Annotated in this window: 54 protein-coding genes, 1 tRNA gene and 1 pseudogene (1 of these 56 only partly in view); 21 read left to right on the forward strand and 35 right to left on the reverse strand. The window is 68.9% G+C overall.

Annotated elements, in window-relative coordinates:
* Positions 1-9: 9 nt before the first annotated feature.
* Together OG912_RS08850 and OG912_RS08855 are read left to right on the forward strand one after the other, a co-directional pair.
* A complete protein-coding gene (locus OG912_RS08850) occupies positions 10-1,365 on the forward strand; it encodes a tetratricopeptide repeat protein (RefSeq protein ID WP_327708883.1) in 1,356 nt (451 codons plus the stop codon).
* A 68-nt stretch (positions 1,366-1,433) separates the two neighbouring features.
* Positions 1,434-1,883, forward strand: a complete 450-nt coding sequence (locus OG912_RS08855; RefSeq protein ID WP_327713377.1) for an NUDIX domain-containing protein — start codon at positions 1,434-1,436, stop codon at positions 1,881-1,883.
* A gap of 282 nt (positions 1,884-2,165) precedes the next feature.
* Here the strand turns inward: OG912_RS08855 and OG912_RS08860 are convergent, their stop codons facing one another.
* From OG912_RS08860 to OG912_RS08875, 4 genes are all read right to left on the reverse strand, one after another.
* The gene (locus tag OG912_RS08860; RefSeq protein ID WP_327708884.1) at positions 2,166-4,403 is read right to left on the reverse strand and encodes a protein kinase domain-containing protein; all 2,238 of its coding nucleotides are present in this window, start codon (positions 4,401-4,403) and stop codon (positions 2,166-2,168) included.
* A 290-nt stretch (positions 4,404-4,693) separates the two neighbouring features.
* The gene (locus tag OG912_RS08865) at positions 4,694-5,131 is read right to left on the reverse strand and encodes a DUF488 domain-containing protein (protein ID WP_327708885.1); all 438 of its coding nucleotides are present in this window, start codon (positions 5,129-5,131) and stop codon (positions 4,694-4,696) included.
* Positions 5,128-5,742, reverse strand: coding sequence for a DUF488 domain-containing protein (locus OG912_RS40040; protein ID WP_356088347.1), 615 nt, complete (start codon positions 5,740-5,742; stop codon positions 5,128-5,130). The genes OG912_RS08865 and OG912_RS40040 overlap by 4 nt, the downstream gene beginning before the upstream one ends.
* A 14-nt stretch (positions 5,743-5,756) precedes the next feature.
* Positions 5,757-6,545 (reverse strand): dual OB domain-containing protein, encoded by a 789-nt coding sequence (locus tag OG912_RS08875; protein ID WP_443060961.1) that lies wholly within the window; start codon positions 6,543-6,545, stop codon positions 5,757-5,759.
* A gap of 1,135 nt (positions 6,546-7,680) precedes the next feature.
* Between OG912_RS08875 and OG912_RS08880 the strand changes: the two are divergent.
* Positions 7,681-8,221, forward strand: a pseudogene (locus OG912_RS08880) (NUDIX hydrolase).
* 3 nt (positions 8,222-8,224) lie between these two features.
* Here OG912_RS08880 and OG912_RS08885 read toward each other — a convergent pair.
* Together OG912_RS08885 and OG912_RS08890 are read right to left on the reverse strand one after the other, a co-directional pair.
* Complete coding sequence (locus tag OG912_RS08885; RefSeq protein WP_327708888.1) at positions 8,225-8,521, reverse strand: hypothetical protein; 297 nt, start codon at positions 8,519-8,521, stop codon at positions 8,225-8,227.
* A 57-nt stretch (positions 8,522-8,578) separates the two neighbouring features.
* On the reverse strand, positions 8,579-9,133 hold the full coding sequence (locus OG912_RS08890; RefSeq protein WP_327708889.1) for a hypothetical protein: 555 nt from the start codon (positions 9,131-9,133) through the stop codon (positions 8,579-8,581).
* A gap of 136 nt (positions 9,134-9,269) precedes the next feature.
* Between OG912_RS08890 and OG912_RS08895 the strand changes: the two genes are divergently transcribed.
* On the forward strand, positions 9,270-9,689 hold the full coding sequence (locus OG912_RS08895; RefSeq protein WP_327708890.1) for a hypothetical protein: 420 nt from the start codon (positions 9,270-9,272) through the stop codon (positions 9,687-9,689).
* 81 nt (positions 9,690-9,770) lie between these two features.
* On the opposite strand, the gene OG912_RS08900 is transcribed toward OG912_RS08895, so the two are convergent.
* Complete coding sequence (locus OG912_RS08900) at positions 9,771-10,415, reverse strand: hypothetical protein (RefSeq protein ID WP_327708891.1); 645 nt, start codon at positions 10,413-10,415, stop codon at positions 9,771-9,773.
* A gap of 397 nt (positions 10,416-10,812) precedes the next feature.
* Between OG912_RS08900 and OG912_RS08905 the strand changes: the two genes are divergently transcribed.
* The 4 genes from OG912_RS08905 (at position 10,813) to OG912_RS08920 (ending at position 15,702) form a co-directional block, all read left to right on the forward strand.
* Positions 10,813-11,382: a DUF2690 domain-containing protein gene (locus OG912_RS08905; RefSeq protein WP_327708892.1), complete on the forward strand. Its 570-nt coding sequence runs from the start codon at positions 10,813-10,815 to the stop codon at positions 11,380-11,382.
* A gap of 41 nt (positions 11,383-11,423) precedes the next feature.
* Positions 11,424-14,378, forward strand: coding sequence for a hypothetical protein (locus tag OG912_RS08910; protein WP_327708893.1), 2,955 nt, complete (start codon positions 11,424-11,426; stop codon positions 14,376-14,378).
* Positions 14,378-15,106, forward strand: coding sequence for a hypothetical protein (locus OG912_RS08915; protein WP_327708894.1), 729 nt, complete (start codon positions 14,378-14,380; stop codon positions 15,104-15,106). The genes OG912_RS08910 and OG912_RS08915 overlap by 1 nt, the downstream gene beginning before the upstream one ends.
* A gap of 83 nt (positions 15,107-15,189) precedes the next feature.
* A complete protein-coding gene (locus OG912_RS08920; RefSeq protein ID WP_326738690.1) occupies positions 15,190-15,702 on the forward strand; it encodes an AMIN-like domain-containing (lipo)protein in 513 nt (170 codons plus the stop codon).
* Here the strand turns inward: OG912_RS08920 and OG912_RS08925 are convergent.
* The 4 genes from OG912_RS08925 to OG912_RS08940 form a co-directional block, all read right to left on the reverse strand.
* The gene (locus OG912_RS08925) at positions 15,699-16,139 is read right to left on the reverse strand and encodes a hypothetical protein (RefSeq protein WP_327708895.1); all 441 of its coding nucleotides are present in this window, start codon (positions 16,137-16,139) and stop codon (positions 15,699-15,701) included. The genes OG912_RS08920 and OG912_RS08925 overlap by 4 nt on opposite strands.
* A 10-nt stretch (positions 16,140-16,149) precedes the next feature.
* Positions 16,150-20,178 (reverse strand): hypothetical protein, encoded by a 4,029-nt coding sequence (locus tag OG912_RS08930; protein ID WP_327708896.1) that lies wholly within the window; start codon positions 20,176-20,178, stop codon positions 16,150-16,152.
* Between the two features lie 418 nt (positions 20,179-20,596).
* Positions 20,597-21,073 (reverse strand): hypothetical protein, encoded by a 477-nt coding sequence (locus OG912_RS08935; protein ID WP_327708897.1) that lies wholly within the window; start codon positions 21,071-21,073, stop codon positions 20,597-20,599.
* A 407-nt stretch (positions 21,074-21,480) separates the two neighbouring features.
* Positions 21,481-21,789: a hypothetical protein gene (locus OG912_RS08940; protein ID WP_327708898.1), complete on the reverse strand. Its 309-nt coding sequence runs from the start codon at positions 21,787-21,789 to the stop codon at positions 21,481-21,483.
* Between OG912_RS08940 and OG912_RS08945 the strand changes: the two genes are divergently transcribed.
* Positions 21,748-22,782 (forward strand): hypothetical protein, encoded by a 1,035-nt coding sequence (locus OG912_RS08945; protein WP_327708899.1) that lies wholly within the window; start codon positions 21,748-21,750, stop codon positions 22,780-22,782. The two genes, OG912_RS08940 and OG912_RS08945, sit on opposite strands and share 42 nt — an antisense overlap.
* Before the next feature lie 92 nt (positions 22,783-22,874).
* Here the strand turns inward: OG912_RS08945 and OG912_RS08950 are convergent, their stop codons facing one another.
* The 5 genes from OG912_RS08950 to OG912_RS08970 all read right to left on the reverse strand — a co-directional run bounded on the left by OG912_RS08950 (position 22,875) and on the right by OG912_RS08970 (position 25,753).
* Positions 22,875-23,240, reverse strand: a complete 366-nt coding sequence (locus tag OG912_RS08950; protein ID WP_327708900.1) for a hypothetical protein — start codon at positions 23,238-23,240, stop codon at positions 22,875-22,877.
* 59 nt (positions 23,241-23,299) lie between these two features.
* Positions 23,300-23,373: transfer RNA gene (locus tag OG912_RS08955), tRNA-Ala, on the reverse strand.
* Positions 23,374-23,565: 192 nt separating this feature from the next.
* A complete protein-coding gene (locus OG912_RS08960; RefSeq protein ID WP_327708901.1) occupies positions 23,566-23,826 on the reverse strand; it encodes a Txe/YoeB family addiction module toxin in 261 nt (86 codons plus the stop codon).
* On the reverse strand, positions 23,823-24,098 hold the full coding sequence (locus tag OG912_RS08965) for a type II toxin-antitoxin system Phd/YefM family antitoxin (protein WP_327708902.1): 276 nt from the start codon (positions 24,096-24,098) through the stop codon (positions 23,823-23,825). Before OG912_RS08965 ends, OG912_RS08960 begins: the two co-directional genes overlap by 4 nt.
* A gap of 152 nt (positions 24,099-24,250) precedes the next feature.
* Positions 24,251-25,753 (reverse strand): MFS transporter, encoded by a 1,503-nt coding sequence (locus OG912_RS08970; RefSeq protein ID WP_327708903.1) that lies wholly within the window; start codon positions 25,751-25,753, stop codon positions 24,251-24,253.
* A gap of 101 nt (positions 25,754-25,854) precedes the next feature.
* On the opposite strand from OG912_RS08970, the gene OG912_RS08975 reads away from it, so the two are divergent.
* On the forward strand, positions 25,855-26,466 hold the full coding sequence (locus OG912_RS08975) for a TetR/AcrR family transcriptional regulator (RefSeq protein WP_326738684.1): 612 nt from the start codon (positions 25,855-25,857) through the stop codon (positions 26,464-26,466).
* Between the two features lie 63 nt (positions 26,467-26,529).
* On the opposite strand, the gene OG912_RS08980 is transcribed toward OG912_RS08975, so the two are convergent.
* From OG912_RS08980 to OG912_RS09005, 6 genes are all read right to left on the reverse strand, one after another.
* Positions 26,530-27,144, reverse strand: a complete 615-nt coding sequence (locus tag OG912_RS08980; RefSeq protein ID WP_327708904.1) for a nucleotidyltransferase domain-containing protein — start codon at positions 27,142-27,144, stop codon at positions 26,530-26,532.
* A 6-nt stretch (positions 27,145-27,150) separates the two neighbouring features.
* Entirely contained in the window at positions 27,151-28,083 is a 933-nt protein-coding gene (locus tag OG912_RS08985; protein WP_327708905.1) for an SDR family oxidoreductase, read from the reverse strand.
* The gene (locus OG912_RS08990; protein WP_327708906.1) at positions 28,080-28,436 is read right to left on the reverse strand and encodes a DUF952 domain-containing protein; all 357 of its coding nucleotides are present in this window, start codon (positions 28,434-28,436) and stop codon (positions 28,080-28,082) included. Before OG912_RS08990 ends, OG912_RS08985 begins: the two co-directional genes overlap by 4 nt.
* Before the next feature lie 9 nt (positions 28,437-28,445).
* Positions 28,446-29,795, reverse strand: a complete 1,350-nt coding sequence (locus OG912_RS08995; RefSeq protein ID WP_327708907.1) for a choice-of-anchor A family protein — start codon at positions 29,793-29,795, stop codon at positions 28,446-28,448.
* Positions 29,796-29,979: 184 nt separating this feature from the next.
* Entirely contained in the window at positions 29,980-30,981 is a 1,002-nt protein-coding gene (locus OG912_RS09000) for a reductase (RefSeq protein ID WP_443061078.1), read from the reverse strand.
* 139 nt (positions 30,982-31,120) lie between these two features.
* The gene (locus tag OG912_RS09005; protein ID WP_327708909.1) at positions 31,121-32,071 is read right to left on the reverse strand and encodes a LysR family transcriptional regulator; all 951 of its coding nucleotides are present in this window, start codon (positions 32,069-32,071) and stop codon (positions 31,121-31,123) included.
* Between the two features lie 258 nt (positions 32,072-32,329).
* Here OG912_RS09005 and snpA point away from each other — a divergent pair, with 258 nt between their 5' ends.
* Positions 32,330-33,010 (forward strand): snapalysin, encoded by a 681-nt coding sequence (gene snpA, locus OG912_RS09010; RefSeq protein ID WP_327708910.1) that lies wholly within the window; start codon positions 32,330-32,332, stop codon positions 33,008-33,010.
* A gap of 168 nt (positions 33,011-33,178) precedes the next feature.
* On the opposite strand, the gene OG912_RS09015 is transcribed toward snpA, so the two are convergent.
* From OG912_RS09015 to OG912_RS09035, 5 genes are all read right to left on the reverse strand, one after another.
* Complete coding sequence (locus OG912_RS09015; protein ID WP_327708911.1) at positions 33,179-33,538, reverse strand: GntR family transcriptional regulator; 360 nt, start codon at positions 33,536-33,538, stop codon at positions 33,179-33,181.
* A gap of 2 nt (positions 33,539-33,540) precedes the next feature.
* Entirely contained in the window at positions 33,541-34,524 is a 984-nt protein-coding gene (locus tag OG912_RS09020) for a DUF1648 domain-containing protein (RefSeq protein WP_327708912.1), read from the reverse strand.
* Positions 34,525-34,946: 422 nt separating this feature from the next.
* Positions 34,947-35,615, reverse strand: coding sequence for a DUF6304 family protein (locus tag OG912_RS09025; RefSeq protein ID WP_326738674.1), 669 nt, complete (start codon positions 35,613-35,615; stop codon positions 34,947-34,949).
* 172 nt (positions 35,616-35,787) lie between these two features.
* Positions 35,788-36,834 carry a family 2 encapsulin nanocompartment cargo protein polyprenyl transferase gene (locus OG912_RS09030; protein WP_327708913.1) on the reverse strand — a complete coding sequence of 349 codons (1,047 nt, stop codon included), beginning with the start codon at positions 36,832-36,834 and terminating at the stop codon, positions 35,788-35,790.
* Positions 36,835-36,975: 141 nt separating this feature from the next.
* Positions 36,976-38,382, reverse strand: coding sequence for a family 2B encapsulin nanocompartment shell protein (locus OG912_RS09035; RefSeq protein ID WP_327708914.1), 1,407 nt, complete (start codon positions 38,380-38,382; stop codon positions 36,976-36,978).
* A 179-nt stretch (positions 38,383-38,561) separates the two neighbouring features.
* Between OG912_RS09035 and OG912_RS09040 the strand changes: the two genes are divergently transcribed.
* The 4 genes from OG912_RS09040 (at position 38,562) to OG912_RS09055 (ending at position 42,055) form a co-directional block, all read left to right on the forward strand.
* Complete coding sequence (locus OG912_RS09040) at positions 38,562-39,011, forward strand: RrF2 family transcriptional regulator (RefSeq protein ID WP_327708915.1); 450 nt, start codon at positions 38,562-38,564, stop codon at positions 39,009-39,011.
* A 90-nt stretch (positions 39,012-39,101) separates the two neighbouring features.
* Entirely contained in the window at positions 39,102-40,298 is a 1,197-nt protein-coding gene (locus tag OG912_RS09045; RefSeq protein ID WP_327708916.1) for a globin domain-containing protein, read from the forward strand.
* 179 nt (positions 40,299-40,477) lie between these two features.
* Positions 40,478-41,068, forward strand: a complete 591-nt coding sequence (locus OG912_RS09050; protein ID WP_327708917.1) for an N-acetylmuramoyl-L-alanine amidase — start codon at positions 40,478-40,480, stop codon at positions 41,066-41,068.
* 42 nt (positions 41,069-41,110) lie between these two features.
* Positions 41,111-42,055 (forward strand): 1-aminocyclopropane-1-carboxylate deaminase/D-cysteine desulfhydrase, encoded by a 945-nt coding sequence (locus OG912_RS09055; protein ID WP_327708918.1) that lies wholly within the window; start codon positions 41,111-41,113, stop codon positions 42,053-42,055.
* On the opposite strand, the gene OG912_RS09060 is transcribed toward OG912_RS09055, so the two are convergent.
* Positions 42,031-43,632, reverse strand: coding sequence for a Na+/H+ antiporter (locus OG912_RS09060; RefSeq protein ID WP_327708919.1), 1,602 nt, complete (start codon positions 43,630-43,632; stop codon positions 42,031-42,033). The two genes, OG912_RS09055 and OG912_RS09060, sit on opposite strands and share 25 nt — an antisense overlap.
* A 35-nt stretch (positions 43,633-43,667) precedes the next feature.
* Between OG912_RS09060 and OG912_RS09065 the strand changes: the two genes are divergently transcribed.
* The 3 genes from OG912_RS09065 to OG912_RS09075 all read left to right on the forward strand — a co-directional run bounded on the left by OG912_RS09065 (position 43,668) and on the right by OG912_RS09075 (position 45,550).
* Complete coding sequence (locus tag OG912_RS09065) at positions 43,668-43,928, forward strand: UBP-type zinc finger domain-containing protein (protein WP_326738666.1); 261 nt, start codon at positions 43,668-43,670, stop codon at positions 43,926-43,928.
* 231 nt (positions 43,929-44,159) lie between these two features.
* Complete coding sequence (locus tag OG912_RS09070; RefSeq protein WP_067163834.1) at positions 44,160-44,573, forward strand: anti-sigma regulatory factor; 414 nt, start codon at positions 44,160-44,162, stop codon at positions 44,571-44,573.
* Positions 44,574-44,623: 50 nt separating this feature from the next.
* A complete protein-coding gene (locus tag OG912_RS09075; protein WP_443035489.1) occupies positions 44,624-45,550 on the forward strand; it encodes an RNA polymerase sigma factor SigF in 927 nt (308 codons plus the stop codon).
* A 91-nt stretch (positions 45,551-45,641) separates the two neighbouring features.
* Here OG912_RS09075 and OG912_RS09080 read toward each other — a convergent pair whose 3' ends face one another.
* Positions 45,642-46,034, reverse strand: a complete 393-nt coding sequence (locus tag OG912_RS09080; RefSeq protein WP_327713378.1) for a hypothetical protein — start codon at positions 46,032-46,034, stop codon at positions 45,642-45,644.
* A 244-nt stretch (positions 46,035-46,278) separates the two neighbouring features.
* On the opposite strand from OG912_RS09080, the gene OG912_RS09085 reads away from it, so the two are divergent.
* Both OG912_RS09085 and OG912_RS09090 read left to right on the forward strand, forming a co-directional pair.
* On the forward strand, positions 46,279-47,247 hold the full coding sequence (locus OG912_RS09085) for a diacylglycerol/lipid kinase family protein (protein WP_327708920.1): 969 nt from the start codon (positions 46,279-46,281) through the stop codon (positions 47,245-47,247).
* 318 nt (positions 47,248-47,565) lie between these two features.
* The gene (locus tag OG912_RS09090) at positions 47,566-47,823 is read left to right on the forward strand and encodes a WhiB family transcriptional regulator (protein ID WP_003953983.1); all 258 of its coding nucleotides are present in this window, start codon (positions 47,566-47,568) and stop codon (positions 47,821-47,823) included.
* 209 nt (positions 47,824-48,032) lie between these two features.
* Here OG912_RS09090 and OG912_RS09095 read toward each other — a convergent pair whose 3' ends face one another.
* Together OG912_RS09095 and OG912_RS09100 are read right to left on the reverse strand one after the other, a co-directional pair.
* Positions 48,033-49,499, reverse strand: coding sequence for a sensor histidine kinase (locus OG912_RS09095; protein WP_326740764.1), 1,467 nt, complete (start codon positions 49,497-49,499; stop codon positions 48,033-48,035).
* A gap of 365 nt (positions 49,500-49,864) precedes the next feature.
* Positions 49,865-50,935: an SIS domain-containing protein gene (locus OG912_RS09100; RefSeq protein WP_326738664.1), complete on the reverse strand. Its 1,071-nt coding sequence runs from the start codon at positions 50,933-50,935 to the stop codon at positions 49,865-49,867.
* A gap of 219 nt (positions 50,936-51,154) precedes the next feature.
* On the opposite strand from OG912_RS09100, the gene nagB reads away from it, so the two are divergent.
* Positions 51,155-51,940 (forward strand): glucosamine-6-phosphate deaminase, encoded by a 786-nt coding sequence (gene nagB / locus OG912_RS09105; RefSeq protein WP_326738663.1) that lies wholly within the window; start codon positions 51,155-51,157, stop codon positions 51,938-51,940.
* A gap of 188 nt (positions 51,941-52,128) precedes the next feature.
* On the opposite strand, the gene OG912_RS09110 is transcribed toward nagB, so the two are convergent.
* From OG912_RS09110 to OG912_RS09125, 4 genes are all read right to left on the reverse strand, one after another.
* Entirely contained in the window at positions 52,129-53,664 is a 1,536-nt protein-coding gene (locus OG912_RS09110; protein ID WP_327708921.1) for a glycoside hydrolase family 3 protein, read from the reverse strand.
* 7 nt (positions 53,665-53,671) lie between these two features.
* On the reverse strand, positions 53,672-54,535 hold the full coding sequence (locus OG912_RS09115) for a carbohydrate ABC transporter permease (protein ID WP_326738661.1): 864 nt from the start codon (positions 54,533-54,535) through the stop codon (positions 53,672-53,674).
* Positions 54,532-55,545 carry a carbohydrate ABC transporter permease gene (locus OG912_RS09120; RefSeq protein WP_326738660.1) on the reverse strand — a complete coding sequence of 338 codons (1,014 nt, stop codon included), beginning with the start codon at positions 55,543-55,545 and terminating at the stop codon, positions 54,532-54,534. Before OG912_RS09120 ends, OG912_RS09115 begins: the two co-directional genes overlap by 4 nt.
* Before the next feature lie 128 nt (positions 55,546-55,673).
* Positions 55,674-55,860, reverse strand: the 3' portion of a protein-coding gene (locus tag OG912_RS09125) for a sugar ABC transporter substrate-binding protein (protein ID WP_326738659.1). Its footprint extends 1,112 nt past the window's final position; the window shows 187 of its 1,299 coding nt (coding positions 1,113-1,299); its start codon lies off the right edge, out of view — the gene reads right to left on this strand; its stop codon occupies positions 55,674-55,676.

Below are 55,860 nucleotides of genomic sequence, written 5' to 3' on the forward strand. Positions count from 1 at the left end.
GAGGCGATCGTGCCGGCACCGACCAGCGCCAACTCCCGCCTGCGCGACACGATCAACGCCGTCGGGTGCACGTACGAGGCACTCGCCAGGGACGTACGCCGGATCGCTGCCGAGAACGGCGAACTGCTCCAGACCAACAAGTCGGCCATCTCCCACTGGGTGGGCGGTGCCCGCACGCCGTCCGGCAGGGCCGGCCAGTACCTTGCCGAAGCCCTCTCCCGGCGGCTGGGCCGGGTCGTCACTCGAACCGAGCTCGGCCTCCACTCACCCGATACGGAGTCGCCACCGGACACCGACCCCGTCACCGCGGTCACCGACCTCGGCCGCGCGGATGTCGAGCGCCGCCGCTTCCTCGCCATCGCCGCTTTCACCACGGCCGGCGTGGCCATGCCGCTCCTGCACGACCACGAGGCCACCTCGCGGATGCTCCGCGCCCGCACCGCCCGTTCCCTCGTCGGCAGCGACGACATCGACGTCGTACGGCAGATCACGGCGGCCTTCAGCGCCGCCGACGAACGCCTCGGCGGCGGCCACGGCCTCACCACAGTCACCGCCTACCTCGCCGACACGGCAGCCCCCATGCTGCGCGGCCTCTTCCCCACAGAAGCCTTACGCCAAGCCGCCTTCGGCGCCGTCGCCGAACTCGCCTACCTCGCAGGCTGGAAGCACCACGACCTCGGCCACGAAGGCGCTGCCCAGCGCTACTACCAGGTCGGCTACCAACTTGCATGCGAAGCCGACCCCCACGGCCACGCCGCATGGATGATGCGCGCCCTCGCCCATCAATCCCTCAGCCTCAAGCAACCCCACCACTGCGTCGACCTCGTCAAAGGCGCCCTCACCCGCGGCCTCGGCCACGTCGACGGCCAGACGGAAGCGCTCCTCCACATCACGCACGCCCGCGCCTACGCAGCCGTCGGCGAGAACCCATTGGCCGCTCGTGCTCTGCTCGCCGCCGAAGACGCCCTCCTGCGCGAGGACGGTCCCCAGCCCAGCTTCTCCCGCGTCAGCGGCCCCGCCGCCGGCACCGTGGCCAGCCACACCGCCCGCACGCTGACCGACCTCGCCGACCACATCGGCACGGAACAACAGCACCGCGACGCGCTCACCCGCTGGGACCCGGAGAAGTACAAGCGCGTCCACGCACTCACCCACGCCGACCTCGGCGACAGTCTCGCCGCTCAGGCCCGCGCCGACGAAGCAGTCGCCGCCTGGACCCAGGCCCTGGTCTTCATGGAGGGCATGACCTCAGACCGCACCCGCAAAGCGATCATCTCGATCCGCTCCACCCTCGCTATCTATCAGCGTCGCAAGGTCCCCGGCGCGGCCGAACTCGCCCGCTGGGCAAGGGAAGCACTGACCTAAGCTACCGACAATCAGCGGACGAAAGGACACCAGCCGTGGCAGACCCGCTCCCGCCCGCGCTCGACTCGATGACCCTGCTCGTCGCCGCCGTCATCGTCCACGACAAAGCCACCAACCGCGTGGTCCTCCTCCAACGCGGCGAGAATGCCAAGTTCGCCAAAGGCATGTGGGACCTCCCGGTCGGCAAGAGCGAACCGGGCGAGCCAATCACGGAAACCGCAGTCCGCGAGCTCTACGAGGAGACCGGTCTGACCGTGAAACCGGAGGCGCTTAAGGTCGCCCACATCATCCACAGCGCGTACGGAGTCGAATCCCCCAACGGTTTCCTCACCGTCGTCTTCGCGGCCCACGAATGGACCGGCGAACCGGAGAACCGCGAGCCGCGCAAACACGCCCAGGCTCGATGGGTAGACGCCCACGCCGTCCCTGAGGAGTTTGTGGAGACCACAGCAAGCGCCCTTCACCGGTACCTCACGGGAGGACCGGAGATCTCCCTCGACGGCTGGCGGTATCAATAGCAGCGTCTTACGGTCACCACACCATCGAAGTCCGTCTTCTACGCTCTTAGCCAGGGGCATCACCCACAGCCCTGCTCCGCAGCACTGCACACCTGCTAGGTCGCCGCGCGGCGACCTCTCGGTTCCTCCGCGCGGCAGGGTTCAATTCCCACCTGACGATCTACTCCTTGTGCGGTCGCGGCACGGTGAGCACCACTGGACGAAGGGGAACTGAGAGATGCGAATCGCCTGCGTCCGCAAGTCGGACAGTACGTCGACTCTTCCCCTCTTTATCCCTTAGGGCTATGGCGTCACCGCAGCCGCCTGAATTGCCGCGCGGATCCGAAGGTCCACGGTTCCGTCCTGCGCCAAGCCGGAAAAGTGTTGTGCAGAGCGCGGGTGATCTCGCAGAACGGAACCTATAAGCTGCGCTGCCTGGCCTGACAGTGAGCGCAGCCAGGGCGCGATTCGATCTTGGGCACTCCACTGATCCCATGCGGCATCCCAGGTGCACATCGTGCGGGCTGCCTCTTCGAGGAGGTCCCAGTCGTCCTTGGCTGCGGCGAAATTCGCGATGGCGTGAAGCCATACAGCGACTCGGCCAGCTTCAGCGAACTGGACCCGTCGCGTTGCTTGGCCATGAGCATGGTCGGCCATGGCCTTGAAGATGCGACCACTGGCTCGTGGGTCGCGGGACAGCCAAGGGCCTGCCTGTTCGGCGGATAGAGCTATAAGCGCGCGGACATACAGTTCATAGTCTTCGGGGTGGTCTGCGATCAGTTCGAGCAGGGACCCCACGGCCGCTGGATCGCCGGCGCGCGTCCGTTCCAACAGGCGCTTCGCTTGTTCAGTCGGAGGCTCCGCTGGCTCGGTAAGCTGGCGATTGATCAAGTCTCGGAGGCTTTGGATGCTCTGCACCCTTTGGTGAGGATCGGCGTGTGTAGCAATTCGGGTGATGTTCCTCCACGGACCTGGAGGAGGGGAAAGCGGCATGTTCATCTGCGGATAATCGCCGGTAAGCGCCCAGGCAATGACCCGCCCGATGCCGTAGATGTCGGCTGCTGCCGTGGCCTCGTGTGCATCAACGAAGAGTTCAGGCGCTGCGAAGCCTTCCGTGCCAAGCTCGAAGCGAGTACGCCCTTCCTGCGTGGTCTGACCTCGCGGCCGTCGGACGATTCCCCAGTCCGCGAGAGTCCATTGGTTATCCAGCAGAAGGATGTTGGACGGTTTCACGTCGCGGTGTAGCCAGTCGTGTGCATGAGCAAGTTCCAGTACATCCATCAGCGCCTCGACCAGAGCTCGCAACTGCACAGGGTCGCTCAGGTTGTCGCGCCGTTGCTCTGCGGTAGCCTGCGCCATCGGCATGACCAGCCACCCATCTACAGGGTTGGAGTCGAGGATGGGCATGTAGTGCGCGTGCTGGCCAAGCAGCTGAGAGATTTCAATCTCTCGCCTCATCCGAGCGGCGGGGGTGTCTCGCTGCGATGTTCTCCGCTTGAAGGCGACTTCGACGTCGGTTGGCTTGTGAACGGCTCGGAAGATCTGCGCCTGTCCACCCTCCTCTTTGGGGAGGCGATCGAGACGATAGTCCCTCCGCTCCCCGCGGGCCTGAGCACGGACCAGATCATATGGGTTGAGGGCAGCATCCTTGGCTGCAGAGACACGGATGCGTGCCGTCTGGGGCGGGGCCATAGGCCGGGCCTGTACTGGAATACGTTGCCCACCGTAAATGGCGTGACCGCTGATCGAGTCTACGGGCATCAGCGCATAGCCATCGCGGACCAACAGGGAATTAAAGAGTTCTAGCAGCTTTCGCAGTTCTGCTTCGTCAATCCGCACTACAGGGTGGAGCATTTCAGAGAGGAAGCGCAGGAGAACCGAGTCTGGACCGCTCCTCAATCCGAATCGTTCGTCAGTAAATACCCAGTCCAGTTCCCAGTCATCGTTGTTGGCGCGATGCTGGTAGATGTCACCTTCGGCCGTTTTGAAACGGGAGTCGTAGCTTTCGAACGCGTTCAGATTGAAAATGCGCTTGAGGAACTCAGCCTCCTCTAGCCTGCCAGCCCAGTCGGTACCCTGAAGCCGCAGGGTGTCGAAGAGTCGCATGCGGGTGACTTCGGTAATGCGGGCCGACTTGCCGTCGCCTATAAGTGTGTCTTGCGGCTGGAAGAGCGTTGACTCTTGGCCTCCTCCCAACGCCTGCCGCCAGTTCATGTCCGGGGCATGGAGGGCTGGCCTAACCAGGATTTGATTGACGGCAGGTCGGCCATTCTGAGCGGCCACCTCAGCGATCGTGGGCAGCAAGTGGTCCAAGACCTCATCGTCAAAGCTGGGAGTGTCTACTGCGTCGATGTAGAGGATGGCGGCCCAGTAGTAATCGTTCCAGTTACTGGATGTCGTGTAGCCGTCCTCTGTCTGCTCGAATTCCAGCCTTTCAACTGCGCGTAGCAGTTCCGTCGCCCCGATATTCGAGCGAGCAGCAAAAATCGCGGCAGCCTGCGCCAATACACGCTCTCCGAGTTGCTCCCGCCCGCTGTTCATCGCCCACTTCCCCCTCGCACGCACAGTCGGACATGGTCCGCGCTTACGTCAGCAATTCCTATTCGATCAGGCACGGCAGACCCGCCCCCCTACATCACGCCATCCGCTCAGAACGATAAGACGGCTATCGTAGACCCGATGGAACCAGGGAGAGGAAGCCTGATCTTCGCGCAAGTGAGCGAACTGAGGATGGAGCTCATCTTCGAACTGACGGCTACAGAGAGCGGCTCCGGCAGCGCCAGCTCAGACGACTGTAGTTGTGGGGCGGCTCTTGACCGCAGCGCCGCAGCTCACGCCAGGTGCTCGATTGTGACGTCATCCCACTGCTGTGCGAGATAATCCGCGACCAACCGGCGGTGGCAATGCTGCGCATTGTCCTCGCTACAGAGCAGGACTGCGTTGTCGAACACCTCTCGCCGGATGGTTTCCTCAATCTGACGAGCCTTTATCAATTCGAGGAATCGTTCTTCGTAGGCCGCCCATCCGATATCCCGCTTCTTGTAGGCGTCGAGCATCTCCTTGGTCGGCGCCAACTCGGTACGGTGAGCGTACTGCGCACCGCAGATCTCACCCAGGAAGTACCTAAGATCATCACGCTTGGCGAAACCGGATAGTTGTGAGACGTTGTTGAGTCGAACATCGACCAGCGCTGTCACTCCAACTTCGCGCAATAGCCCGAAAAACTTTTCGGCAGACTTCTTCGTGAACCCAATGGTGTAGAGTTTCATCTTTCTGGTGTCCCGTCGATGCGAAGCTCCTCGTTAACATACGCGATCCGTTGTTCCTGACGGTCGAGAGCTTCTTGGAGGCGCTCGACCGAGGTCCGGAAAAGATCTTCCTGATCCAGCCCGAAATTAGCCATCAGGCGTCGCATGGCCGAGGCATGGTCCTCGATATGCCCGTCACCATGAATGTGTTCGACAGTGATCCCGTCCCCTTCGAGGACTCGCGCGACGAGCACGCAACGATGACAGTCGAGTGGTTCCTGTTCGGTGCACATGACAGCGACTCGCTCGCTCTGCGAACCGTTCCGCAGGCGCTTGATGCCGCTCTCGAAATCCGAGGTCCGGGCAAGAAGGTCGTACCGCACCCGTCCGTCGACATAGCAGGTGAGGTCTCCGGTACGCGCGCCCAGTTCCTTTCCCAGGAAGACGTACTTAATATCGACGTCGGACAGGATACGCTCCACAGCGTATCGATTGAACTGGGGCGTGAATCGACTGACGGGCATCGACCGCACATCGGCGACTGCAGTGATTCCATGCTTCTGCAGTAGACTCAGGAAACCTGAGCTGCTGTGCGTGGAATGGCCGATAGTGAATACTGTATGAGGTGTCATCGCCTGCTGCCTGTTTAGATATTCGCTCGTTCGATAATGGCTGCCACTAATTTGTAGACGTAGCCTTCAAACGGTTCACCCAGGCTCACCGTAAGGAAGGATTCACCCAGTTCGTAGACCCCTTCCGGTTTGGCCATATATTCCAGCTCATATTGGGGATCGGTCACCCGCAGTATATATTCATGTGCCTTGTAAGAGAAGCGGGCACGTAGGACCCGCTTCTGATCACCGAACATCGCCCCGGGGACATGTAGCTGTAACGTCAGGTCGGTGACGCGTATCAGCTTAAGCGAGTCCGAAAGAGTGACAGTTTCTTCAATCGGGATGTGGTCATTATTTCCATGATAGGTACTGGACCCGTTGACCCACAGTGTGCTGGGGCGCTGCTCCAAGCTCAGTAATCCTCTCCACCCAACCCTGCCGGTCTTCTTCCAGTAGTAATCGGGGTCAAGGAGCCAATTCTCGATCTGGAAGTTGTGCGACTGTGGCCGAAGAAGTGGCACCGAGACAATATCGAGAACATTCGGGTCGGTTCCATCTTCGTACTGCCTTTCGCGGGCGGAGACTTCGCGGTTCAGGCGAGCGCTGACTGGGCGTACCCACTCTCCTGAATCGTCGTCAACCATGCCTGCAACACACCGGCCCGAAAGCTTGCGGGAATTTGCGAGACACACGAGTGTCTTTATCAGTGCCATGCGTACCCCCCAAAAAAATCTGATACAGCGACTTCCTGCGGGACGAAAGCGCGGCGCACCTACACGAAGCGATGACGAGCGCAATGGATTGTCAGTTCCGCGAGTCATCCAAGAGCCTACGACGGGGGTACGACACCCGTCTGCCGTTCAGGCTAGCGCGATGTTCAAACCAGATCATGGTGCGCTTCGCCCCCAGGCCGGCTGGCTAGCGCCACACGGGGCAGCCGACGACTAGGTGTTGGGCGGTGTTTCGGCGTAGTCGCATGACGCTCGGTTCCTGGTAGCCCGTCAGGTCAGGCGCGAGGCCGGAACGTGACACGCATGGCTTCCAAGATCATGAACTTCTCGACGCCCGGTGACCCGAGTGGAAGACCGTGCCCTGCCGACGCTTCATCGCCGACCCCGCCAATCCTTGACCAGCTCCGCTAGCACGCCGAGGTCGTACATTTCCGAGGAGGTCACGAGCTTTCTGAAGCGGTTGGCCAAGGCGCCCGCCACCGCGTGCGCGGTCCTGGCTGGGGCGACCTCGCTGCTGGTGGCGAGGTCCTCCCTCCGGGGACATCACGCAACAAAGCCAGCTCGGCCGTACGGCAAGGCCCGCCGCCGCGCTGAGCAGTGCGGCATCGAGTGGCGACGCTGCCGAGGAGATTCCGAAAAAGGCCCACTCCTTCTGTGCCAACACCCCGCTCCAGGATTAAGGCCACTGCTGCTCCGGCGGCAGAGCGCCGCAGCAGCAGTCCGCACGCAGTCCGCAAGACACCCGATCAAGACCGTCACACTCCATCGCCAGCCAACAGCAAAAGGCCAGGTCAGCAACCCGCAGAAAAGATCCCCGCAGGTCACCGACCCGGCCCATTACTAGGAGACCAAGAAGGCCTGATCTCCGGTTGGGCCGCCTGACCCGCGATATCGCGGGTCGCGTCGCTCGTACCTGACCGCACCCGGTCCGCGGGGCGCCGATGACGGCGTCCGTCGCGGACCGGGTGCGGTTTTTTGCCAGTATGAGCATGGAGGCACAGAAGCGCCGCGGATCCGTGGATTCCCTGCGATCAGCTGAACAGGCCTGCCTCCAGTGGGACCTTCGACGCGCGTAAACGCGACACCACCGAGCACACCGGCAGCCACGCCGGTCGACTCCACAATTCCCCCGCTCGTCGACGTGGCGCCGATACCCCGAGCGGACGGACGGATTCTCGTCAAAGTGACATGCTGGAGGCTTCGCTGAAGCAAGGGAGTTGGGCTCATGCGGTGGACCGTCCATGGCGAGCGACAGATCTACAACACCCGTGGGTGAACCTCTGGCTAGTGGACGTCCAGCAGCCTGACGGCCGGCGGTGGGAACACCCTGCGTGCGGATGCGGCACTTGGCCGTAGCAGCCGTGGTCGACGACCAAAAGCGTGTGCTGATGATGTGGCGGCACCGGTTCATCACCGATACCTGGGGCTGGGAGCTTCCGATGGGCCTCATCGAGACCGACGAGACCCCCGAGCAGACTGCCGCTCGCGAGGTGGAGGAGGAGACCGGGTGGCGGGTGGAGAACGTCAAGCCGCTGGTTTACGCGCAACCCGCGAACGGCATCACAGATTCCGAGCACTTCGTCTTCCGCGCCGAGGCCGCCTCATATGCAGGCCCGCCTACCGAGTTGAACGAGTCAGACCGGATCGAGTGGATTCCGATCTCGGAGGTCCGCGGCATGATCGACCGCCGCGAGGTCGTCAGCAGTGGCAGCCTGGTCGGTCTGCTGTATCTGCTGCTGGACGAGACGACCGGCAGTTCCTCATAAGGGTCAGCCGAGGGCTTCACGCAGACGTTGCTCGAAGGCGAGGACGGGGGCTTCGCGTGCGTAGGGCAGCATTCGGCGGTGAAGTTCCTGGACGTGGCCGCTCACTCGTGGCGAATCAATGACAGCGGCGAGGTCGAGGGCGAGGCCGGCGCTGGTGCATGCCTCGTCGAGTTTGCCCAGCCGGAGCTGGGCGCTGGCCAGCCAGTAGGCGTGAAAGGCCCGGCCTCGCTGTTGGTCGGCATCTTCTCGACGTAAGCCCTCAATGATGAGGGGTTCGGCGCGGGCCGGTTCGCCGATCACCCCCGGCCGTGACGCCGCCGAACTCATCGCACCGGCGGGCCGTTCCCCGGCAGCCCGTCAGTGCCGGGGCGCGGGGGCGCCCCGGTGCGGGAGGCGGCGCGAGAGGACGGCGCGGACGCCCTTGACACCGTCGAGGCCGAGGGCGCGCTTGGGGAGGTAGTGCACGACCAGGAGGTACGGGGCGGGCGTGAGCAGGACGAACCCGTCGACGGTCTCCACGTATCCGCCGAAGCTCCCCCAGCCCCGCCGGGTCTCCATGTCGGTGCAGGAGAGGCGCACCCCCTCGTCGGTGTCCGCCACCGTCACCGTCCAGGCGCCCAGCGCGGCCCCGGTCCGGGTCTGGCGGGCGGCCAGGGCCCGAGTCCGGGCGAAGAGGCCGAGAACGCCTCCGACGAACACCGTCAACCCGGCCCAGGGACTGTCCGCGAGCAGCCACGCCGCCGCGCCGATCAGCACCGGCACGTACAGGGCCTTCAGCCGGCCCTTCGGGCCCCGCATGCGGCCGACCCCGCGGAACGCGTCCGTCCAGTCCGCCCGCCCCAGCTCGAAGCGGAACACGACGGAGGCCCCGGTGGCGTTCGTGTCGGCCGCCGCCCTGTGCGCGTCTGTCATGTCCTCATCCCATCGTCGCGAGCCGTGATCGTAGCGGGCCGTCCGGGGCCGCCGACAAGGCGCACCCACCGGGCGAAGCGGTCACCAACGACTCGTGCCGTCGCCCCGGTTCACGCCTGCCACTACCCTCCCGGACATGACAAATCAAGGGCGCAGTCCCGGAGCCGTCCTGTGCATCGTCGTGGCCATGATCAGCCTGCTCACTGCAGTGATCCTTTCCGCGATCGCGCTGGACGCGGCCTCCAAGGTGTCGGGGAAGGCATTCGACGATTCCAGCAGCGCGTCGATCCACTTCGAGGAATCCCGGTGCGATGCGGATCGCGACGACCCGCTGGACCGGCCGTTCATGAAGTGCCTCTCCGAGTACGAGGCCGCCAACCAGCAGGGCTCGGTGCTCTGGGAGAGGGAGATCGCGAAGCGGCAGGCCGCCATCCAGACGAAGGGCAACCTGGCGGTCATCTTCGGCCTGGCCGCTGTGACCTTCGCGGTCTGCGGCATGGGCGCCGGCCGAGCCCGCCGCCCCGAGCCGCAGACCACCAACGGGCCCGGGGCGTAGACGGGTTCCGGGGCCCTCACACGGATGAGGGCCCCGTCCTCGGAACCGTGCAACCCGTCCACGGAGCCGTTTGACCCGCCCTCAGAGCCGTGTGACCCGCCCGCACCGGTCGCCGCCGTCCTCGGGCACGCGTTCCTCCATGGAGGTGTCCCGCTCGTACAGGTCCTTCGCGGCGCCCTCCAGGGATCCGTCGCGGGTCGCGCGGTCGGCGGCGAACTCCGGGACGTAGTAGCCGGTGTGGTTGGCACAGCCGCCGTTGGCGGCGTCCGTGCGGAAGACGATGAGCGAGAACGTCCCGGGCTCGATCTGCACCTTGGCCGGGTCCTCCCAGCTCATGACCGTTTCGCGGCGGACGACGGTCCGGGCCACCTCGTCGCTGTCGCCGTCCGCGCGGACGACCGGGTAGACGTACGTCACGTCGGCCGTGACGTCGACCGCGCCGCTCTTGCCCTCGCGGTACGTGATCCGCCCCAGGGTGCGGACGATGTCGTCGACCACGCGGAACCGGGCCGGGTCGAACCGGCTGAAGAGGTGCAGCGGGTCGTTGTCGGCGCTCGGCGCGGACAGCGCGGTCTTCGCATAGCTCTGCACGTCCTTCTGGTGCGGGTTGAGCAGCGCGAGCGCCTTCGCCGGACGCTCACCGCGCAGGACGCCGGGATCGATGCCCGTGGCGGCCAGGAAGTCCCGGGACCGGACCAGCGCCTTCGCCACCTCCGCCTCGCTCATCCAGCCCGTGGCCCCGTGTGCGCCCTCCCGCTCGTCCGGCCGACGGCGGACCGGTACCGGCCGGTCAATCCTTTTCGGCCAAATCTCATAAGAAACTCCGAGCCATCGGGCCTTCCACCCGGGGCTTCACGCCTGAGGGAGTCACAGAAAGCGCATTTCACAAGTAGTACGTGTACACATCAATCACCCTTTCGCGAGCGCCTCGATTACCCGCACCTATCGCCAGGCAAACACTCTCCGGCATACCTCTGCCCCGACCTCCCACCACCTTTGAGGTGTACTGCGGCGACATGTCCAACTTCGACATCTGCGCAGGTGGGGGCGCAATAACTCCACATAGTCCCGCGCACGTTCACATAGGCTGCGCCTGCTTCTCCGACCCCCGGAGCGGCATGGAATGTCCGAGGTGATGGGTGTGCACGGCATACGTAGATGGGGGCCGACGACAGCAGCACTGGCGCTGCTGGCCGGAGTCTTCCAAGGAATCGCGGCTTCCCCGGCCGCAGCGGAATTCGACTGCTTTCGGGACACGTGCTCGGGAAAGGACCCCATTGCGATGGGGTGCGACAAGGACGCAGAAATTCTACAACAGGCGACCATGCCGGACGAGTCGGTCTCGGTACGGCTGCTCTGGTCGCCGATGTGTCAGGGCGTATGGGCAAAGGTCTCACGCGATCTCGATACGTCGCCCGCCTCCGTATATCTGACCCTGTGGACGACACGCGATCCCGACGGCGGCGTTCAGGCCGGTGACAGCCCGGCCGTTCTCGGCAGCGGCGTGGCAGGCGCCTACACCAAGATGCAGAACTGGAAAAAGACAACGGCGAAGGCGTGCTGGAACGACGTCGATAACGCGTTTGACCCCGCGCCGACGAAGTACACCATCCAGAGCCCCGCCAAGGAGAACGACTGGCCGGTCGACGCGAGCATGGCCGTCCTGCACGGCAGCTGCACGCAATGGATGTGAGGAGCATCATGCGGAAAAGACGTCTCATACGCCACTTGTCCATGAATCCACTGATGATCATGAGCGTGGTGGCGGCATCCGCCGCGCTGGTCCCGCTGGCTTCCGCGGATCCCGCACCGGCCCCCACCGCCGCGGAGAACACGACGCGCATGTTCTCCGCGCCCGGCAAGGACCTCGGGGCGGACTACACCTCATCGGCCGACGAGATCGTGCAGGCCACCGGCGACGCCGAAGGGCTTCACATCCTTTCGGCGCGGGAGAGCGACGGGTTCTCCTTCTACGAGGTCGCCCGGCTCAAGCGCAAGGAACTGTCCGACGTCGGCCCGTGGACGGGCTACGTCTGCACCACCGGCTCGGGGAACTACGCGGCGGCCGTCTACGCCCCGTCGGTCTGGTCCAACAAGCCCGGTGCCTACGCCGACGGCGCGTTCGCCGCGGTGATCCGGCTGTCGGACGGCAAGGTCACCGAGATTCCCGACGGAGTGCAGCTCGCCTACTTCTCGCCGGGCTGCGGCGCGGGCGACGACGTGGCGTTCACCTCCAGTTCCGCCACGGACACGTCGGCCGGCCGGACCACGGTGATCTCGGTCGACGCGACCAGCGGAGCGGTCTCCTCCCGCCGCACCGTCGACGGCTTCCTGACGCACGTCACCCCCACCGGGAAGGGCACCGTCGGCGTCCTCTCCGGCAACCTGGTCGACCTCAAGGACGACGGGAGGACGAAGCTGTCCGCCCGTAAGCTCTCCAAGGTGCCCGGCCCCATGTTCGCGCTGGCCGCCTCGGCGAACGGCGCCGTGGACATCGGCACGGTCAACGGCGGGAAGAGCGTCATCTCCCGCTTCGACGGCAAGAAGTTCACCGAGCTGGGCCGCGCGCCCAAGGGCAAGGTGAAGCTGCTGCGCACGGCCGAGGGCGACGCGGTCGTCGGTGACGTGAAGGCCATCGACACCGGCAAGGCCCCGGGGCTCGCCAAGCACGCCGTGGACGGCCGGGTGGCCGGGATCTCGCGCCTCGGTCATCTGGTGACCCACTCGGTGTTCTCCGAGCAGATGAAGGGCGTCACCGAGGGCGTCGGCTCGTCCGCGGCCAAGGGCGCCGGATCCCTCACCGTCAAGGCGACCGCGTTGAGGACGGGCACGCAGGCCACCACGCTCGTGGACGCCGACCGCAAGCGGCCGAAGTCGGACGCGACGCTGCCGATGGGCCCGGCCGCGTTCGCCATGTCCGATGACGACGATCCGGCCAACTGCGGTGAGGGCGGCCCTGAGACCCAGTGCCTTTCCGGGCTCGGCGCGGCCGTCATCGGCAAGATCCCGCGCATGGAGACCCCCTGCATCGTCAAGCGCAACGACCCCAAGCGGCAGGCTCTCCAGGCCAGCGCCAACCAGGTCGAGTGGGCGGTCGACCAGGCGGTCCACGGCAGGCTGACCCTCTCGCGTCCGGCGGACTGGCACGACACCGGCCTCGGCTCCTACACCCCGCAGAGTCTGTTCCCCAAGCCGGTCCTGACCGGCGGAGGCGAGATTCCCGCGCAGGTCATGCTGGGCATCCTCGCCCAGGAGTCCAACTTCAAGCAGGCGTCCTGGCACTCCATGAACGGTGACTCGGGCAACGTCACCCGGTCCGACTGGCTCGGGAACGGGAACGGCATCCACGGCTACCCCGACGTGACCGCGGCCGACTGCGGCTACGGCATCGCCCAGGTCACGACCGGTATGGACTCGGCGTACCCGGACCAGCTGGACACCCTGCACGCGGGCGCCGTCACCACGGACTACGCGGCGAACATCGCCGCCGGTCTGCGCATCCTGGGCGAGAAGTGGAACCAGCTCAAGGATCTGGGCATGAACGCCAACAGCGGCAGCGCGACCTACATCGAGAACTGGTACATGGCGCTCTGGGGCTACAACTCCGGCGTCTACACCGTCGGGGCCAACGCCGGACTGGGCTTCTTCAACAACCCGATCAACCCGACCTACCCGGCCGACCGCGACCCGTTCCTGCGCTACAACTACGACGACGCGTCCCGCCCCGGCGAGTGGAACTACCCCGAGAAGATCCTCGGCTGGGCGGAGAACCCCCAGCGGACCTGGAACAACGAAGAGTCCTACGTCCGGCCCGACATGCCGCTGTCCGTCCTCAAGACGCCCCCGTACGGCGCCTTCTGCGACGCGTCCAACGCGTGCGACCCGGCCGCGGCCGACCCGTGCCCGAGCTGGAACAACCTGTGCTACTGGGGCAAGAGCGCGGAGTGGATCGGCTCACAGAGCGGCAGCAACTCCAGTACCGAGAATCTCCGTTACTCGCTCGGCGCGTCGGAACCCGAGTTGCAGAGCAAGTACGACCACGGCAACTGCTTCGACTGGCCGAACGGCAATCCCAACGCCATCGTCATCGATGACCTCGGAGAGCACGAGGACACCTACGACTGCGGGGACTTCGAGGCGGCCTGGGACGGCAAGTTCACCCTCCAGTCCGGTGACAACTTCACCATGCAGAGGGAAGACAGCAGCTACCGCGCGACCCCCTACATCGGCAACATCGACCTGCACCAGCTCGGCGCCGGGTACGACCACCACGTGTACTTCACGCACAGCTACCCCTACGGGGAGATCTTCCACAAGGTCACCGGCCGGTGGCAGATCAACCCGAAGCTGCTTCCGTCCGGCGACGAGCCCGGCAACCGCTACCGGGTCTTCGTCCACCTGCCGAGCCACGGCGCCGAAGCGACCATCGGGTACGACTTCATCCCGGGCGAGAACACGGTCGGCGCCGAGTCCGACCACTGCAGCATCAACCAGGGAACTCGCAGTGCGGGCCAGGAGACCTGGGTCGAGATGGGCACCTTCACCTTCTGGAAGGGCGGCCGGATCGAACTGGACAACATCCAGAAGGGTGCCACCGGGGACGGCAACGTGGTGTTCGACGCGGTCGGCTTCATTCCGGCCACCTTCGCCGACCCCGGCATCTGCGGCCTCAACGACGGCGGCCTGTGATGCGGACCGTCCTCCGCGTTCCCGTCGTGCTGATGGCCCTCGCCATCGGTGCGGCGGGGGTGGTCTCCTGTGGCAGCAGCACCCCTGAGAAGACGGCGGCGTCCGCGCCGACGACGGCGTCCGGGCAACCGACGGCCGCAGCGGCCAAGACCGCCGCCAAGCCGTCCGCGACGCCGGACCTGACGCCTGCCAGCGCCCTGCCGAAGCACGCGGTGGCCGGAAAGGACCGTCCCAGCATCGGCGCGGGGGTCACGATGGCCGCCGGATACACCGGGAAGGACTACCTCTCCCGGCTCGCCAAGAACTGGAGTCTGGACCTGGGCAAACCCGTCAAGCAGGAAATGCCCAACGGGAAGATGAGAACGTACATCCACGGACGCGGCACAACGGGAAAGGGCACCGGGACAACGGTGTCGGCCGGATTCGCCGACCACACGAACCTGTCGTCCCTGCTGTGCGGGACCGGCACGGACCAGCCCGGCGCTCTCGACTTCCTCTCGGCCTGCACCGGACTGGACGTGGCGGGAATCGATCACGCCAAGGCGTCCTCCTGGGTCGAACAGGCCAAGAGGGAAACCGACTCCCTGTACAAGGAGCGGGCCGCCGAGACCAAGAACAAGAAGGAGTACGTCGTCAGCGGAGTGCTCACCTCGGGCCCCGTGGTGATGGTCCTGCACCGGACGTACGACACCTATTCGCTGCGCATCCTCGGACACGCGGCGGCCTAACGAGCAAATGACCGGAAACGGGAGGCCCTGCCCGAGGCGGCAGGCCTCCCGCCCGGATCCCCATCTCGACAGAATGAGGAATCATGCGCACCGCACAACGCGTTCTCGTCCGCTTCGTCGCTCCGGCGACAACCGCTCTCCTCGCCACACTCGTCGCCGCACCCATGGCCTCGGCGACGCCCGCGCGGGCCGCGGCCGAGATCTGCGACAACATATGCGTCGACGGGGTACGCGCCGCCACCCACGACGGCTACGACCGCGTCGTCTTCGACCTGGGCACGGGCACCCTGCCGCAGGTCACCGTCAACCAGAGCACGAGCCCGGACTACGGACCCCCGAGCGGTCAGACGGCGAGCCTGGCCACCACCGGCAGTTCGTACCTCTTCACCGACCTCTATCCGGCCCGCAGCGGCGACTACACGGACACCAACCCGATCGTGAAGCCGTTCGCCCTGCCCACGGTCAAGGCCGTCCAGTACCTCTACGAACAGCACTCCCAGCCGTCCTTCGGCATCACGCTCGACGGGCCGGTCTCCCGCTACAACGTCTTCACCCTGACGGCCCCGAACCGCGTGGTCGTCGACATCTACCGCTAGGTCGCACCGTTGGAGCCCTGCACCGGTTCCTCCGTCAGGGCGGGGCAGGCGTCGAGCCGGCTGCGGTGGACGGCCGTGGTGCCGTTCAGCGGGTACGGAATCTCGTACCGGTAGCAGACGGGTCCCGGGCTGTAGCCGACGACGACACGGATGGTGGAGCGTTCACGCACGGCGCTCCACCGTCCGCCGGCCGCGTACGCGATCTCGGCATCGGTGAGGGTTCCGTCCTCCACGGCCCTCTCCAACCGGTACTCGGTGAGGCCGGACTTCTTGCCGAGCAGTTCCTCGGGCGGTGGGTCCGGCCTTTCGAGGAAGCCGGTGACGGCCGCGGTGACGGCGAGGCAGACGGCGACGATGCCGAGGGCCACCGCGGATATGGCCAGGGCCGCGCACCCGGTCCCACGGGACCGGGTGCGCGTGGTGGGTTCCTGTGTCACCGGGTCAGGATCACGTATATCCGATCTCGCCGAGGCGCTTCTTCATGACGTCGGCGTAGCCGGTGGTACCGGCGTTCTTGGGGTGGAAGGACTCGCGGCTGATGCACCGACCGCCCGTCAGGCCCCAGAGGCACGACGCCGGTTCGGCCGCGGGGTCGCCGTCGTGGAAGTCGCCGTCGCCGGCGGGGCCGACGACGATCTTGTTGATCCACTCGGGGTCGTCGCATCCACCGTGGCCGACGAAGGCGTTGACCGGGTCGGCGTATTCGATCTTGAGACCGGATTTGGCGCGCAGATCGTCCACCATCTTCTTCTGTTCGGCGTCGGCATAGTTGACCAGTTCGGCCAGGGCCTCGACCTCCGGCATGTCGATGTACCAGGAACCGGCGCACTTGACCGATCGGCTGAGGAGTTCGGGATACCCCATCAGGACGATCTGGGCTTTGTCCGCCTTGGCGGCGATCTTTTCCAGGACCGCACGGAGGTCGGGGATCATCCGGTCGACGATGGCCTTCTTGTCGGCCATGAAGGAGTCGGAGACGCAGCTGGTGATGTTGCTGCACTCCATCATCGCGCCCGCGAAGCCGCCCTCGTCGTTTCCGCCGAGGGTCAGCATCACGAGCGTGGTGTCGCTGCTCAGGACCCCCGAGTCGACCTGGAGCACTTCGTTGAACTGACCCTCCTTGTGCTTCTGCGGAACGTTGCCGGAGGGGACGGTGGCCACGTTCTTCGTCATGGCACCGGAACAGGCCGCGAAACCGAGTTCCGCGTCGTAGCCCCAGCCGTCCGTGTCCGCGCCGACCGACTCGGTCATGCCCGGCAGGACGAGCTTGCGGCCCCAGGCGTTGTCGCTGCGGCGGCAGCCGTTCCACTCCGACGTGCCGTGGTCCTTGTCGCTCTCGAAGGAGTAGTCACCGGCGCCCTCACCGGAACTGTACGAGTCACCGAGCACGGCGACCATGTGCTTGGGCTTGCCGAGGAGCGGCTGGAAGGCGACCGCGTCCCAGGCGATGTCCTCGCTGCCGGTGCCGTCGAGGGTGGTGTTCGACAGCCGGACGCGCGGCTTGCCGTTGACGTTGTAGGCGCCGAGCGACACCCACTCGTTCGTACCGCGCTTCTGGCCGATGGTGCGGTTCCGGGAGAAGGTGCCGTTGCCCGTGTCGATCTCGTAGCGCGCCTGCTGGGTGTGGGCCCCGTGGTCGGGCAGGTGCACCATGATGCGGACCCATTGCGTCATCTCGTAGCCCAGCGACCAGGTGCCGGTGGTCTTCAGACGCGCGCCGTCGGAGTCACTGGCCTTGCGGGTGTGCGAGAACCAGAAGTGGTTGCCGTACGCGGCACCGATCTGGTGCAGGTCCATCTTCCCGGACGGGGTGTCGAAGTCGAAGGTGAACGATCCGGCCGAGGAGACGTTGCCGCAGGTGCGCAGATCGGATCCGGCCGGCCGTGTGCCATCGGGCAGGTTGTCGACGATGTACGTGCCGGACGGGATCTCGGCCTGGCAGCGCGGCGGGTAGGCGTTGCCGTCGGGCTGTTCCGGATAGGTGTCGTCGAAGCGGTGGACGGGGTTGCCGCACTGGGCGCCGTCGTCACAGTCCTTCCACTTGACGTCCTTGTTCCACCAGCAGTAGAGGCGGATGGAGGAGCTGGGGTCGTCCAGCTCACAGGCGCCCTTGCCCTGGTCGTTGGAGTCGTTCTCGCCGATCTTGCCGGGGTTGCAGTTGTTGGAGGAGTCGCAGAACAGGTCCTCGGCCGGCTTGGCACCGGTACGCAGGGTGTCGCTGTTCCACCAGGCGGCCCGGTAGCCGGCCTGCATGTCGCCGGGGGCGAACATCGCGGAGATGGGGCGGGCCGCCCAGCCGATGACCTTCTCCTGGTACGGCCAGTCCTGCGGGTGCGCGGCGTGCGAGTAGTCGTCCTTGTGCTCGGAGTTCTCCAGGAACGGGGTGCGGTTGGCCTTCCACAGCGGGTTGGCCGGGTTGTTGGTCCAGCCCACCCCCCACTTGCCGCCGTTCTGGGACGCCTCGGACTGGGGATGGAATCCGGCGTTGTACGCCCACAGGGCGAACGTCCAGTTCTCGATGTACTTCGGGCTGCCCTCGTTGACGAGCATCCCGGCGTTGTACGTGTCGTTCCACTTGCCGACGAGGATGTTCACGCCCGCGGCGATGTTGGCGGTGTAGTCGAGTGCCACGGCCTCCTGCTGCGTGGTGGTCAGCGGCGTCTCGCCCGTCTTCTCCTTGCCGTGCACCCGCATGCCGTCGGTGACCTGGGTGATGCCGTAGCCGCAGTCGGCCTTCGTGAAGTCGATCTTCCAGGGGTCGCTCTGCTCGCCGTCGGCGGCGTACTCGATGCCGTAGTAGTTGCCGATCAGCGGATTGGCGGTGACACCGGGCACGGCGTAGCGGGTCGCCTGCCACATGTTGGACTCCTGCGCGGTGATGCCGAGCATCACCTGCGCGGGGATGTGGTAGTCCTCGTCGTCACCGGGGTCGCCCGCCATCGGTGCCAGCGGGAACAGGCTCTGCGGCTGGTAGGCGGCCATGCCCGTGTTCTTCCAGTCGGCCGCACGGGAGATGTGCTTGTTCAGGTTGCCGGTGACGGCCTGGTCCACGGCCCACTCGACCTGCCGGGGCGTGGGCTGGAACGCCTGTTTGCGGGGATCGCCGCGCGGCACCGAACAGTAGCGGTCCGCGTCCACCGGGCTCTCGGCGGCGGCACGCGGGGCCATCGTGGCGGGCTCCGGTTCGGGCAGCGCCGGCGAGGCGCTGGTGCCTGCCGTCATGGCCTTCTCGCCGCCCAGCATCTCACCCGCGGGCAGCGCGTCCAGGGTCACGGACCTGTCCGTGGACAGCACATGCACGTCGGTACGGACCGTGCGCGCGGTCAGCGCTTCCTCGGGGCGGATGCGCGAGTCCTTGCCGTCGGCCCACCGCGAGGTGACGGCCGCCTTCCCCGACGTCGATACGGTGGCGTCCTTGTCGATGCCCGCCACGTGCTTGACCGTGCCCGGCAGAACCCCCCGGACCTGGGCATCGCCGGTGACGAAGACCGTCCCCGACGCGGCACGCGCCAGGTCCAGGCCCGCCATGTCCCCGGACGCGAGCACGCCGGGAATTCTGCCGCCCTTGCCCGTGCCCGCGCTGATCTGCCCGGCGGACACGCGGCGCACGGCGCCCTGGGGCCGCTTGCCCCGGTCGGCGGCGCGGTCCAGGAACACCACACCGCCGTCCGAGTCCGGCTTGAGCTGGAAGGGCACGGCCACCGTCTCGCCGACGGTGTGCACCGACCCGTCGGCGTCGACCCTGGCCAGGCTCGATCCGCGCGCGGCCACGATGTCCCGGCCGACCGGGACGGCCGAGGTGACCTGGCCGTTCAGGGTCAGCGTCTTGCCCGCGGCGCCCCGCGCGCTGTCCACCCGGATCAGCCGCGTCTCGTTGCGCTCCGAGTCGTCGTCGGTGAACTGGGAGAACACGGCGTCCTCACCCGTACCGCAGCCGGGTGAGAAGTAGCCGAGCGTCGCCTGGAACGGCAGCTTGGTGACCTTGCCGCTGGTCAGGTCGACCACGGCGGTGAACGCGCCGCGTGTCATCATCTCCGGCTTGTTCGTGAACGTCCGGGGCGCGTACGCGACGGCCGCGCGCTTTCCCGAGGCGGTCACACAGACGTTGCCGATCCAGGTGTCGGTGTCGAAACCCGGTTCGGAGAGCGTCGCCGCGGTCTTCCACCGGTAGCCGTCCTTCGCGACGGCGGTCAGGACGTGGAACCCCGTCCCGTCGCCCGACGACGTCCAGATCCGGTCCGCCGAGTCCTCGTAACCGTCGCCCAGTACGGCACTCCGGCTGCCGGCGGGCACCACCGACGGGCGGAGGTCCTTCACCTCGGTGCCGCCGGCCGCGGACCAGCCCTCGGCAGCGCCCGGGGGCACGGGCTCGGCGGCGGACGCCGGCGTCTGGACCAGCCCCATCACCGTGGCGCACACGGCCAGGCCGATGACGGCTCTGCTCCTTCGGCGTATTCGGTGTCTGTGCTTCGGCATGTGTCTCCTCCAATGGGTGGGATATCCGGCGGGACCCGATGCATTCGCCTCGCGCCGTGAACCTCTCCTGACCAACCGTGGCTGCTTTTCGGGGCCCTCCGAGGGACCGGTCCGACGCCTGCGGAGCCACCATCTGCAGGGCTCCCGGAGCGGGTGTCAACAGCGTGGAAAAATAGGGGAGATGGAATGGCTGATTCTCCCCGCCACAGGGAACGTCGCCCCCTTCGTTCGGCACGCGCTCGTCGGCGCCGTCACCGGGTCTGGTAGGCGCGGCCGTCAGCGCCTGGGCTTCGCACCGTCCGCGTGGACACGCCCTCGCTGTCATCGCGGGGCCGACGGCGGGCCGGTGAAACCTCAGTACTCCATGACCGAGTCGATATAAACCTTCGGGTCGTCCGGGTCTGCACCGCCGGGGAAATCACCCATGACGGTGGTGGTAGAGGGGCCCGGCGTAGCTGCTGAACGTTCCCGAGTCCTCGACGTCCGCGGTGTCGGTGTAATTGTCGGCCAGCTTGAGCCGCATCGAATGGGCGACCCCGGTGTCATTGAAGAAGACGGCGCAGATCGGCTTGTCGTAGTAGCTGCTCCCCGTGGTCTTCCCGTTCGTCCAGGTGTATGTGGTCCCATACGTTCCGTACCGGGCCGCGCTGACGGAAATGGTGTATCCCGTTCCGCAGACATTGGCGGCAGCCGCGGCGACCCCCGCATTGGCCGCAACAATGCTCTTCGTCGTGTCGCTCGCCTGCTTGTCGACCGTGATCCCCTGAATATTCACGGTCGCGATCGGTGCACTGCCCGTCGGGCCGGTTCCGTCGGCCGCCGACGCGGCGGGCGCCGCCACAGTTGCGACGAGAAGGGCGGCGGAGATACCGGCAAGCCCAGCATAAATCTTCACTTTGCCCCCTAAATGTAAGCGCCATGTGATCTCGGCGTACGGAGAGTATCGCGACGCACACACATATTGCGAGATCTTTTTTCCGCCGTCTCGAAAAGAAATGAGCATTTGACATCCAATTCGCCATTCCTCTGGATATGGACAACAAGACGCCTATGCATAGACAAAGGGTTCGTTCACCTGGTCGACGGCGCCACCCGGGCGCACCACACCGCCCGCAGCCGCACGACGGCCATGGCGAGCGTGCCGCGCCCTCCGAACGGGCTTATATTTCACCGTATTTCGACGTCATGAACACCCCGCGGCGCGTTCGCCGGCCTCCGTGCTCACGGCTCCCTGCTCACGACTGCGTGCTCACGTCGCGGCTCCGACGGCGAGCACCGCCCCCTCGCCGCGCCGCCCGGCGGTCAGCAGAGGAGATCCTGCGTCTTCGCCTCGAAGTCCCTCACCTCGCCCGCCTCGGCTCCCGAGTCGAGCTTGGCGGCCACGATCGCCTCCAGATCACCGCACAGGCGGTCACGCTGGGCGTCGACGTAGTTCTTGACGCCGACGTACCTAGGCTGATCGGCATGACCACGCAGTCGCCCCCCTGCCTGACGCCGGAAGCCGCCCGGCTTCTCCAGGGCATGCTCCGAACTGAGATCGGCCCCGGCCTCAGCGGGCAGGAACTCGAGTTGGTCGAGCGGCAGTTCGGCTTCACCTTCTCCGCAGATCACAGGGTCTTCCTCGCCGCCGGGCTCCCCCACGGTTCGTCGGGGTGGCCCGACTGGCGAAACGGCGACCCCGAGGACCTGGCCGAGCGGCTGGCGTGGCCGGTGGAGGGCGTGCTCTTCGATGTGAAGCACAACGTGTTCTGGCATCCCGCCTGGCCGTCGAGGCCCGCGGATGCCGCCGACGCGCTGCGCGTCGCGCGCGCCGAGCTGGCGGCCGTACCGCAGTTGGTCCCGGTCTACGGGCACCGCTACCTGCCCGGCATGGCGGGCGAGTACGGGCACCCCGTGCTGTCCGTATGGCAGACCGACATCATCATTTACGGGAACGACCTCGCCGACTACATCCGACACGAGTTCACGGGCTGGGCAGGCAACGCCCCCACCGCCGCCCGGACAGCCGTCGACTTCTGGTCGTACTTCGTCGAGGACGGCCCGGGCATCGACGTCACCGCGCCCACGCCGTTCACCCCGTACGCCACGAGCGCACAGGAGGCCGTCGACTGCCTCCGGATGCTGGCCCTGGAACGCCTGATCGGCCGACGACACCACCCCGAACAGCTCATCGAAGCCGGCCTCACGGCCCTGGTCCTCGATGTCGAGGCGGAATCCCTCCCCCTCCTCGCCGGCCTGTCGCGCTCCGAGCACGAGCAGGCCGACGCGCTCTTCGACCAGGTCCTGCCCGAGCTCGATCTGCTTCAGGACCTCCCTGCCGACGCCACCAACCTCCCCTGGGAAGCGGCCCGCTGGGAACTCGTCCGCTGGTGGCTCCAGCTGATCGTGAACGGCCACCTGGACCCCGGCCCGGGCGGTGACCTGATCACGTACGAAGGCTGGGCCGCGTTGGCCCGGCCGCAGCAGCTCGAGCCACTGGTCGAGAAGACCGACGCGTACAACGCTTCGACGGTGATCCGACGCGGCGACCGGGCACCACTGGCGGATGCGATCGTCGAGGAGGCAAGGCGCCTGCTCGCCGGGCCCTGGCCGCCATTGAGCTGATCTCACCGCCGCGGACGAGGATCCCCGCCAAGGACTTCTGCGGTGTCGCCGCCGAGCGGAACCACCGATACCGGTCGGCCCGCCGTGCGTGGTCAGCTCGCCGCGGCGTCCCGTGCTGCCGTGGCTTCGAGCGCACCGCGCAGGCGGCGGATCTCGGCGATCAGGCGAGGAATGTCCTGGCGGGCGTTGGCGATGAACCGGGCGTTCTCGTCCCAGCGTTCGTCCGCGACATCGACGTAGCGCGGCTGCTGGACGAGAGTGGCGGCCACGATCTCGTGGTGGTCGAAGCCGGGCCGGCGTTCGCCGCGCCCCGTGTCGGGAACGGTGCTGACGGCAACGAGGCCCATGGCCCAGTCGTCGTCGAGTATCCGCAGGTACCAGGGACCAGGGGTCGTGGCCTCGGTGATTTCCTCGATGTCGGCGAGTTCTTCGTCGGTCAGCGGTTCCGGTGTGCTCATCAGCCCTGCCAACTCCTCGCGTTCGACCGGGTGTCGCTCTGCTGACCGCACAGAGGGGGCGGGGCCGGCCGGATTCGAACCGGCGTCCTCCCACATGCGGTGAAGGCGCGACGACCACTGCGCTACGAGCCCCGCCCCGGTGGGGATCGTATAAGCCGCCCGCACTCCGCCGCTTTCGAATTTCGCGAGCGCCGACGGATCACTCGGCTCGGTGCCGCAAACGGCGGCCGCGTGCTTGCCGCCCCAGCGGGACGGCGACCACGAACGAGGTCTGCCACCTGCAGCCACTGTCACCCCGCGGACAGGGAGATCGATACGACTTCACTCAACGACCGTAGTGGTAACGAGCCTTGAGGATCTTCACTATCTTTTCGTCGACCCGGTAGACCAGTCGGTGCTCGTCGTCGATGCGACGGGACCAGCACCCGGAGAGGTCTCCCTTGAGGGCCTCCGGTTTACCGATCCCCTCAAAAGGCGTTCGCTGGATTTCGCCGACCATCCGGGCCAGTCGACGGAGTGTCTTCCGGTCGGCCGACCATGAATCGAAGTCCTCCCAGCCGTCGGGATCGAAATGGACTTCCCTCACTCGGCACCCTCGGCCAAAGCGTTCAGCTCCCCCATGGTCTTGACGATGGTGGCCGCCCCCTCCTTGTCGCGCGCGACGGCAGCCATCAGCCGGGCGGCGTTCGCCGGACTCCGAAGCAGGTAGACCGTCTCCTGCCATGCGTCGTAGTCCTCGGCGGACATCAGGACCGCATCGCCGGCCCTGGAGGAGATCCGCTTGACCGTGTGGTCGTTGTTCACCTCTTCGATCAGAGGGAACAGGCGCTGTCGAGCCTCGCTCGCGCTCATGGTCATCGGCCACCTCTCTCCATTTCAAGTCGTACCGAAAACCGGTACCACTATCGTACGGGTTATTGGTACGTGACCCAAGGGAGCAAGGAGACGCGGGGCCGCTGCGGCCCCGCGTCTCCGGTCGGTCGTGTGCGTACAGTGCGCGCTCCGCGCCGTCACCGCCGGTCGCCGCTCCTCGCGCTCCGGGGGCGGAGGAAGGCTCCGGCGAGCAGGGCTCCGGCCAGGACCAGGGCGGAGTTGACCAGGATCGCGATCGAGACTCCGGAGAGGACGCCCTCGGGACCGGGGTCACCGAGCGCGGACATCCGGGCGGTGGCGATGGCGCTCATCACCGGGATACCCAGGGTGATGCCGACCTGCTGGGTCATCGTGGCGAGGCCGGTGGCCAGGCCCTGCTCGTCGTCGGGGAGGCCGGAGGTCGCGGTGACCATGAAGCCGACGATCATCAGCATGTTGCCGATGCCACCGATGAACGTGGCTGCCAGCAGGAGCCAGATCCAGGCCCCGGAGGTGCCGAGCGCCACCAGCGAGAGTGTGGCGACCGCCTGGATGATGCCGCCGGCGACGATGGTCGTCCGGTTGCCGAAGCGGCCGACGGCCCGGCCGCCGAGCGTGCCGCCGATCACCGTGCCGATGCCCAGGACACCGAAGGCGAGACCGGTGGCCAGGGGCGAGTAGCCGAGGACTTCCTGGAGGTAGAGCGTCAGCAGGAAGACCAGCGAGGTCTCGGTGACGAAGGCGATCAGGCCGGTGGTGTTGCCCCAGATGACGCTGCGGCGCTTGAGGATGCGTACGGGGACGAGCGGCGCGGCCGCCTTCTTCTCGACGAACCAGAAGCCGATGAGCAGGGCGATGCCGGCGAGGAGAGCGGCCAGGGTGGTGGGCGTGGTCCAGCCGGTGGCGCCGGCCTGGGTGAGGCCGAAGACCAGGAGCAGCAGTCCGCCGGTGACGGTCGCGGCGCCGGGGATGTCGAGCTTGGGCCGCTCGGCGGGGCGCGAGTCGGTGATGACGGAGGGGGCCAGGGCGACGACGAGGGCGGCGACGGGGACGTTGATGAAGAAGGCCCAGCGCCAGGAGAGCAGGTCGGTGAGGAGTCCGCCGAGGATCGCACCCGCGGTGAAGCCCGCGGACATCAGAGCACCGTTGAGGCCGAGGGCCCGTTCGCGCAGCGGGCCCTCCTTGAACGCGGTGGTCAGCAGGGCGAGGCCGGCCGGGGTGACGGCGGCGGTGGCGAGGCCCTGCAGGACCCGCGCGGTGAGCAGGACCTCGGGCGAGGTCGCAAGACCGCCGAGCGCCGAGGAGAGGCCGAGGACGACCATGCCGCCCACGAAGAGGCGCTTGCGGCCCACGAGGTCGGCGATGCGGCCGAACAGGAGGGTGAATCCGGCGGCGGCCAGGGCGAAGGAGGTGGCGATCCACTGAAGGTTCGGGAGGGAGAAGCCGAGTCCTTCGCCGACGACCGGCAGTGCGACGTTCAGGATCGAGAAGTCCACGGCAATCATGAACTGGGCGCCGAGGAGGAGGGCGAGGACGAGCTTCTGCCGTCCGGTCATACGGGGGGCCGCCGACTGCGCCGCGGCGGTGGCAGTGGTGGCGGGGGCGGTGACCGTGGTGGCAGCGGGGGCGCTGCGTTGCGGGGTCTGACTGGGTGCGGACATGGTCGTCCTTCCTCGGACGGGAGTTTTAACGGTTCTGTGGTTCCGTTAAGATGGAACGACCGTAGCAGAGGAAGCGCCATTAATGGAACTGGAGAACCGTTATGACGTCCGACAGTGTGGAACCCGGTACCGTCCGGCCCGGCGGGCGCACCGCCCGCGTCCGCGAATCCGTCCTGCGCGCGGCAGGTGACGCGCTGGCCGAGCACGGCTTCGACCGGCTCGACCTCGCCGATGTCGCCCGCCGCGCGGAGGTCGGCAAGACGACCGTCTACCGGCGCTGGTCCACCACCACCGGCCTGATCGCCGATCTTCTCGACGACATGGCCGAGCAGTCCCTGCCGCGCGCCAGGACCGGCTCACTGGCCGAGGACCTCCGGGCCAACGCCCGGCTCGTGCTCTCCACGCTCACCGATCCGCGCCAGGGCGCCCTGTTCCGCTCCGTGATCGCCGCGGCGACCTGCGACGCGCGCACGGCACAGGCTCTGCACCGGTTCTACGCGGTCCGCATCAAGGAGTGGTCGGGCTGTGTCACCGAGGCCGTCGAACGCGGTGAGCTCCCCGCCGGCACCGATCCGGACGAGGTGATCCGCGCCGTCTCGGCCCCCCTCTACTACCGGCTGCTGGCCAGCGGCGACCCCCTCGACGAGGCGGCCGCCGACCGCGCCGCCGAAGCCGCGGTCGTGGCGGCGAAAGCGGGTACGTACGTGATCTGAGCCGGACGTACCGACGTACGTGATCCGAGCCGGACGCCCACCCGCCGGAACGCCAAAGAGCCGTCAGACCGCCCGCAGCCGGGCCGCCCACGGGTGACCGGCGCCCTCGGCCAAGGTGATCGTCTCGGTCAGCCAGGCCCGCCGGTCCGCGTCGAGGACGGGCAGCGCGGCCTCGAAGTCCTGCTCGTCCTTGGGACGCCGGGACCTGGCCTTGTAGAGGAGCTGGACCTCGGGCGCGAGGTAGGGAACGCCGTCCCCGGAAACCTTCCCTAGCCGGTCCAGCGGAAGGCGGATCCTCGGGTCGCGGCGGAACACCCAGTCGCCGTCCTCCGCGTCGTCGAGCATGAACTGCACGCGCCACGGCTCGTCCGCGCACGGGCGGCACCAGATGTCGTGGACCTGCGGGGGCAGGATCTCGCCGGGGAGCCAGGGCCGCAGGGTGCCGGGCGGATCGGCGGCCCACCACTGCCCGTCCGGCAGGATCCGCTGGACGGCGAGCTGGTCGCGGCGGAGCAGGAGTACGTCGATGTCGCCGTGGTCCCGGTAGGCGCGGCCCACGGCCAGCTCGACCGCGTACCCGCCCGCGATCCACCACGGCGTGCGCAGCGGGGAGAGCAGGCGCACGGCATCGGCGAGGGACATCGGGTCCCAGGGGCCCCAGGGGGTCTCCGTGCGCATCGGCCGTCAGCCCGGGGTGAGGAGGTGGCGGTAGCTGTTCGGATGCTCGCGGAGGTACGTGGCCAGGTTCATGGCCGGCCTGCCGGTGAGCCTCGGCACGGCGTCCGAGACCGTCGCCATCTCCCCGGCCGCGATGGCCTCGTACGACGTCACCCAGCCGGCCACCTCCCAGTCCTGCGCGCCGTATCGGGACCGCGAGGCGTAGGCCTCCTCCCGGGTCTCCGGTACGTAGGTGATGGTCCGTCCGGTGACCCGGCTCAGCTCCTCGGCGGCCTCGGTGAGGGTGAACGCCTCGGGCCCCGTCAGGTCGTACGTCTCTCCGTCGTGCGTGGGGCCGGTGGGGTCGGTGCCGGCCAGCAGGACGGCGGTCGCCGCGTCGGCGATGTCCTCGTGGGCCACCGCGGCGACCCTGCCGTCGCCGGCCGGTCCGCGCAGGACGCCGTCGGTGCCGGTCATCGCCGGGAGCCCGGCCAGATACCAGCTGTCGCGCAGGAAGGTGTGCCGGACACCGGAGGATCGGATGTGGGCCTCCGTGTCCCAGTGGTCGCGGGCGAAGGTGAACGTCGCGTCGGGTGCGGCTCCGAGGAAGGAGACGTACACGATCCTTTCGACGCCCGCCGCGACCGCCGCGTCCACGGCCGTCGTGTGCTCGTGCACCCGGTCCGGGCTCTCGTGCGCCGATACGAGGAACAGGGTGTGCGCCCCGGCCAGGGCGCGGCGCATGGCCTCCCCGTCGCCGTAGGGGGCGGCGGGTGCGGTGTCGGCACCGGGGAGTTCGGGCAGCCGGGAGGGGTCGCGGCCCAGAAGCCTTACGGGGACGCCCGCCCGGGTCAGCCGCTTCGCGACGCGGCCGCCGAGCGCGCCGCTCGCGCCGGTGACGGCGGTGAGGGGGCCGTTCGTGACGCCTTCGGAATCCTGCGTGCGGTCTGTGGGGTTCATGAGGGGTTGCCTTCCTTGTGCGGCCAGGGGCGCACCTCCACGACCGCCTCGACCGGAACCGGTCCGTAGATGTGCGGGAACTCCTCGCCGCCGGGCGGGAGCGACTCGTACCGCACGGGCGCGGGGAGCCGTTCGGTGTCGATGACGAGCACCACCAGGTCCTGGTCACCGGCCCCGGCCCGGCTCCCGGCGCCGTACAGCAGCTCGGCCACACCGGCGAGCTGGTGCGGCAGCGAACAGTGGATGAAGCCTTCTTCGTGCAGGGTGCGGCCGCGGGTGGACATCTCGTACGTCCCGATCCCGCGGGCCGCCTCCCACAGCGGGCGTTCGGTCAGGTGCAGCAGTTCGGCCATGGGCCAAAACTAGCCGCGTCGGCGCGTCCTTCGGGCGATCAGCGTGGCCGCCGATCCAGCGACCAGCAGTCCGGCCGCAATCCCGCCGATCACCCATTCACCGCCGCGCGAACCCGTGTCCGGGAGCTGTCCGCCGGGGTGGGGCGGGCTGGGCGGCCAGCTGTGCGTCGGGGTGGGGTGCGGACCCGGCGTCGACTGCGAGGGGGACGGCCCCGGGCTGTCGGAGGGGGTGGGCGTCGGCGAGTCCGTCGGAGTGGGTGTGGGCGAATCCGTCGGGGTGGGCGAGTCGGTCGGGGTCGGGGACGGCGAGTCCGTCGGCGACGGCGACGGCTCCTCTCCGCAGTCCGGCAGATCACCGTCGAACGGGTAGGCGTGCAGTTCCTGACCGCCCGACTCCCCCTCCGAGGTATGGGTCAGCGAACCGGCACTGTAGAAGCGCCCGTTGGTGCCGCTCATCGCGAGCGTCGCCATGCTGGACTGCTGCCCGATCAGCACGCTGCCCTGGAACTGGCCGGTGCCCTTCAGCCCGATCGTGGTGGCGTCCGGGAAGTTCCACATCAGGTTCTCGCGGAGTCCGGACTGAGGCAGCGACCCCATGTACGTACTGATGTTGCGCGTGCTGCCGTAGAGGTTGACCAGCACGGTCGCGCCGTCCGGGATACCGCGGAAGAAGATGCCCGCCTGGCCGCCCGCCTCCGTGGTCAGGTCGGCGTCCACCGCGAAGACCTGGAGGGCGGACGTTCCGTCGCCGGTGAAGTAGGTGTCGCCGCCGTCCTTCTGCACCGTTCCGTTCGCCGGACGGCGGTGGTCCTCGTTGTCGTCGTACGCGTAGCAGTGGCTGGCCGCCGTCAGCTGGTCGCGCAGCGCGGTGTACGGATCGGTGGCGTCGGCGTCGTGGACCGGGTCGGGGATCACCGTGCCGCTGAGGCCCTGGGCGTAGCGCACCACCCCGTGGTTGTCCCCCTCCTCGGCGAGGAGCCGCTTCCCGCTCTGGACGGTGAGGTCGCCGCCCACCGTCAGGTAGTCGGAGCCGTTGGGCGGCGGCACCCGCGATCCCACGCCGGCGACACCGACGTTGTAGATCTCGGAGACCCCCTCCCGCTTCCTCATGTCGAACTGCCCCAGGGTGACGATCTTGCCCTCGGCCTCCGAGGCGGCCTCCCTGACCAGGTAGTCGCCGCCGACGAAGATGTTGATGTTGCTGTCGTGGTACGTGACGGGGCCACTGTTCGAATCCGGCCAGCTGGGAGGGCAGTCGTCCCCCAGGCACGGACCCAGACCACCGGGCAGCGGGTCGGCGGCCGCGGTGGGCGCGAAGGCCCCCACCATGGCTGCTGCCGCCGCCACCGTCACCGCCACGCGGTGATTTTTACCGCTTCTGCGCTTATTTGATCCCATACAGCGCAATATGCAGCTTTATTGAGTAACCATCGGTCGTGCCACGCCGGGATATCGGTCTGGATCCGCCGACTGCCCCTCCCCGAATCCGTCGCCCCGGCGCCGCCGCCGTCGGCCGGATGTCGTCCTTCCGGTACGGCCGCCGTCAACCTGCCAGCAGCTTCGCCTCGGTCGCCGGGTCGAGACCAGTCAGCGGCCGGTCGGCCCGCTGGGGCGCCGCACCGCCGAGCTCGCACAGCCACGCCCAGGTGTCGGCGACGGTCTCCTCGACCGGCCGGCAGCGCAGCCCCGTTCCGTACGCCCGGCTGACATCGCCCTGGTGGAGGGTGTCGTACAGCTCCCCCGGCGGCAGCCAGACCGGCAGGTCGGTCCAGGGCTCGACGCCCGCCGCGAGGATCCGTTCGGCGTCGGTCCAGCGCAGCTCGGCACCGGAACCGGTGGCGCGCACGCAGGCGTTCAGCAGTTCGCCCATCGTGGTGTGCCCGGGGCGGCTGACCAGGTTGTACGGGCCGTTCAGCCCCTTCCCGGAGGCATCGAGCAGCCATTCGGCGAGGTCGCGCACGTCGATGTACTGCAGGGCCAGGTCCGGGGTGCCGGGCGCGAGCACGGGGCCGCCGCGGGCGATCCGCGTCAGCCACCACGGCAGCCTGCCGACGTTCTCCCAGGGGCCGATGATCAACCCGGCACGGGCGAGGAGTGCCCGGTCCCCGAAGGCGTCCAGCGCGGCCAGTTCACCGCCGCGCTTGGCCAGGGCGTACGAGAGGTCGCCGTCGGCGTCCGGCGAGGCGCCCGCCACCAGCGGACCGTCCTCGGACAGGCCCGCCGGTGCCGGGTAGTCGTACACCGACCGGCTGGAGACGTACGCGTACCGAGCGGCCCGGCCGGACAGCAGCCGGGCCGCGTCCCGTACGGCCGACGGGGCGCCGCTCCAGGTGTCGACCACCAGGTCCCAGGTGAAGGTTCCGTCGTCCGGTTCGCCGACCCCGGCCAGCGCGGCGAGGCCGCCCTCCACGGTGCGGTCGCCGAGCAGTTCGGCCACTCCGGGCGGGGGTGCGTGACGGCCGCGGTGGAACACCGTGATCTCCCAGCCGCGTGCGAGCGCGGCCTCGGTGACAGCCCTGCCGACGAATTCCGTACCACCCAGGATCAGAAGCCTCATGCCCCGACTCTGCCCGCCCGCGCCCCGGTCCGGAACGGTCCTCGCTCTCGGCTGAATCGCCCCGGAGCGGCACAGAGCGGAACCGGATACCGGGATGAGCCTCTCCGCACCCGGGGCGGCTCCGCGCTCAGGACCGGGCGAGCGGGCTGCGGTGGCGCACCAGCCACTGGTGGTAGCCGGCCGCCCGCCGGGCCGCCTCGCGGTAGGCGGCCTCCAGTTCCCCGTACACCACGGTCATGTCGGCGCCCGGACGGGAGACCAGGAGCAGCCGGACGGCGAGCGGGTCGTCGCGCAGCGGGCGGATCGCCATGTCGTCGCGGGGGCCCGAGGTGGGCTGGCACGGCGCCACCGCCTCGCCGAGCACGATGAGTGAGGCAGCGGTGAGGTAGTCGCCGTGCAGCACGGTCGGCGCGACGCCCGCGGCGCCGAACACCCGGCGCAGGCCGTCCCATTCGCCGTCCACCGTGGGGTCGACCATCCACCGGTCGGCGGCCAGGTCGGCCAGGTCGACGACGGGCAGCGCGGCCGCCGGATGGTCGCGGGCCATGGAGATGAACTGCGGTTCACGGTCCAGCAGAACGCGCTGCTCCAGACCGTCGGGGACGGACAGCGGGCAGCCCTCCACCTCGTGCACGAAGGCGACGTCGAGCCGGCCCTCCCCGACCGCGCGCAGGAGCGCACCGGCCGACACGTCGACCCGCAGCGAGATGTCCGTACCGGGTAGCCGGAGCCGCAGTCCGCGCAGCCAGCCGCCGATGACCCGGCTGGCGGTGCAGCCGATCCGCAGGCGCGGCCCGCCGGCTCTGGCGGCCTCCGCCTCCGCCTTCGCGTCGGTGACCAGTGCGCTCATGCCGTCGACGAGGGGGCGTGCCCTGCTGAGGACGGCGCTGCCCAGCACGGTGGGGCGGCAGCCGGTGCGCTCACGGCTGAACAGTTCGGCGCCCAGGGCGTTCTCGATCCGGCGCAGCTGAGTGGTGAGCGAGGGCTGGCTGACGCCCAGTCTGCGGGCCGCCCGGTGCAGGCTGCCGGTCTCGGCGATGGCGCACAGCGCCCTGAGGTGCCTCACCTCAAGCTCCATGCTGCCGAGGGTAGGGCGGCGGAGTCGTACCGCACCAGAGGCCACAACCCCATCAAATGACGTCAATTCAGCGGCTGTTGGGGCGGTGTACATCAGGTGTGCGCTCGCCGGGTCCGGACGGGCGATAGTGCGGGGCTATCGCCGGTTGGCATCATCCGCGCGGAGCCGCGGTCCCCGACACTCGCTGCGTACCGCCCCCGTCCGCGTCCGCTGACCGGACGGGGTTCCCCCTGGCAGGCAACCGGCAGGAGACCCCCCATGAGACACCCCAGGACCGCCATGTCAGCCGTGATCGGCCTCGGCTTCGGCCTCGCCGCCGCACTGGGCACCGCCCCCGCGATCGCCTCCGCCGCCCCGGCGCCCGTCGCTCCCCCCACATCCGCCGCGGCCGTCCACTCCGCGTACACCTCGCACTCCGGATCACACGAGAGCGCGGCCGCCAACAAGGCGTTCTTCGAGGCGGTGACGAAGTCGGTGGCCGAGAAGCGGGCCGCCCACCCGGGCGTCCAGGCCGTCACCATCGTCTACAGCACCGCCAACGCGCCGAGCTTCCGTTCGGAGATAGCCAACAGCGCGCAGATCTGGAACAGCTCGGTCTCCAACGTCCGGCTGCAGGAGGGCTCCAACGCCGACTTCTCGTACTACGAGGGCAACGACCCGAGTGGCTCGTACGCGAGCACCGACGGCCACGGCAACGGCTACATCTTCCTGGACTACGCACAGAACCAGCAGTACGACTCCACCCGCGTCACGACCCACGAGACCGGGCACGTCCTCGGCCTGCCGGACCACTACTCGGGCCCGTGCAGCGAGCTGATGTCGGGCGGGGGCCCCGGCCCCTCGTGCACCAACCCGTATCCGGACTCCAATGAGCGCAGCGAGGTGAACTACCTCTGGCAGAACGGCTTCGCGGCCGCGCTCGCCCGTAGCGGTTCCTGACCGCGTCTGCCCGCAGCGGTTCGTGACCGTGCTCGTGTGCAGCGTTTCTGACCGCACGCGCGTGGAGCGGTTCCTGACCGCTCGCCCGTAGCGGATTCCGACCGCGTCGTGAAGGGCCGCCTCGCAGGACGGGGTGGCCCTTCATGGTCGTCGGAGGCACCGCAGCCGTCATCCGGCCGCGAGTTCGCTACGGACCAGGGCCAGCAGTTCGTCCTCCGTCATCCCGAGCCCACGCGCCTCGGCGACCGTCTCGCGTACCCGCTCCAGCAGCCTGGCGCGGTGCGGGGATGCGCCGTCGGCGACGACCGCGCCGCGACCCCGGCGCAGTTCGATCAGCCCTTCCTCGCGCAGCCTCTGGTAGCCGCGCAGGACTGTGTGCACGTTCACGCCCAGCGATTCGGCGAGGACCCGGGCGGCGGGCAGCCGTTCGCCGGGGGCCACCGCCCCGTCGGCGACGGCGCGGCGCACACAGGCCGCGATCTGGTCGCCGAGCGGCACGGTGGAGGTGGGGTCGACCCGGAAGAGCATGATCAGTGCTCCGTTCGACGCTGGTCGATCAGGGTGTTGAGGAGCGCGGCAGCGGTCTTCGAGTCGTCGACCGTCACCGCGAAGTCCCGGCCGTCGGCCAGCCGTGCCACGATCCCCTCGCCGGAACGGATCATGACGCCGGTGCGTCCCGGCCGGATCCGGTAGCCCCAGCCGCCGTACTCGGCGAGCGGCCTGATGTCCCGGCTGACCGCCGCCTCGATCCGGTCGAGCGGAACGTGGACGCGCGGCCAGGGCAGCATCCCGGTGACGGTGATGCCTCGCCGGTCCACTGCCACGTACGGACGGGCGAAGCTCACCAGGAGCAGCCCGACCAGGAGCGCCGGAACCGCGGCGATCCATCCCGTGGTGAACAGCAGGGCGACTCCTCCCGCGCAGGCCAGGACCGCCACCGGCAGCAGCCACCGGTTCCCCGCGCTGCGCGCCCACCCTGCGACCTCCCCGGCAGCCAGCGCGATCCGTTCCCCGTTCCCGTCCGGCCCGCCCCCCGACGGTTGCTCCGTTACGGGAAGGGGCGCGGCCAACAGCAGCCCCACCCCGAAGGCGAGCGCGGCGGCCCCCAGTGCGGCGGCCAGCTGCCACATCGGGAACGAGACGTCCTGGGCACGGCCCTGCGCGTCCTGGGCGGCGTCCACGTTGACCAGCAGGACCACCGCCATCAGGTAGCCCAGGAACCCGGCGAGGGCATAACCGCCGGCGACCATCCTCTTGAGCTCCGGGCCGCGGAACCGTCCCCTGGCGGTCATCAGGGTCCACAGTGCGCCGATGCCGACGAGCAGCACCGTGGTGACGACGACGTACGAGGTCCGGCCCGCGTAGTCGTCCGCCCGGCCGTTGCCCACGAAATGGCTGGCCAGTTGGGAGGGCAGACGGTCCCGGTGCGTGACGAAGAGGACGAGGTCGACGGCGAGGGCAAGCAGGAACGGCAGAGCGGTGAGAGCCACGCGGCCGATGTTCTTCCGGTTCATTAAAACCTCCCTTGTTCGCATGCTAGTAGAACAATAGAGACTCGGCAACGCGCCGATCAGGCGATCAGCCGAGAAGGCGGGAGGCCGGGAGGCCGGGAGGCCGGGAGGCCGGGAGGCCGGGAGGCCGGGAGGCCGGGAGGCCGGGAGGCCGGGAGGCCGGGAGGCCGGGAGGCCGGGAGGCCGGGAGGCCGGGAGGCCGGGAGGCCGGGAGGCCGGGAGGCCGGGAGGCCGGGAGGCCGGGAGGCCGGGAGGCCGGGAGGCCGGGAGGCCGGGAGGCCGTAACAACGAGGAACCGGCCTGACGGTGTCGCTCCGTCAGGCCGGTTCGGTGGATCAGGTGGATCAGGGGGATCGGGTGGATCAGGTGGATCAGGAGGATCGAGGTATGGGACAGCGTGCCGGAGTGCCGGGCCGCCGGTGTGCTCAGGCCGTTTCGAGTGGGAACGCTCCACGGTGGCCGGTGCCCGCACCCGCCTCGGGGCGCGGCTCGAACTCGCGGCAGCTCCAGATCTCCTGGACGAATCCGCTGCGCCGGTCCCACAGGTCGAGGACGTCGTCCTCGCCGGCCGCCCCGCGGTAGGCCTCCTTGGCCCCCCGGAAGCAGGCGAGACCGCCGGAGAGCCCGCGGCCGGGTGCCGGGAAGTAGTCCGAGAAGGCGCAGGCGATGCACGTCTGGAGCCGGATCCCGGGCGGGAGGGACCGCTGGATGGTGGCGAGTGCGGCGCCGAAGTCGCTCTCCGCCCGGTGGGACCGGAAGGCCGCACCGCCGTACCGCAGCTCGAGAAAGAGATACGGGTCGGGCCTGCGCAGCGACAACAGGCAGCTCAGCGTGGCCTGATGGACCGCACCGTCCGCGGTGACGGGGAACGGCAGGTCCCATTCCAGGACGCAGTCGTTGAGCGCCCCGTCCGCGAGGGCGAACATCCCGCTCTCCGGCGGCATGCCCGCCACCGGGCACAGTCCGTCGAAGCTCTCGCCCTCGAAATCGACGCCCCTGACGCGCAGGCGGAGTTGCTGTCCGTCGGTGGTGAGGATGACGGCATCGGAGCCCTGTCGGTCCCGGTACCACCCTGCCCACGACTCATCTGTCATGGGCAGGGACTGTAGCCCGTGGCTCGGACACTCCCCTTGCCGCCCTCCACTTCACCGTCCGACCCCTGTGACCTCGACCGATTCCCGATCCGCCCCCGCCGCTCCCTCACCCCCTCCACCCGGCCCTCGTCCTCCCCTGCCGGATTACGTCCTGATGGTGCGGAACCTCCGTTCAGTGCGTCCGGCGCGTGACGAACTCCGCCAGCGCCAGGAGATCGCCCGCCGCCGACAGATCGGGCACGGCCCGGGACAGGTGGTGCACCGCGCGTGCCATCCGGTCCGCGGCGCAGACCTGCGCCCAGTCGCGGCCGCCCGCCCGGTCCACGGCGTCGGCCGCGCGGCTCACCTCACCGGATGTGTTCATGGGGCCCCGGTAGAGCGCGGCGAGCTCCGCCGCCGCCGGGGTGCCCGACGTCAGTGCCGCGACCACGGGCAGCGACTTCTTGTGGGCGGAGAGGTCGGCGCCGACCGGCTTCCCTGTCTGGGCGGGGTCGCCCCAGATGCCGATCAGGTCGTCGATGAGCTGGAAGGCGAGTCCGGCCTCCCGGCCGAAGCCGTCCATCGCGCCGACGGCGCGCTCGTCCACGCCCGCATAGAGCGCACCCAGCGCGCAGGCACAGCCGAGCAGCGCGCCCGTCTTCGCCGTCGCCATGGCGAGGCACTCGTCCAGGGAGACCTCGTCGGGTCCGCGTTCCTCGAAGGCACAGTCCGCCTGCTGGCCCGCGCACAGCTCGATGACACAGGTGGAGAGCCGGGCCGAGGCACGGGCCGACACCGCGCGCGCGTCCTCGGCGAGGAGCCTCTGGGCGAGGGCGAACATGGCGTCGCCCGCGATGACGGCGTCCGGGATTCCGAAGACCGTCCAGGCCGTTGCCCGGTGGCGGCGGGTGCGGTCCTCGTCGATGACGTCGTCGTGCAGCAGGGTGAAGTTGTGGGCCAGTTCCACGGCGACGGCCGCCCGCACGGCCTCCTTCGGGTCACCGCCGAGCGCCCTGGTGGCGGCGAGGACGAGCGCGGGTCTGATCGCCTTTCCCGCGCCGCCCGCGGCGGGTCTGCCGTCGGCGTGCTCCCAGCCGAAGTGGTACATCGCCACGCGCCGGATCGACCCCGGCAGCGAGGCGATCGCGGCCCGCAGATGCGGATCGACGAGGGTCCGGGTGTACTCCAGGAGCGCCGCGGCCTCGTTGCCCTCGGTGGCGGCGGCGTCGGTACGGGTCATGGTCAATCGGTCACCCCGGTCATTGCCGTCCCGGCCCCCGATGGCTGTCGCCCCGGGGCCGGAGACGTGGGTGGTTGCTGTGGGTGCGCCGGCTGCCGCCGGTCGGGGTCCCGGACCCGGCGGGCCCGGGACCCCGTGGAATCACCGCCAGCGGCTGACCTCGACGTTCTCCAGGACGCCGAGGGCGTCCGGGACCAGTACGGCCGCGGAGTAGTAGGCCGTCACGAGGTAGGAGATGATCGCCTGCTCGTCGATCCCCATGAAGCGGACCGACAGGCTGGGCTCGATCTCGTCCGGGATGCCCGTCTGCTGGAGGCCGATGACGCCCTGTTCGGCCTGGCCGGTCCTCATGCAGATGATCGACGTGGTGCGGGCGTCCGTGACCGGGATCTTGTTGGACGGGAAGATCGGGACCCCGCGCCAGGCCGGCACGTGATGACCGCCGACGTCCACGCTCTCCGGCACCAGCCCGCGCTTGTTGCACTCGCGGCCGAAGGCGGCGATGGCCCGCGGGTGGGCGAGGAAGAGCTTCGATCCGCGGCGGCGCGACAGCAGTTCGTCCATGTCATCGGGGGTGGGCGCCCCGTCGTGCGGCTGGATCCGCTGCCCGTAGTCGCAGTTGTTGAGCAGGCCGAACTCCCGGTTGTTGATGAGCTCGTGCTCCTGGCGCTCGCGCAGCGCCTCGACCGTGAGCCGCAACTGCTGCTCGGTCTGGTTCATCGGCTGGTTGTAGAGGTCGGCGACCCTGCTGTGGACCTTCAGCACGGTCTGGGCGACGCTCAGTTCGTACTCGCGGGGCGCGGACTCGTAGTCCACGTACGTGTGCGGGACGACGGCCTCGCCGACATGGCCCGCGGACAGGTCGATCTCCGCCTCGCCGTACTTGTTGGTGCGCTGCTGCGGGATCGCGAGCAGCCCGGCGAGGTGGGTGCTCAGCGATTCGGCGCGCTCGGCGAGGTTGAGCACATCGGCCCGCCTCAGTGTCAGAACCGTGCACGCCGTGACGGCGCGGGCCGTGTACTCCCAGACGGCGTCGCCCTCGATCAGGGAGTGGTCGCCGAAGTACGCCCCGTCCGCATGGACCCCGAGCACCGTCTCGTCCCCGTAGGGCCCGGTGCCGACCTTCTCGACCTTTCCGTGCGCCAGCAGGAAGACCCGGTCCGCCGCCTCCCCCGCCGTGGCCAGGAGCTGTCCGGCGGGAATCTCGCGCTGCTCGCACCTCCTGGCCAGTTCGGCAAGCACTTCCTCGTCCCCGAAGTCCCTCAGGGCCGGGAGTTCACCGAGCTCGGCGGGGATGACCGAGACCCGGTCCCCGGTCTGTACGAAGGTCACCCGGCCGTCCCCGACCGAGTAGCTCAGCCGCCGGTTGACCCGGTAGGTGCCGCCCTGCACCTGGACCCACGGCAGCATCTTCAGCAGCCACCGTGAGCTGATCTCCTGCATCTGCGGAGCGGACTTGGTGGTCGTCGCGAGGTTCCGCGCGGCTGCCGTGCCAAGACTCTGCTGCGGCGGCACCTGCGTGTTCTGAACCTCTTCACCAACGGACATCTGTCGTCCTCTCGATTCATCGGCTGACCTGCGAGAAGAACCTTTCAGCATGAGGGCTCGGCACGCCATTACACAAAAGAGTGTGACTAATCGGGCTTTGGGTTGGGCACCACGCTGCGCGATGCCCGGCCACTCGAAAAATTTGCATACGGAATGCAAATTCACTTACCGTGACCGTCATGCGGCTGACGAGATTCACGGACGTGGCGCTGCGGGTACTGATGCGTCTCGCGGTCGTCGAGAGCGAGGATCCGCCGACCACCCGGGAGGTGGCGGCGACCATGCAGGTGCCGTACACCCACGCCGCGAAGGTCGTGGCCCGTCTCCAGCACCTCGGCCTGGTCGAGGCACGGCGTGGCCGCGGCGGCGGCCTTTCCCTCACCGCAGCCGGCCGCTCCGCCTCCATCGGCGGCCTCGTCCGCGAGCTGGAGGGACCGGGCGACGTCGTCGAGTGCGAGGGCGCCACCCCGTGCCCACTGCGGTCGGCCTGCCGGCTGCGCAACGCCCTGCGTGCGGCCTCGGAGGCCTTCTACACCTCGCTGGACCCGCTGACCGTCGCCGAACTGGTCTCCTCCCCCACCGGCCCCCTGCTGATCGGCATCAGCAGCAGACCGCCGGCGGAGGGCTGAACCCACCCCGCCGCACCGGGCCCGCGGCCCGGTTTCTACACTGACCTTAAATGCGCATCTCAAATGCCAATTTAATCCGAGGAGTCAACGATGCTCTCCGAGCCGTCCACCGCCACTGTCCGTGCCACCCTCCCCGCCGTCGGCGCGGCCATCGGGGACATCGCCGATCTCTTCTACCGCAAGCTGTTCGACGCCCACCCGGAGCTGCTGCGCGACCTGTTCAACCGCGGCAACCAGGCCTCCGGCGCCCAGCGCCAGGCGCTCGCGGGCTCCATCGCCGCGTTCGCGACCCAGCTGGTCGAGCACCCCGGCACCCGTCCCGACGTGATGCTCGACCGCATCGCGCACAAGCACGCCTCGCTCGGCGTCACGGCCGCCCAGTACGACGTCGTGCACACCCACCTGTTCGCGGCCATCGCCGAAGTGCTCGGCGACGCGGTGACGTCCGAGGTCGCAGCCGCCTGGGACGAGGTGTACTGGCTGATGGCCAACGCCCTGATCACCATCGAGGAGCGGCTGTACGCGCAGCAGGGCGTCGTCGCCGGTGACGTGTGGCGCGACTGGGAGGTGGTCTCCCGCACCGAGGAGACCGCAGACGTCGCCACGTTCCGGATCCGCCCCGCCGACGGCGCCCCCGCCCCCGCGTTCCACCCGGGGCAGTACGTGTCCGTGCAGGTCGAACTCTCCGACGGCGCCCGCCAGATACGCCAGTACAGCCTCTCCTGCGCCCCCGGTTCGGCAGTTCGCTCGTTCACCGTCAAGCGGGTGCACGGCGACGGCGCCCCTGACGGCGAGGTCTCGCGGCACCTGCACGCACGGACCGTGGCCGGCGACCGGCTCCGGGTCTCGGCCCCGTACGGCGACCTCGTACTGAAGTCCACCGACGCCCCGCTCCTCCTCGCCTCCGCGGGCATCGGCTGCACCCCGATGCTGTCGATGCTGGAGCACCTCGCGGACTCCGGTCACCGCGCGCCGGTGACCGTGGTGCACGGCGACCGCTCCCCCGCCGACCACGCGCTGCGCGCCGACCACGCCCTGTTCACCGCCGAACTGCCCGACGCCGCGGCGCACTTCTGGTACGAGACCCCCGAGGAGGGTCACCCGGCGGACCGCACCGGCCTCGTCGACCTGACCGGCGTGGTGATCCCGTCCGGCACCCACGCCTACCTCTGCGGCCCGCTGCCCTTCATGCGGGCCGTGCGCACCCAACTGCTCGCCAAGGGCGTACCGGCGGCCGACATCCACTACGAGGTGTTCGGCCCCGACCTGTGGCTCGCCCAGGACTGAGAGGCCACCCCACCGCCCCCGAATCCCGGGCGGCGCTCGCGGAATTGACCGGATCGGCTCGCACAGCGCCCGAACAGGGCCCCGGAATCTCCTCGTAACTGGTCCGGGGCCGTGTCCGTCGGGTACATCGGATACAAGCGCTGTACGGACACACTCCCCCACGCACGAAGGAGTCGGTCATGTCCTCACCCATGTCCGCGAGCACCTTTCTCGACGCCCTCAAGGACGAAGGGCTCACCGTCGTCCAGGTCGGCGACTGGCGCACCCACAACCGCAACCACAAGGGCCCCTGGGGGCCGGTCAACGGCGTGATGATCCATCACACCGTCACCAGGGGCACCGCCGCGACCGTCCGGATCTGCCGCGACGGCTACCCCGCACTGCCGGGGCCGCTGTGCCACGGCGTCATCGCCAAGGACGGCCGGGTCCATCTGGTCGGCTACGGAAGGGCCAACCACGCCGGACTCGGCGACGACGACGTACTGCGCGCCGTCGTCGCCGAGAAGCGGCTGCCCTCGGACAACGAGACCAACACCGACGGGAACCGGCACTTCTACGGCTTCGAGTGCGAGAACCTCGGCGACGGCGAGGACCCCTGGCCCGCCGTCCAGCTCGAAGCCATCGAGAAGGCCGCGGCCGCGATCTGCCGCCACCACCACTGGACGTCCCGGTCCGTCATCGGCCACCGGGAGTGGCAGCCCGGAAAGGTCGACCCGCGCGGCTTCTCGATGACCGCCATGCGGGCACGGATCCACGACCGCCTGAAGTAGCCCGTGGGCCCGCTCCGGCCGGGGCGCGGCCACAATGGAGCCATGCCCTCCACGCCCCCCGGACAGGACCCCGGCCTCTCCCGGCTGCGGCCGGCGCTCCCCTCGCCCCTGCAGCCGGCCGAGGACGAGCGCTTCGCCCGCCACGGCGTGACACTGCTCCTCAAGCGCGACGACCTGATCCACCCGGACCTGCCGGGCAACAAGTGGCGCAAGCTCGCCCCGAACCTCCGCGCCGCCGCAGGCCGCCCCGTGCTGACCTTCGGCGGCGCGTACTCCAACCATCTGCGGGCCACGGCCGCCGCGGGCCGGCTGCTGGGCTTCCGCACCGTCGGCGTCGTCCGGGGCGACGAGCTCGCCCACCGCCCGCTCAACCCCTCGCTCGCCCGGTGCGCGGCCGACGGCATGCGGCTGCACTTCGTGGACCGGCAGACGTACCGCGCCAAAGCCGATCCGCAGGTCCTGGCGGGCCTGCTGAGCGCCCACGGGGAGTGCGAGGTCATCCCGGAGGGTGGCAGCAACGCTCTGGCCGCACAGGGCTGCACAGAGCTCGGGCACGAGCTGCGCGAAGCCGTCGACGTGGCGGCGGTGGCCTGCGGCACCGGCGGCACCCTCGCCGGACTCGCCGCGGGACTGGCACCCGGACAGCGCGCCCTCGGCATCCCGGTCCTGCGGGGCGGCTTCCTGGGGGACGCGGTCCGGGACCTCCAGCAGGCGGCGTTCGGCGGACCGGCCGGCACCTGGTCCCTCGACGACCGCTTCCACTTCGGCGGGTACGCCCGCACCACCCCCGCACTGCACGCGTTCGCCGACGACTTCGAGGACCGCCACGGGCTGCCGGTCGAGCGGCTCTATGTGGCCAAACTCCTGTACGCGCTCACCGTGGTGGCCGAGGAGGGCGCGTTCCCCGCCGGAACCACCCTCGCCGCCGTCGTCACGGGGCGCCCGGACGAGCCCCTGGAGGATCAGCCGTCCGACTCCTCCCGGTAGGCCGCGGCCTCCTCCAGGTCGAGACGCCTGAGCAGGGTCCGCATCATCTCGTCGTCGATGCTGCGCTCGTCCCGCAGCCGTACGAAGACCTCGCGCTCGGCCTCGATCATCTCGCCGGCCAGCCGCCGGTAGGTGTCGTCCGCCGACTCCCCCGTCACCGGATTGGCCGCGCCGAGCCGTTCCCAGACGGCGTTGCGGCGGCGCTCGAGGACGGTGCGCAGCCGGTCGGTGAGCGGCTGGGGCAGGCGGTTGCGCCGGTCGGTGAGCAGTTCCTCCAGACGTGCCTCGGCGGCCGTGGACGCCTCGCTCTGGGCCTGCGCCTCGGCAAGCGTCTCGGCCTGCCGGTCGCGGCCCGGAAGCTTCAGTACCTTCACCATGACCGGCAGCGTGAGCCCCTGGACGACCAGAGTGCCGATGACCGTGGTGAACGTCAGGAACAGCACCAGGTTGCGCGCCGGGAAAGCATCGCCGTCGCTCGTGACCATCGGGATGGAGAAAGCGATGGCGAGCGAGACGACGCCGCGCATCCCGGCCCAGCCGACGATCAGCGGCGAGGTCCAGTCGGTCTCGGGTTCCCGTTCCCTGATGCGTTTCGACAGCAGGCGTGGCACATAGGTCGCCGGATAGACCCAGACGAACCGGACCACGACGACCGCCAGGAACACCGCCACCGCGTACCAGAGGGCCTCGGCCACGGCGTACGTACCGAGCCCCTTCAGTACGAAGGGCAGCTGGAGGCCGATCAGGGCGAAGACGGCGGACTCCAGGATGAACGCGACCATCTTCCAGACGGCGGCCTCCTGGAGCCTGGTGGCGAAGTCGACCTGCCAGGAACGGTGGCCCAGATAGAGCGCGACGACGACCACGGCGAGCACCCCGGAGGCGTGCACGCGTTCGGCGGCTGCGTAGGCCACGAACGGGATCAGGAGCGACAGGGTGTTCTGGAGCAGGGGCTCCTTGAGGTGCGTACGGAGCCAGTGCAGCGGGACCATGAGCAGCAGGCCGACCCCGACTCCGCCGACCGAGGCCAGCAGGAACTCGCCGATTCCGGCGCCCCAGCTCATGCCCTCGCCCACGGCTGCGGCGAGCGCCACCTTGTAGGCGGTGATCGCGGTGGCGTCGTTCACCAGGGATTCGCCCTGAAGGATCGTGGTGACCCTGGCGGGCAGGCCCACCCGGCGGGCGATGGCCGCGGCGGTCACGGCGTCCGGCGGGGCGATCACGGCACCCAGCACCAGTGCCGCCGTGAGCGGCAGGTCGGGCACGAGCCGGTACGCCAGCCAGCCCACCGCGACGGTGGCGAACAGCACGTAGCCGACGGAGAGCAGGGCGACGGGGCGGATATTGGCCCGCAGGTCCAGGTAGGAGCTGTCCACGGCCGCCGTGTAGAGCAGCGGCGGCAGCAGAAGCGGCAGCACGATGTGCGCGTCCAGCGTGTAATCCGGCACCCCCGGCAGATACGCGCCGATCAGCCCGAGGGCCACCAGCAACAGGGGGGCCGGCACCGGCGTCCGGCGGGCCAGACCGGCCGTCGCCGCACTGGCCGCGACCAGTGCCACCAGTGGCAATGCGTCCATCTCACGGTCCTCGCATCCGTCGTAACCTGGCCATCATGAGCGAGTGCCCGCATGTACCGGACCTGCCGCGCCCCGAGCCCGCAGCCCTCTCCGAGACCTGTCTCGAATGTCTGGCGGCGGGCACCCACCCCGTGCAACTGCGACTCTGCCTGACCTGCGGCCATGTCGGCTGCTGCGATTCGTCGCCCATGCGGCACGCCACGGGGCACTTCGAGGAGACCGGCCATCCGGTGATGCGGAGCTTCGAGGCCGGCGAGAGCTGGCGTTGGTGCTTCGAGGACGGTTCGATCGTCTGACGTCTGGGTACGTCAAACCGGCGCCTGTTGTTCGTAATTGACCGCCGCAGACCTCTAGCCACTGTGTGTACTCGTGGGCTTACCATGAGTGACAGTCATGGGACGGGGTCCCGGCGACACGGCATCATGGATCGCGATAGCGTCGCCGGACCAAGAACCGAAGACGTACCACATGGCTCCGGGCGCCCCTTCCCGGATCCTCGAAGAGTTTGTGCCACCTTGGAGGTGAGGGTGTCCCAGATCGCAGGCGAGCCCGGGAATCAGGACTTCGTAGAGGTCCGGCTGCCCGCTGCGGGTGCCTACCTGTCGGTGCTGCGTACGGCCACGGCCGGCCTCGCAGCGCGTTTGGACTTCACTCTCGACGAGATCGAGGATCTTCGCATCGCGGTCGACGAGGCCTGCGCGATCCTGCTCCAGCAGGCCGTGCCCGGCTCCGTCCTCAGCTGCGTGTTCCGCCTCGTCGACGATTCTCTCGAGGTGACGGTTTCGGCCCCGACGACGGACGGCCGGGCCCCGGAGCGCGACACCTTCGCCTGGACGGTGCTCTCCGCACTGGCCGGAAAGGTCGACTCCTCGGTCGCCGATGACCGTACGGTCAGCATCAGCCTGTACAAACAGCGCGGCGCGGGACCCGGGCCGGCGTGAGCAACGGGAACGGGGACGGTCCTGTGCGGGACGAGACGATCCGACCAGGGGTGGTGCGCTCAGCAGGCATCCCGGAACAGCAGGCCCTGCCTCATCCGGTGGACGGGGCGGACCTGCCCCGTGCGGTGGACGGGGCGGACGGGCCCGCCGGCATTACGGTCGCGGTGGAGCAGTCGCAGGCGGAGCGGGCAGGCCAGATGAGCGAGCACGGGCACCACGATCCACACGACCGCAGCGCAGCGCGGGCGTTGTTCATCGAGCTGGGCAAGCTCCCGGACGGCTCGCCCGAGAAGGCGGAGCTGCGCAACCGGCTGGTGCGGATGCACCTGCCGCTCGTGGAGCACCTGGCCCGGCGCTTCCGCAACCGCGGCGAGCCGCTGGACGATCTGACCCAGGTCGCCACGATCGGTCTGATCAAGTCGGTGGACCGGTTCGACCCGGAGCGCGGCGTCGAGTTCTCGACGTACGCGACACCCACGGTCGTCGGCGAGATCAAGCGGCACTTCCGCGACAAGGGCTGGGCGGTGCGCGTGCCGCGCCGGCTCCAGGAGCTGCGGCTCTCGCTGACCACGGCGACCGCGGAGCTCTCCCAGCAGCACGGCCGCTCACCCACGGTGCACGAGCTGGCGGAGCGGCTCGGCATCTCCGAGGAAGAGGTCCTGGAGGGTCTGGAATCGGCCAATGCGTACAGCACGCTCTCGCTGGACGTGCCGGACACGGACGACGAGTCACCGGCGGTCGCGGACACGCTCGGCTCCGAGGACGAGGCGCTGGAGGGCGTCGAGTACCGGGAGTCGCTCAAACCGCTGCTGGAGGATCTGCCGCCACGGGAGAAGCGGATTCTGCTGCTCCGGTTCTTCGGCAACATGACCCAGTCGCAGATCGCGCAGGAGGTCGGCATCTCGCAGATGCATGTGTCGCGACTGCTGGCCCGCACGCTCGCACAGCTGCGTGAGCGGCTGCTCGTCGAGGAGTAGGCGAGCCGGGGAGGCGGACGGACTGCGGTTCGTTCGCCCCCGCCCCCGCACCCGGGCACACAGGGCGGCTGCCGGGCCGCCCGTCGGCCTCTCAGGCGTCGGCGCTGTCCGCGTCCGGCTGCGCGCCCGGCCGACGGATGCCGAGCGCCTCGATGGTCGCCGGCCGCGCCAGCTGGTAGAGCGCGGTCAGCGACGCCGCCGCGAGCACGATCCCGGCCGGGATCAGCACCCCGTGGGACCGCAGCAGCGTCCAGGCCACCGGAAGCGCGATGATCTGCGTGATGAGCGCCGGCCCACGGCTCCAGCTGCGCCGCTGAAGCAGTCCACGGGCGGCGAAGAGCGGGATCAGCCCCAGCGCGACCACCGTCAGACCGCCCATTTCGGCCTGCTGCGGGCTGTCGGGGCGGCCGAGCAGCCCCATGACCAGCATGTAGACACCGCCGATGACCAGGGCCGCACCTTCGAGGGCGTTGAGTCCGGCCACGAGCGTGATCCTGGCCGGCTTCGGCGGTTCGGCCAAGGGCATCGACGAGGGCGCGTTCTGCTGAGTACTCACCCTTGCAGGTTGGCATCCCCGGCGTACGAAAGGGAAGCCGGGGTCGGAACACCACCGGACCACCCCCGGACGACGCGCACGACCCGTCGCGCCGCGCCTGCATCGTCACTCAGCGTGAAGGTAACCGGGCAGGACTTCAGGCCGGTACCTCGCGGTAGGTACTCTGGCGGTCATGCGCGCACTTCTTGTGGTCAATCCAGCTGCCACCACCACCAGTGCGCGGACCCGTGACGTGCTGATTCATGCACTGGCCAGCGAGATGAAGCTGGAGGCCGTGTCCACGGAGTACCGCGGACACGCCCGCGACCTGGGACGACGGGCCGCCGACAGCGACGACATCGATCTCGTGGTCGCGCTCGGCGGTGACGGCACGGTCAACGAGGTCGTGAACGGCCTGCTCCACAACGGCCCCGACATCGACAACCTGCCGAAACTCGCCGTGGTCCCCGGGGGCTCCACCAATGTCTTCGCGCGCGCCCTCGGCCTGCCGAACGACGCGGTGGAGGCGACCGGCGCCATCCTGGACGCACTGGCCAACCGCACGGAGCGCACCGTGGGCCTGGGCCTCGCGGCCGGCACCCCCGGCACGGAGGACGAATCGGTCCCGGAGCGCTGGTTCACCTTCTGCGCCGGCCTCGGATTCGATGCCGGAGTGATCGGACGCGTCGAACAACAGCGCGAGCGCGGCAAGCGTTCGACCCATGCGCTCTACGTTCGCCAGGTGATGCGCCAGTTCCTGGAGGAACCGCATCGGCGACAGGGACTGATCACGCTCGATGTGCCCGGCCAGGACCCGGTCACCGATCTCGCGCTCTCCATAATCTGCAACACGGCCCCCTGGACCTATCTGGGAAACCGGCCGATGTACGCCTCCCCCAAGGCATCGTTCGACACCGCCCTGGACGTCCTGGGCCTGCAGCGTCTGTCCACCGCGGCGGTCACCCGGTATGCCACCCAGCTGCTCACTTCGAGCCCCGAGAAGGGCCCACGCGGCAAGCACGCTGTTTCACTGCATGACCTCACGGACTTCACCTTGCATTCAAAGGCCCCACTGCCCTTCCAGATGGACGGTGACCACCTGGGGCTGCGTACGAGTGTGACGTTCACAGGCGTACGCCGTGCACTGCGTGTGATTGTGTGAGTGGAAGGGACCAAAGTCCTTTAACTCGAACGTTTGGACTGGCCTCCACCCTCTAGAAGTACGGCTGTGACCTAGCCGACACCGAGGAATCAAAAAAAACTTTCCAGAAGGGGTTGTATCCGTCGCCGAGGTTTGCGAATCTCTACATGGCGATCGGGACGGCCCGCAACAACGGCCTCCACTGAAAGCCAGAACCCCTCCTCACTGCACAGGACCACAACCAGTTCATCTGGGCGTCGGCCCGACACTTGCGGGGGGATTCGTGAAAGCGTTCACATTCACAAGCCACAGTACGTATACCAAGGAGAGGTAGCAGCCATGGACTGGCGTCACAACGCCGTTTGTCGTGAGGAAGACCCGGAGCTGTTCTTCCCCATCGGCAACACCGGTCCTGCGCTGCTGCAGATCGAGGAAGCCAAGGCCGTCTGCCGTCGCTGCCCCGTCATGGAGCAGTGCCTGCAGTGGGCGCTCGAGTCCGGCCAGGACTCCGGCGTCTGGGGTGGCCTCAGCGAGGACGAGCGCCGCGCAATGAAGCGCCGCGCCGCTCGCAACCGGGCGCGCAACGCAAGCGCCTGACCGACGCCACCGCTACGAACCTCAGCCAGGCGGCGCGTACGGAGTGTACGCATCACCCCGCCCCCCGAGTCGCAGCGCGCAGTACCCCCGAAGCGCATGCTTGACCAGAGAGCCCGGACCGTTCACCAACGGTCCGGGCTCTCTGCTGTGCGTACGCACCGGCTGTGCGCGCCTACTAGCTGTGCGTACGTACCAGCTGTGCGTACGTACTACTTGTCGGCGCGGACCGGAATATCGAGGACGACCTGGGTGCCGCGCTCGGGCGCCGGCACCATGCCGAACGAGCCGCCCAGCTCCCCCGCGACCAGCGTCCGCACGATCTGGAGTCCCAGATTTCCGGCACGCTGCGGGTCGAACCCCTCGGGCAGTCCGCAGCCGTCGTCCTGCACGGTGATCAGCAGACGTCCCTCGGTGGGCGAGCCGCCACGCACCGCGGACACCTCGACCGTGCCCGACTCGGCCACGCCGAACGCGTGCTCCAGAGCGTTCTGCAGCACCTCGGTGAGGACCATCGCCAGTGGTGTGGCCACTTCGGCGTCGAGGATGCCGAAGCGTCCCGTGCGTCGGCAGGTGACCTTGCCCGGTGAGATCTCGGCGACCATGGCGATGACCCGGTCGGCGATCTCGTCGAACTCCACCCGCTCGTCCAGATTCTGGGACAGCGTCTCATGGACGATGGCGATCGAACCGACGCGCCGTACCGCCTCGTTGAGCGCCTCACGGCCCTGCGGCGAGTCCATCCGGCGGGCCTGCAGGCGCAACAGGGCGGCAACCGTCTGGAGGTTGTTCTTCACCCGGTGGTGGATCTCCCGGATGGTGGCGTCCTTGGTGATCAACTCGCGCTCGCGGCGGCGCAGTTCGGTGACGTCTCGCAGCAGGACCAGGGAGCCGATGCGGACCCCCTTGGGCTTGAGCGGGATCGCCCGGAGCTGGATCACCCCGCCCGTGCACTCCACCTCGAACTCACGGGGGGCGTACCCGCTGGCGAGTTTGACGAGCGCCTCGTCCACCGGGCCCCGGGAGGGTGCGAGTTCGGCGGTGATCCCGCCGAGGTGCTGTCCGACCAGGTCGGAGGCGAGACCGAGGCGGTGGTAGGCGGAGAGGCCGTTGGGGCTGGCGTACTGGACGACCCCGTCGGCGTCCAGGCGGACCAACCCGTCGCCGACCCGCGGCGAGGCGTCCATGTCGACCTGCTGGCCGGGGAACGGGAAGGAGCCGGCCGCGATCATCTGGGCCAGGTCGGAGGCCGACTGGAGGTAGGTCAGCTCCAGCCGGGACGGCGTGCGGACCGTGAGCAGGTTGGTGTTGCGCGCGATGACGCCGAGGACCCGGCCCTCCCTGCGTACGGGGATCGACTCGACCCGTACGGGAACCTCCTCGCGCCACTCCGGGTCGCCCTCGCGCACGATCCGGCCCTCGTCCAGCGCCGCGTCCAGCAGCGGACGGCGGCCGCGCGGAACGAGATGGCCGACCATGTCGTCCTGATAGGAGGTGGGGCCGGTGTTGGGACGCATCTGGGCGACGGACACGTAGCGGGTACCGTCACGTGTGGGGACCCAGAGGACGAGGTCTGCGAAGGACAGGTCGGAGAGCAGCTGCCACTCCGAGACCAGCAGATGGAGCCACTCGAGGTCGGTGTCACTCAGGGCGGTGTGCTGGCGGACGAGGTCGTTCATGGAGGGCACGTGTGCGAGCGTACCTGTGGATGTGCACAGGTTCCGAACCGGACGGCCCGCCCGTACGTGCAGGGGGAAGGGCCGGAATTCACCGCGCACCACGGATGGACACGGGCGAATGGTCTAGTCCACAATGCACAAGACAGAGCCTCCGCTCTCCCCGCACAGGAGAGCGGAACGAGGTACCCGCGCTCTCTGCCCTGACTGCGCCGGTATCTCCCCCCGGCCGGGGGCACCGCACACCGCCGGCCGGACCGACCGCCCGTCATGGGCGGTCCTGCTCCGGGCTGCGGTGCTGGTCGGGCTGAGGGTCCCGGCCCGGCGCCGCGGCCCGCGGGTGTTTCCGGGGGCGGATCACGTGCCTCTCAGCGGGTCTCGGTGACCTTCGCGAGCGCGCGCGGCGCATCCGGGTCCTGACCGCGGGCGATCGTCACCTCGTAGGCCAGCATCTGCAGCGGCAGGATCTCCAGGATCGGCTGGACCTCCTCCGCGACGCCGGCCATGGGCAGCACGAAGCCGGCGGAGGCCGCTTCCACCTGGGCCTTCGGGCCGACCACGAAGAGGTCCGCCCCGCGCCCGCGCAGCCGGTCGAGCACCGGCTGGAGGGCCTCGCCGCCCCGGCCGTCGGTGACCACGGCGATCACCGGGGAGATGTTGTCGACCATGGCGAGCGGACCGTGCAGCAGATCGGCTCCCGAGTAGGACAGAGCGGGGATGTAGCTCGTCTCCATCAGCTTCAGGGCGGCTTCCTTGGCCGTGGGATAGCCGTAGCCGCGCGAGGTGATGACCATGCGCTCGGCAAAGCGGTAGCGGGACGCCAGGGCCTTGACCTCGTCCTTGCGGGCCAGGATCGCCTCGGCGAGCTCCGGCAGGATCGCGGCCGCCGCGCCGTCGCCGCCGCGCAGGCCCTCCACGAAGAGGTACAGGGACAGCAGCGAGGCGGTGTACGTCTTGGTGGCCGGCAGGGCCTTCTCCGGTCCCGCCAGGATGTCGATGTGGTACTCGGAGACCGCGGCGAGCGGTGAGTCCGGGCTGTTGGTCACCGCCAGCGTGACCGCACCGGCCTCCCGGGCCGCCTTCGTCGACGCCACCAGGTCGGGCGAGCCGCCGGACTGGCTCACGGTGATGACCAGGACGTCCTTCAGGTCGGGCTTCGCGCCGTACGCGGTGGTCGTGGACATCGAAGCCAGGCCGCAGGGCATTCCCAGCGTGATCTCCAGCAGGTACTTCGCGTAGAGCGCGGCGTTGTCCGACGTACCGCGGGCGGTGAGCAGGACGAAGCGTGGCTTCCTGGCCGCGATCTCGGCGGCCACCGCGCGGATGGCGGGTGCCCCCCGGTCGAGGATGCGCCGGAGCATCTCGGGCTGCTCGGCCATCTCACCGGACATGATCCGGCCGGGCTGCTCGCCCTCGCCGGCCGGGTACGTGGCGGACATGTCTGGTGCCTCCCGGGGGTGTCACGATGCGTCGGCCAAGTCGAACACAGGGCGCCGGGGGCCCGCCAGCGGACGACCTCCCGGCGCGGCCGTGCCCGGGGGTTCCGAAACGTCTCCCCCGCGTGCTCCCGGGGGCCGTGTCCAGGGGTGCGAGGTCTGCTAGATTAGACTTAGATTGGTCTATACCACATATCTTCACTCCAGATCGGCAGGCCCCGCGTGGAAGTTGTCATCGTCCCGGACGCCAAGGCAGGCGGCGAACTGATCGCGGGGGCCATCGGCGCCCTGCTGAGCCGTAAGCCCGACGCCCTTCTCGGCGTTGCCACCGGCTCGACCCCGCTGCCCATCTACCAGGCATTGGCGGACAAGGTCCGCTCCGGTGCCGTGGACGCCTCGCGCGCCCGCATCTGCCAGCTCGACGAGTACGTGGGGCTGCCTGCGGGCCACCCGGAGTCGTACCGCTCCGTGGTACTGCGCGAGGTCGTCGAGCCGCTCGGGCTCTCCGAGGCGTCGTTCATGGGCCCCGACGGCTCCGCCGAGGACGTCCAGGCCGCCTGCGAGGCCTACGACAAGGCGCTCGCCGAGGCCGGCGGCGTGGACCTCCAGCTGCTCGGCATCGGCACCGACGGGCACATCGGCTTCAACGAGCCGTGCTCCTCGCTCGCTTCCCGTACCCGGATCAAGACGCTGACCGAGCAGACCCGGGTCGACAACGCGCGCTTCTTCGACAACGACATCGCGCAGGTGCCGCACCACGTCATCACCCAGGGCATCGGCACGATCCTTGAGTCCCGTCACCCGATCCTGCTCGCCACGGGCGAGGGCAAGGCCGACGCCGTGGCGCAGACGGTCGAGGGACCGATCGCGTCGATCGTGCCCGCGTCGGCGCTGCAGCTGCACCCGCACGCGACGGTCGTGGTCGACGAGGCGGCGGCGTCCAAGCTGAAGCTGGCGGACTACTTCCGCGCCACGTATGCGGCGAAGCCGCTGTGGCAGGGTATTTAGTTCTTCCGGTACGCGAGAGGGCCGGGACACCGTGTGGTGTCCCGGCCCTCTCGCGTGCGGGGCGTCCTGCTGGACGCCTTTGTCCTCAATCGCCGGACGGGCTTGGTTGTGGCCGGACCGGCTTGGTTGTGCCCGGACCGGCTTGGTTGGGCCCGGACCGGCTTGGTTGGGCCCGGACCGGCTGATGGTCAGACCGCGGTGATGGCCTCCGCCGCCGCCAGGCCGCAGACCCTGGCCGCGCCGTGGGTGGCGATGTGCAGGGCGCCCCTGGGTTCGGCCTGGGGGACGCCCATCTCGACCACGATCGTGTCCGGACGCGCCGCGAGCACCGCGTCGAGGGCCTCGGTCATCCACGGGTGGCGGTGCGCGTCGCGGACGACCGCGACGATGCGCCGCTCCCCCGCGGCCCGCAGCACACCGGCCGCGGTTGCCTCGGTCTCGCTGCTGTACGTGTCGGTCCCGGTGCCCGGCACCAGCCGGGCCAGCTCGGCGGCGACGCCCCACGGGGTCTCGTCGCCGACCGCGATGTTCGCGACCGGGGTGAACGCGGCGACGTACGCCGGTCCGGTGAGCGGTTCGGCCGTGCCGGTCACCTTCACCGCACGGCGGGCGGCGATCAGACCGATGTCCGAGGCAATGCCCGTGCTGTCTCCGGTGCCGGGCGCGGTCCCCTCCTGCACTGCCGCGCCCGACTCCGATACAGCCCCCCTGGCCCGCTGCGTCCAGGACGCAAGGGCCCGCACCCGGGCGGCGGCGTCCGCCAGCCGCTCCTCGGGCAGTTCACCGGCACGGACCGCCGCGACCAGCGCGTCGCGCAGCCGCAGGACCGTGCTGTCGTCGTCGAGACCGCCGCCGACGCAGAGCGCGTCGGCGCCCGCCGCGATCGCGAGGACCGAGCCGCGCTCGATCCCGTACGTCGAGGCGATGGCCTGCATCTCCACGGCGTCGGTGACGATCAGGCCGTCGTAACCCAGCTCCTCGCGCAGCAGACCGGTCAGGATCTGCGGGCTCAGGGTCGCCGGGCGGTGCGGGTCGAGCGCGGGAAGCAGGATGTGCGCGCTCATCACCGACTTGGAACCCGCCGCGATGGCCGCCCGGAAGGGCACCAGTTCACGGGCGTGCAGGGTCTCCAGGTCCACGTCGATGCGGGGCAGCGCGTGGTGCGAGTCGACCGCGGTGTCTCCGTGCCCCGGGAAGTGCTTGGTGCAGGCGGCGACGCCGGCGGCCTGGAGGCCCTCGATGTACGCGGCGGTGTGGCGGGCGACCAGGTGGGGGTCGGCACCGAAGGACCGCACCCCGATCACCGGGTTGCCGGGATTGGAGTTGACGTCCGCGGAGGGCGCCCAGTTGAGGTTGACGCCGCAGTCGGCGAGCCGGCGGCCCAGCTCCCGGGCGACGGCGCGGGTCAGTGCGACGTCGTCGACGGAGCCGAGCGCCAGGTTGCCGGGGAAGGACGAGCCGTGACGCACCTCCAGCCGGGTGACGTCGCCGCCCTCCTCGTCGATCGCGACGAGCACGTCGTCCCGCTCGGCGCGGAGCTGCGCGGTGAGCGCGGCAAGCTGCTCGGGGGTCTGGATGTTGCGGCCGAACAGACCGACGGAGGAGAGTCCTTCGCCGACCCGGCGCAGCAGCCAGTCGGGGGCGGTGGTGCCGGTGAATCCCGGCTGCAGCACGGCGAGGGCGTCACGGGTGACGGTGTCCGTGGTGGATACGAGGGTGGTCATGGCGGCGTTATCCCTTCACGGCGCCGGAGGTGAGACCCGCGGCCATCTTCTTCTGGACGATCATGAAGAAGATGACGACCGGAAGGGCGATCATGGTCGATGCCGCCATCAGGGCGCCATAGTCCGTACCGCGCTCACTCGTGAACGTCATCAGCCACACGTTGAGCGTGTACTTGGAGTTGTCGTTGATCAGGATGTACGCGAAGAGGTACTCGTTCCACGCGTTCACGAGCGCGAAGATCGACGCGGCAGCGAGGCCGGGTGCGAGCAGCGGCAGGATCACGCGGCGGAAGGCTCCGAAGCGGGTGCAGCCGTCCACCATGGCGGACTCCTCCAACTCCACCGGGATGTTCACCACGAAGCCGCGGATCATGATCGTCGCGAACGGCAGGGTGGAGACCAGGTAGACGACGATCAGGCTCCAGTACTCGTCGATCCCGCCCATGGCGTTGAGCTGGGCGTAGATCGGGATGAGCATCGCCGTCGGCGGCAGCATCTGGACCAGGATGAGGATGAGGACCAGGGTCTTGCGGCCGAAGAAGCGGAACCGGCCGATGGCGAGCGCCGCCAGGGTGGCGATGATCATGCCGCCGACCACGGCGGTGACGGAGACGATCAGGCTGGACTGGATCGCGGTGCCGAAGTTCGGCTGCTGCGTGGCCCGGACGAAGTTGTCGAAGGTGATCGACGAGGGCCACAGCGTCTGGTCGTACGAGCGGATCTCCCGGCTGGGCCGCAGCGAGCTGATGACCAGCCAGTAGACCGGGAAGACCATGACCAGGGCGATGCCCAGTCCGAGGATGTTCAGGCCGGCCCGGCTCTTCTTGCGGTCGGGGCGAAGGACCTGTGGTGTGTCGGTCGTGGTGCTCATTCGACCTCTCCCGTCTTCATGAGCTGGCGCAGGTAGTACACGGCCACGCCGGACAGCAGCAGCACCGTGATCAGGGCGATTGCGGTGCCCTGACTGAAGGAGGTGGACTCGAAGGCCTTGGAGTAGGAGTAGAGGCCGAGGGTCTCGTACTCCGGCTCGGGCTTGCTGCCGCGCAGCAGCCAGATCTGGCCGAAGACGTTGAAGTCCCAGATCACCGAGAGGGTGGCCACCATGCTGAACACCGGCTTGATGACCGGCCAGGTGACATAGCGGTAGACGCCGTAGCTGCTGGCGCCGTCGAGCGAGGCGGCCTCTTCCAGTTCCTGGGGGACCTGGGTGAGGGCCGCGTACAGCGTGACGACGACGAAGGGGATGGCGCCCCAGACCACCAGCAGGGTGATGATCGCGAAGCCCTGGATCGGGTCCAGGTACCAGTTGTGGCCGAGGAAGTCCTCGCCGACGACCTTCGCGATGAGGGTGTTGATGAGCCCGTAGTCGGAGTCGGCCATGAAGCGGAAGATCGAGGCGGCGACCATCAGCGGCATCGACCAGGCGGCGATCAGGCAGAAGGTCAGGATCAGCCGGACCCAGTTGGAGAGGCGCCGCATCAGCAGGGCGATCAGCAGGCCGATGCCCATGGTGAGCGTCACGCAGATGGCCATGAAGACGACCGTGCGGAAGGTGACCCACCAGAACTCGGAGTCGCCGAGGATGTTGGTGAACTGGTCCAGTCCGACCCACGGTGCGGGCTCACCGCTCCACAGCTCGCGCCGGCCCATGTCCTGGAAGGACATGATGACGGTCTTGCCGAGCGGGTAGAGGTAGACGGCGGCGATCGCCACGATCGCCGGGAGGATCAGGAAGTAGGGGAGGAGTTCGCCCTTCTTCCGCTTCCTCTTCTGTGTACGGGGGGCCTTGCCGCCCTCATCGGACAGCGGGCTCCCGGCCACTTCGGGATCACGTGGTACGGGGACCGGTGGCCCGGCGGCCTTGGTATCGGCGGCAGTCACGTGGCGACCTTCCATCGCGGGTCCGAGGCAGTCCCCGGAAAACACGGCGTTCTTTGCGAAAGGAGCGGGGGCCCGGCACAGTGCCGGGCCCCCGCCTGGCGATCAGAAGGCGAAGGCCTTCTTGTTGATCAGGCCTTCTTGTTGATCAGCGCGTCGATCTCGCTGTCCGCCTTCTTGGCGGCATCGGCGACCGAGGTGCCCTTGAGGATCTTCAGGAGCATGTTCTCCAGAATCTCCTCCTTCTCGATCGAGGCCCAGCCCGGCGCGATCGGCGTGAACCAGGCGTCCGGCACCGCGTTGGCGATGGCGGCCGTC

Source organism: Streptomyces sp. NBC_00464, from assembly GCF_036013915.1.
In the GTDB taxonomy this organism is placed as follows: Bacteria; Actinomycetota; Actinomycetes; order Streptomycetales; family Streptomycetaceae; genus Streptomyces.

Excerpts from the sequence above, each read along its gene's own strand:
- OG912_RS08855 (WP_327713377.1), top strand. The coding sequence starts at position 1,434 with ATGACCCTGCTCGTCGCCGCCGTCATCGTCCACGACAAAGCCACCAAC.
- OG912_RS08860 (WP_327708884.1), bottom strand. The coding sequence starts at position 4,403 with ATGAACAGCGGGCGGGAGCAACTCGGAGAGCGTGTATTGGCGCAGGCT.
- OG912_RS08865 (WP_327708885.1), bottom strand. The coding sequence starts at position 5,131 with ATGAAACTCTACACCATTGGGTTCACGAAGAAGTCTGCCGAAAAGTTT.
- OG912_RS40040 (WP_356088347.1), bottom strand. The coding sequence starts at position 5,742 with ATGACACCTCATACAGTATTCACTATCGGCCATTCCACGCACAGCAGC.
- OG912_RS08875 (WP_443060961.1), bottom strand. The coding sequence starts at position 6,545 with ATGACTCGCGGAACTGACAATCCATTGCGCTCGTCATCGCTTCGTGTA.
- OG912_RS08890 (WP_327708889.1), bottom strand. The coding sequence starts at position 9,133 with ATGACAGACGCGCACAGGGCGGCGGCCGACACGAACGCCACCGGGGCC.
- OG912_RS08895 (WP_327708890.1), top strand. The coding sequence starts at position 9,270 with ATGACAAATCAAGGGCGCAGTCCCGGAGCCGTCCTGTGCATCGTCGTG.
- OG912_RS08900 (WP_327708891.1), bottom strand. The coding sequence starts at position 10,415 with ATGAGCGAGGCGGAGGTGGCGAAGGCGCTGGTCCGGTCCCGGGACTTC.
- OG912_RS08905 (WP_327708892.1), top strand. The coding sequence starts at position 10,813 with ATGTCCGAGGTGATGGGTGTGCACGGCATACGTAGATGGGGGCCGACG.
- OG912_RS08910 (WP_327708893.1), top strand. The coding sequence starts at position 11,424 with ATGAATCCACTGATGATCATGAGCGTGGTGGCGGCATCCGCCGCGCTG.
- OG912_RS08915 (WP_327708894.1), top strand. The coding sequence starts at position 14,378 with ATGCGGACCGTCCTCCGCGTTCCCGTCGTGCTGATGGCCCTCGCCATC.
- OG912_RS08920 (WP_326738690.1), top strand. The coding sequence starts at position 15,190 with ATGCGCACCGCACAACGCGTTCTCGTCCGCTTCGTCGCTCCGGCGACA.
- OG912_RS08930 (WP_327708896.1), bottom strand. The coding sequence starts at position 20,178 with ATGCCGAAGCACAGACACCGAATACGCCGAAGGAGCAGAGCCGTCATC.
- OG912_RS08950 (WP_327708900.1), bottom strand. The coding sequence starts at position 23,240 with ATGAGCACACCGGAACCGCTGACCGACGAAGAACTCGCCGACATCGAG.
- OG912_RS08965 (WP_327708902.1), bottom strand. The coding sequence starts at position 24,098 with ATGACCATGAGCGCGAGCGAGGCTCGACAGCGCCTGTTCCCTCTGATC.
- OG912_RS08970 (WP_327708903.1), bottom strand. The coding sequence starts at position 25,753 with ATGTCCGCACCCAGTCAGACCCCGCAACGCAGCGCCCCCGCTGCCACC.
- OG912_RS08975 (WP_326738684.1), top strand. The coding sequence starts at position 25,855 with ATGACGTCCGACAGTGTGGAACCCGGTACCGTCCGGCCCGGCGGGCGC.
- OG912_RS08980 (WP_327708904.1), bottom strand. The coding sequence starts at position 27,144 with ATGCGCACGGAGACCCCCTGGGGCCCCTGGGACCCGATGTCCCTCGCC.
- OG912_RS08985 (WP_327708905.1), bottom strand. The coding sequence starts at position 28,083 with ATGAACCCCACAGACCGCACGCAGGATTCCGAAGGCGTCACGAACGGC.
- OG912_RS08990 (WP_327708906.1), bottom strand. The coding sequence starts at position 28,436 with ATGGCCGAACTGCTGCACCTGACCGAACGCCCGCTGTGGGAGGCGGCC.
- OG912_RS09005 (WP_327708909.1), bottom strand. The coding sequence starts at position 32,071 with ATGGAGCTTGAGGTGAGGCACCTCAGGGCGCTGTGCGCCATCGCCGAG.
- snpA (WP_327708910.1), top strand. The coding sequence starts at position 32,330 with ATGAGACACCCCAGGACCGCCATGTCAGCCGTGATCGGCCTCGGCTTC.
- OG912_RS09015 (WP_327708911.1), bottom strand. The coding sequence starts at position 33,538 with ATGCTCTTCCGGGTCGACCCCACCTCCACCGTGCCGCTCGGCGACCAG.
- OG912_RS09020 (WP_327708912.1), bottom strand. The coding sequence starts at position 34,524 with ATGAACCGGAAGAACATCGGCCGCGTGGCTCTCACCGCTCTGCCGTTC.
- OG912_RS09025 (WP_326738674.1), bottom strand. The coding sequence starts at position 35,615 with ATGACAGATGAGTCGTGGGCAGGGTGGTACCGGGACCGACAGGGCTCC.
- OG912_RS09030 (WP_327708913.1), bottom strand. The coding sequence starts at position 36,834 with ATGACCCGTACCGACGCCGCCGCCACCGAGGGCAACGAGGCCGCGGCG.
- OG912_RS09035 (WP_327708914.1), bottom strand. The coding sequence starts at position 38,382 with ATGTCCGTTGGTGAAGAGGTTCAGAACACGCAGGTGCCGCCGCAGCAG.
- OG912_RS09040 (WP_327708915.1), top strand. The coding sequence starts at position 38,562 with ATGCGGCTGACGAGATTCACGGACGTGGCGCTGCGGGTACTGATGCGT.
- OG912_RS09045 (WP_327708916.1), top strand. The coding sequence starts at position 39,102 with ATGCTCTCCGAGCCGTCCACCGCCACTGTCCGTGCCACCCTCCCCGCC.
- OG912_RS09050 (WP_327708917.1), top strand. The coding sequence starts at position 40,478 with ATGTCCTCACCCATGTCCGCGAGCACCTTTCTCGACGCCCTCAAGGAC.
- OG912_RS09055 (WP_327708918.1), top strand. The coding sequence starts at position 41,111 with ATGCCCTCCACGCCCCCCGGACAGGACCCCGGCCTCTCCCGGCTGCGG.
- OG912_RS09060 (WP_327708919.1), bottom strand. The coding sequence starts at position 43,632 with ATGGACGCATTGCCACTGGTGGCACTGGTCGCGGCCAGTGCGGCGACG.
- OG912_RS09065 (WP_326738666.1), top strand. The coding sequence starts at position 43,668 with ATGAGCGAGTGCCCGCATGTACCGGACCTGCCGCGCCCCGAGCCCGCA.
- OG912_RS09085 (WP_327708920.1), top strand. The coding sequence starts at position 46,279 with ATGCGCGCACTTCTTGTGGTCAATCCAGCTGCCACCACCACCAGTGCG.
- OG912_RS09090 (WP_003953983.1), top strand. The coding sequence starts at position 47,566 with ATGGACTGGCGTCACAACGCCGTTTGTCGTGAGGAAGACCCGGAGCTG.
- OG912_RS09095 (WP_326740764.1), bottom strand. The coding sequence starts at position 49,499 with ATGAACGACCTCGTCCGCCAGCACACCGCCCTGAGTGACACCGACCTC.
- OG912_RS09100 (WP_326738664.1), bottom strand. The coding sequence starts at position 50,935 with ATGTCCGCCACGTACCCGGCCGGCGAGGGCGAGCAGCCCGGCCGGATC.
- OG912_RS09110 (WP_327708921.1), bottom strand. The coding sequence starts at position 53,664 with ATGACCACCCTCGTATCCACCACGGACACCGTCACCCGTGACGCCCTC.
- OG912_RS09115 (WP_326738661.1), bottom strand. The coding sequence starts at position 54,535 with ATGAGCACCACGACCGACACACCACAGGTCCTTCGCCCCGACCGCAAG.